Source organism: Chitinophagaceae bacterium (genome assembly GCA_016717285.1).
Classification (GTDB): domain Bacteria; phylum Bacteroidota; class Bacteroidia; order Chitinophagales; family UBA10324; genus JACCZZ01.
The window spans coordinates 636201-693871 of the sequence record JADKFU010000005.1 but is presented as its reverse complement, the minus strand read 5'-3'; the positions used below and the strand labels follow the sequence as shown (position 1 = coordinate 693871).

Sequence of the window (57671 nt, the reverse complement as noted above, 5' to 3'; positions counted from 1 at the left end):
CATGGGTGTGATGGAACACATTGAACCGGCAGGTATTCATTCCGGTGATTCAAGTGCGGTATTGCCGCCGTTTAATCTCACCTACGAAATCATTGACAAAATGGTGGAGTATGCTGAAAAACTTGCGTTGGAACTGAACATCCGGGGACTGATTAATATTCAGTATGCAATTAAAAACGGAAAAGTATATGTGATTGAAGCCAATCCACGCGCTTCCAGAACGACGCCGTTCATTGCAAAAGCTTACCAGATTCCTTATCTGAATGCGGCCACCAAGGTGATGATGGGTGTGAAAAAAATAAAAGATTTCAAGTTCGACCGCAAGCTCACAGGTTATGCCATCAAAGAGCCGGTGTTTTCATTCGACAAGTTTCCTAACGTGAATAAAGAATTAGGACCTGAAATGAAATCCACTGGTGAAGCCATCAGATTCATCAAAGATTTATTTGATCCTTTCTTCCGGCAGATGTATAAGGAGAAGAGTATGTATTTAAGTAAATGACGCAGGAGGTTGCACGTGAGTTAGTGTTGAACAAGTACAATTTATCTAATTTTGTTTCGTCATTCTCTAACATGTTAGTCCGCATTTTCGAAACTCCTGTCCTTGATGTTCTGCTGATTGTTCTGGCCATCCGTTTTATCTGGCCGGGATTATTTGGAATCCGGAAAAGAAGTCCTTCTCCAACTAATAACCATCAACAGAGAAATTTTGTGAACGAACCTCCACCCGTTAAAAATTCAAAAGTCACTGATAAGCGTGGAGAGTATATTGATTATGAAGAGATCAAGTGAGGGGTAATTGTTTAATTGTTTAATTGTTTAATTGTTTAATTGTTTAATTGTTGCGGCAAAGCCGATAACCAGTCGAATGAGCCAACCTATTCTCCGGCTTCGCCGCAACAATTTAGCAATTTAGCCATGTAACAATTAATCCTCCCACTCTCCGGCTTCGCCGCAACAATTCAGCAATTTAGCCATGTAACAATTAATCCTCCCACTCTCCGGCTTCGCTGCAACAATTCAGCAATTTAGCCATGTAACAATTAACCCTGCCAAAATACATTCCCAACAAAGCAATATTATATTTGCCGCAAATTCAATCCATATGTCCTTAGAAGAAAAAATAAATGGTGATCTGAAACAAGCGATGCTCAGTAAAGATGAAGCAGGCCTTCGTGCGATTCGTGCGATAAAATCTGCTATCCTGCTTTCCAAAACAGAGAAGGATGCAAAAGAAGCAGATGAAGCATCTGAAATTAAATTGCTGCAGAAGCTGGTAAAACAACGTAAGGATGCACTTGAGATCTATGAAAAGGAAAGCAGGGAAGACCTCGCGAAAAAAGAGCGCGAAGAGATTGCTGTGGTCGAACGATACCTTCCTCAACAAATGAGCGCCGACGAACTCAAAGCGGTACTCACAAAAATAATTGCCGAAACCGGCGCGAAAACACCGCAGGATATGGGCAAAGTGATGGGTGCTGCTTCCAAAGAATTAGCCGGAAAAGCGGATGGTAAAACGATTTCAGCAATGGTAAAAGAGTTGCTTGCAACCGGTTAACATGCGAATCGACACGGTAATGTATTCATCATCTATAACCATTTATGTGCGCCTGCATCAAGTTTATTTTATTTCATTCGCACCTTCTCAATTAAAAAAGCATGTGGATTGATATCATTTGGATGATACTTGCAGTGTATGGCATCTGGAAAGGATGGACAAAAGGATTCATTCTCTCTGTGTTTACCTTGCTTTCGTGGGGCATCGGAATCATGGCTGCCATAAAACTGAGTACAGTTACCGCAACAGCATTGCACGATCAGCTTCACATAGATTCTGTATACTTGCCTGTCATTTCATACGTACTTGTTTTTGTTGTGATTGCGCTTGTAATTTATCTCGTTGGAAAATCGCTGGAAAAAATTATTGAACTGGCACAAATGGGTTTTGTGAATAGAATTTCAGGCGTCATTTTATATGTAGCGATTTATACCGTACTGTTCAGCATCTTCATATGGTTGCTTGATCAGGTTGACCTGATCTCTACTTTCGTAAAACACCAATCGAAAACTTATTCAGCTATCAGCAGCATTTCTGATTTTATGATTCACCATGTTTCCTCCTTTACACCTGTAGTAAAAAATTTATTTGCAGAATTCCAGGCAATGCTTGATAAGATTACCAATTCCGTGCAACAATAACTGCCGGCAGCTATCCGCCCTTGCATCGTTGATTCATAGAAAAGTACGTCCTGCTTTTCGTTTGAAATTACTTCATAGGAATTACGCAACTTTGTTCACTTGCTACTGCTTCTCGACAATTACGATTCGTTCACTTATAACCTGCAGGATTATTTTTCGCAGTTGCAGCAACCTTGTCTTGTGATCCGGAACGACGAAATGAACATGGAAGAAATAATTTCACTGCATCCTTCCGCCATCATTATTTCTCCCGGCCCTGAAACACCTTCAAAAGCCGGCATCATGTTAAATATGATTCATCATTTTCATGCTCAGATTCCCATGCTTGGTATTTGCCTGGGTCATCAGGGCATTGGTGAATACTTTGGCGCTACGCTCGATCATGCGGATAAACCCATGCATGGAAAAACATCGTTAATCTCCCATCAGGCACATCCTGTTTTTCAAAATATCAGCAATCCATTCACTGCGATGCGTTATCACTCCTTAATTCTGAAAAACCTTGATCGCACACCACTTCATATTATTGCGGCAAGCGAAACCGGTGAGCCAATGGCCATCGCGCACTACCATCTTAAGTTATGTGGGATCCAGTTTCATCCTGAATCAATTCTTACGCCTGATGGATTGTTAATGCTGAACAACTGGTTACGCTGGTCTGGGTTGAAATAAGTGCTTAATTTTAGAAACATCGTGAGATTATAATACTTCTTAAAATCATTTCTGAAGTCCGCGAAGTGTCATTTCAAAAACTTCGCGCATTCAAAAATCAATCGTTATAAATCTCTCTCAGAAAATTCCATTCACGAAATAAACAGTTGTATGTTCACGCTTCCCGTAGTTGCCAAAGTATTTTTCAATAAAAAACTTATTTTAGCAGCATTAAGCACGAGTAAGGCGTATGGAGATTACCATAAAACAGGAAGGCAAGTTCAGGTACATTGAAGAAGGCGAGGGCGAAGTGCTCCTGTTACTACACGGACTTTTCGGAGCACTCAGCAATTTCAAAGGCATCCTCGAAGAGTTCCATAAAAAATACAAAGTGGTAATTCCACTGTTGCCCATTTACGAAATGCCTATCCTTGATTCTACTGTGAATGGCCTGGTGAGGTATGTTCGCCAGTTTGTTGATGCACGTGGCTATGAAAACATTATTCTGCTGGGAAATTCCTTAGGTGGTCACATCGCACAATTGTATGCATTGGATCAGACACAAAAAGTGCGTGCCATGGTGCTTACCGGAAGTTCAGGATTGTTTGAAGACTCGCTCGGTGGCGGTTATCCAAAACGTGGCGACTATGAATATATCAGGGACCGTACGGCTTATACTTTTCATAATCCTAAGGTTGCCACCAAAGAACTGGTGGATGAAGTGTATGAAATCTGTAATAACCGCGGCAAAGCTATCAGGGTAATTTCAGTTGCGAAATCTGCCATGCGCGAAAATCTCAGCCGTCTGCTCCACAAACTAACAATGCCGGTCATGTTAATCTGGGGAAAGCAGGATCGTATTACACCACCTTTTGTTGGTGAGGAATTTCATAAACTCCTTCGTAACTCTGAACTGGTGTTAGTGGATGAATGCGGTCATGCACCCATGATGGAAAAACCGGAAGAATTCAATATCATACTTGATGAGTTCTTACAAAAACTGAACGTAGCAGCCTGACTATGAAAGCAGCAGCGCTCGTATCTAAAAATATTTCCCCGCTTAAGACTTCCGATACAGGTGCAGAAGCACTACATCTTATGAATGTATTTCATGTATCACATCTTCCTATCGTGAATGAAAACCAGTTGCTCGGACTTATTTCTGAAGAAGACATTCTGAATGCTCATGGTGAAGAAGATCCTATTGGCAGTTTGCCTGTTTCTCTAATTCGTCCGTTTATTCACGATAGTGAACATATGTTTGAAGTGCTGAAAATGGCATCTGAGCTTCGGCTCACTGTTATTCCTGTAACAGATAAAGACGAAACTTATCTGGGATTAATCACCCGAACCGATTTGCTGAATTATTTTGCGGAACAGACGGACATACTTGAACCTGGTGGCATCATCGTGCTCGAGCTGCATGTAAAAGATTATTCATTGAGTGAAATTGTCCGCATCATTGAATCCAATCATGTAAAAATTCTTTGTCTGTTTGCAGGCACTGATTATGATACTTCCAGAATGGAACTCACCATTAAAGTCAATAATACAGATCTCCAACCCATAATTTCAGATCTCACCCGGTATAATTACACCGTGAAAGAATCATTTCAGGAAGCAGAATATTTTGACAATCTGAAAGAGCGTTACGATTCACTCATGAATTACCTGAACATCTGATCATCTTTTCGCACACGAAGGCAGGATTGTGTTTTTGTTTTACTTTCGTTTCTATGCCTGTTATTAAATGCGCAGCTATCACATGTGCGCTGTTTACTTTCCTGCTAAGTAGTTTTATTGCAAAGGCGCAAACCGATACAGTGCCCTCGCAGGATAGCTCATTTCACAATTTTGTCCGTATTAATCACATTCTGATTGATGGAAACCGTCGTACAAAGAGACAGGTTATTTTACGACAGATCACTTTTTCTGAAGGGGATACTATTGCTTTTGATGTATTGATGAAAAAGATAGAGGAAAGTCATAACCAGCTGATGAATATCGGACTCTTTAACGAAGTAGTGTTAAACATCAAAAACTGGGAAGATGAAAATATTGATGTCGCTGTAAGTGTGAAAGAAAGATGGTATACATTTCCTGTGCCGGCCCTTGATCTGTATGACAGGAACTTAAATGTCTGGCTGGTTGATCACAATGCAAGTCTGAAGTACCTGCAATTTGGATTACGTTTTTATCAGCAGAACGTGCGTGGCCGTGATGAAGATCTTAAACTCGTGGCCCTGTTTGGTTATTCGCAATTGTACCAGATACAATACAACATTCCATACATCAACCGAAAACAAAATATTGGCCTGAAGGTAACAACATCCTTTAGCCGTACAAGAAACCTGACATATGGTTTTACCAATAACAAGGACCTTATTTATCTAAATGTTGATGCCTATCAGAAAACTAATTTTTATGCCCTGGCGGACGTGATTTATCAACCGGCTTTCAAGTATAAGTATATCTTCACCATGAGTTATAATGATAACGAGGTAACGGATACTATAGCGAAACTAAACCCTGACTATTTTTTGAATGGCGATACACGCCAGCAATATTTTACGTTGCGGGGACTGTTTATCCGCGACTTCCGTGACATTGCTTCCTATCCATTAAAAGGAAACTATATCGAGGTTTCATTTTCCAAAATAGGATTGGGATTATTTGATAATGTAAATATTTATTCGTCTACCGCCGTCCTGGATCATTATGTTCATTTTGGCAAGAAGTGGTATGCAAGTACTGTGAACAAATTAAAAATTTCCTTTCCGAAAGAGCAGCCCTATAATCTCAATCGTGGGTTGGGTTATTCAAGTGACTATGTGCATGGATATGAATATTACATTATCGATGGACAGAGTTTTGGTTATACACGTATGGATTTAAAAAATCAGCTGCTGAAAATAAAGATCAAAACTCCACCCAAAAATCCTTTTCTTAAAGGAGCCAATATTCCATTTGCATTATATGGCCGTGTATTCGCAAGTGCAGGCTATGTTAAGGATGATCTCTACTATGAAAACAATCCCCTTAACAATTCACTGTTATTGGGAGGCGGTTTAGGTTTAGACCTTACACTTATTTATGACACTACCATTCGTGTTGAATATTCAATCAATAAGCTGGGAGAACATGGGTTCTTTCTGCATATGAACTCTATCTTTTAATCACGGCTTCTCGGGATACCGTTGCTTTGGATTTTTTTAGAATCATAATACAACGTACCCATAGATGAATCCTGAACTAATCCTGGTCAATGAGTCTCCAAATGCTTATGAAGTGATGCTGCTGCCTTTCTTCCAATATTAAGACACCTCATATTTTGTTACTAAATTCGCTGCTAATGAAAATCCATTAAAAGTGATTAATGAAGATGTATGCAATATCCGCCCATCCAAAATTTTCATTAAATCATTAACCCTGTTTGCAAAATGAACGTAGCACTCTATTGTCGAAATATAAAAACGCAGGATATTCCTGTGCTCCAGGAAATGCTGGACCAACTGGCAGAAAAAAAGATCGGTGTGTTTATTTACAAACCGTTCTTTGAGAGTGTTTGGATTGATATCAAAACCCGTTCTGGTATAAGCACTTTTGAAACGCATGAAGATATCCGCGACAAAGTAGAATACCTTTTCACATTAGGCGGTGATGGCACATTGCTTGACACGGTAACTTTTGTGCGTGATTATCCCATTTTGGTAATGGGTATTAATATAGGCCGACTTGGATTTCTTGCTGACATCGGGAAAGAAGAAATTAGTCATGCCATTCATGCGATCACAAAGGGTTCCTATGTAACAGATCAAAGAACGTTGCTTGAACTGGAATCCAATAAACCTTTATTTGGTGAGGTAAATTATGCATTGAATGATGTGACCATTCATAAGAAAGACACATCGGCCATGATCACCATTCATGCTTACATCAATGGGGAATTACTAAACTCTTATTGGGCCGACGGGTTGATTATTGCAACTCCGACCGGATCCACAGGATATTCGCTGAGCTGCGGCGGACCCATTATTATGCCTACTTCTGAAAATTTTGTCATTACACCAATTGCTCCTCATAACCTCAATGTGCGTCCGATTGTTGTGTCGGATACGAGTGTCATTTCGTTTGAAATTGAAGGCCGTTTTGAACAGTTTTACTGCACCCTCGATTCGAGAACAGAACCTATTGACAACTCTACTCAAATTGCAGTAAAGAAAAGCGCTCATAAGATCGGTCTTGTAAGGTTACCAGATCATCATTTCCTGGAAACACTTCGCAAGAAACTGATGTGGGGAGCGGACGCAAGAAAATAAAGGATAAATGATGTGCCGATGAGATGATGTGCCAATGTGCCAATTAAATTGAGGTGCTGATGACCTAATGATCTAAATGACTTAATGACTAATGACCAATTCACTTACGGCTATCTCATTACTTCACACTACTCGCTACTCACTACAAACCACCGAATACCCAAAAAACCTTACTTTCGCATCAGGAAATAAACCCATCATAACGTCGTTATCGAAACACTTTTTACACCACTGTTTCCATTCAACTTTTCCACTAACGCTTTGAAAAAGAAACTCTGTACGCTGTTTTCAGGCGCCTTTTTGGTTTGCTGTCTTTCAGTTCAGGCCCAAAAGAATGATTTTGGTATCTGGCTTGGTGGTGCAAACTACTTTGGTGACGTCAACACAGGCACAGATTTCCGGTTTGTAAATCCGGCAGGTGGTTTTTTTTACCGTCGTAATTTTGACGAACGTATTTCAGCACGCTTCAATATCAATGGCGGACGTGTGTGGGCTGATGATGCGTATGCCAACAATTATTATCAGCAAACAAGGAACCTTGGATTTTCCTCGAACATCTTCGAAACCAGTGTTCAGTTTGAATTCAACTTCATGCCCTATACGGCTGCTTCAGGTTCCTCTACAAGTGACCGGCATCGCTTTGCTCCGTATGTAATGGCAGGCTTTGGTGTTTTTCATTTCAATCCATCCGCAAAATACAATGGTGAAAAGGTGTGGCTCCAGCCACTTGGTACAGAAGGACAAGGCTATCCTCAATATCCGGAATTAAAACATTACAAACGAACCAGCACAGCCTGGTTGCTGGGGGGAGGGTTTAAATACAGGTTATCAGCTCTTATTGGACTCACCTTGGAAGGTGGTGTAAGAAAAACATCTACTGATTACCTTGATGATGTGAGTGCTGCATATGCTGATCCTGTAATATTGCTTCATGAAGGTGGACCAATGGTTGAATTTTTAGGCGATCCTTCTGCCGAAGTGGTGGCTGAGCCTGTTGGAGAAACCGGTAAAATGCGGGGAGACAATATAAAAAGTGATGATTACTTTTTTTTCGGAGTGGGTATCTCCTACACTTTAAAGCCTTACCGTTGTCCTTATCCACATTAAGAATTACAGCATCAAAATCGTTGGTTACTTAGTAACTTGCGCACTTTTTAATTACTGAAATGTCGTTAATCGAACAGATTGATAAAAGCCGTTTGCCTGAACACATCGCCATCATCATGGATGGCAATGGCCGTTGGGCACGTTTGCATGGCGAGAACAGGATTTTCGGACACCAGAATGGAGTTTCCGCTGTAAGAGCTACCTCTGAAGCCTGTGCTGAACTGGGCGTGAAATACCTGACACTTTATGCATTCTCCACTGAAAACTGGGCACGCCCACAGTATGAAGTCGACGCCCTGATGGAGCTTTTAGTGGCAACTATTCGCAATGAAATGAGCACGCTGATGGAAAACAACATCCGGCTACGCTCCATTGGCGATATTGCATCACTTCCGGCCAAGTGTCATCAGGAGTTGCTGGAAGCCATGGAGGAAACGAAAAACAATAGCGGGCTCACACTGATTCTGGCACTCAATTACAGTTCAAGGTGGGAATTGACTGAAGCTATCCGGAAGATAGCATCAGCAGTAAAAGCGGATCAGTTGGATCCGAGGTCAATTAATGAAGCTGTAGTTACAGGTTTCCTGGAAACAGCTGCATTCCCTGATCCCGAACTGATGATCCGCACAAGTGGTGAACAACGACTCAGTAATTATCTGCTTTGGCAACTAGCTTACGCGGAATTATTTTTTACACCGGTATTGTGGCCGGATTTTGACAAAGAAACGCTGTACCAGGCAATTCTTGATTTCCAGAAACGTGAACGTAGGTTTGGAAGAACAAGTGAACAAGTAAATGTGAAATGAAACGTATCCTTATATTCATTATCTGCCTGATTTCAGGATTTTACCAATGCAGCTTTGCGCAGGTTATTACCCCTGTATACGATTCTCTGATTGTTGATTATGCGAATCCAAAAGAATACGTTATCGGTGGCATCGAAGTACGTGGCACTCAATATCTTGATAAAGACATTCTTGCCGCACTTGCAGGCATTAAAAAAGGAGACAAAATCGACATACCTGGAACGGAAATAAGCAAGGCAGTAAAAAACCTGTGGAAGCAGGACCTTTTTGCCAATGTGCGGATTTATATTGATCACACTGTTCGTGATACTGCATATCTTGCTTATGAGCTGGATGAACGTCCGAGACTTTCAGGTTTCACTTTTCGCGGCGCCACAAAAGGAGAACAGGATGATCTTCGTGAAAAAATAAAATTGAACAAAGGCAAAGTGCTTACTGATAATGTTAAGGTAAACACCTACAACACCATCAAATCGTTTTTCTATGAAAAGGGTTACACACATACGAAAGTAACCATTGACGAAAGGGTGGACTCTTCCCAGCAAAACAGCATGCTTTATTACATTTATATCGACAAAGGCAACAGGGTCAGAATTGACAACATACTTTTTAAAGGCAATACTGCCGTAACCAGCAGTCATTTGCGCAGGCTCATGAAAAAGACCAAGGAAAATCCAGTCTGGTCTGTTTTTACCATTTCAAAGTTCAGGCCCAGCGATTATGAAGATGACAAGGCGAAGATCCTGGCTTTTTATTCTACAAAAGGTTATCGTGATGCACACATCAAGTTTGATAGTGTGTATGAAAATGAAAATGGTAACCTCAATATACAAATCTGGATTGCTGAGGGCAACAAATACTTTTTCCGCGACATCCGGTGGTCTGGCAATGCCAAGTATGCTTCTTCACGTCTTGATTCCGCTTTGCGTATAAAGAAAGGTGATGTGTATGATGAAGCCTTCCTGCAAAAAAGACTCAATGGAGATCCAAATGGAACAGATGTGGGATCACTTTATATGGATGACGGGTACTTATTTTTCTCGGTTACGCCTGTAGAGGTATCTATTGAGAATGATTCCATTGATCTTGAAATACGGGTGCATGAAGGACCTCAGGCCACCATCAACCAGGTGTTTATAGAAGGCAATACCAAAACACATGAGCATGTAATCCGAAGGGTAATCCGGACTACGCCGGGCAGCAAATTCAGCCGTGCGGATGTGATAAGAACCCAACGTGAAATTTTAGCCACAGGATTTTTTGATCCTGAAAAACTCGGAATAAACACAGAGCCGCATCCGGAAAACGGAACTGTTGATTTAACCTATTCAGTAGAGGAAAAACCAAGTGACCAGGTAGAGCTGTCTGCCGGTTGGGGTGGTTCGGGCACAGGTGTTATCGGTTCTCTGGGTGTAAAATTTAATAACTTTTCCATGCGGAACCTGTTTGATCTGAAAACATGGTCCCCACTTCCTTCCGGTGACGGACAGGTTTTTTCTGTCAGATTACAATCGAATGGAAGATACTATCAGTCGTTTAACATCGGTTTTACGGAACCATGGCTTGGCGGCAAGAAACCCAATTCATTAAATGTCGGCCTATACAGTTCCCGATATGCAAGAGGTACTAACAAGAATGATCCTTCATATGGAACATTGGTTACGACAGGTGCTACTGTCGGATTGGGAAAACAATTACAATGGCCGGATGACTATTTCACATTGATTTCTGCGCTTAATTTTACAAATTATTCGCTGGATAACTATACGACGAACTTCTTTATCAATACCGGTAATGCCTATAGCATTAGTTTGAAAGAAACATTTGGAAGAAATTCCATGGGCCCTGATTTCACCTTTCCTAAATGGGGTTCCAACATTTATGTCAGCGTTGCCGTGACGCCGCCTTATTCCTTGTTTAATAACAAGGATTATTCAGAATTGCCGGTAGCAGAAAAATACAAATGGGTGGAGTTTCACAAATGGAGGTTTGGAGCGGAATGGTACACCAACCTTTTTGGCAAGTTTGTGTTAAAAACAGCAGCTAAAGGAGGTTACCTGGGTTACTATAATCCGGATATAGGCCTTACGCCATTTGAACGGTTTGATGTGGGTGGTGATGGCCTTTCACAAAACTATTCACTCTATGGTGTTGACATCATTTCCCAGCGTGGTTATAAGGATGTATATGCTTATGCAGCTCCTATCTTTAACAAATACACGCTGGAATTAAGATATCCGTTTTCTACCAGTCCGAGTGCATTCATTTACGGAACTGCATGGGTTGAAGCCGGAAATGCATGGTATAGTTTTGATGATTACGATCCGTTTAATCTCCGTCGTGCAGCAGGTTTGGGGCTCAGGGTTTTCCTGCCTATTTTCGGAACAGTCGGGTTTGACTATGGCATCGGTTTTGACAAGCCGCGACCCCTTGTTCCGCCAAGAACTCTGGGAGAGTATTTGAATGCTTACGGTGCATTTAATATCGTGTTGGGATTTGAGCCGGAGTAGAGAGTAGAGTAGTGAGTAGATAGTATATAGTCGTTAGTCCTGAGTCGTTAGTGGCTTTTTGATAATTTTTAGATTTGATTTTTGAGTTTATCGCTTTTTAATTTTTGGCAAACGTCTTCTAATTCCTAATTCTTAATTCCTAATTCTCAATTCTCAACTTCCAATGAAAAAAACCTATCTGCTTTTTTGTTTACTAATATTGACCGGTAGTGTTGCCTTCGCGCAGAAAATGGCATATGTAGATACCGAATATATTCTGAAAAATATTCCTGATTATAAAGACGCTCAGAAAAAACTCGATGATATTGCCGCTGCATGGCAAAAAGACATTGATACGAAGTATGCTGAAATAGATAAGTTATACAAATCTTATCAGGCTGAACAGGTGCTATTGACAGAAGAAATGAAGCTTCAACGTCAGAAAGAGATTCAGGACAAAGAGAAAGCTGCTAAAGAACTTCAGAAACAAAGGTTTGGCTACCAGGGAGAGCTTTTTGTAAAACGCCAGGAACTGGTACAACCCATTCAGGATAACGTATTTGATGCAGTTTCAAAGATTGCTACCGCCAAAGCTTACGATTTTGTATTAGATAAATCGAGTGGTTCAGTGGTGCTGTATGCGAATACGAAAGTGAATATAAGTGACCAGGTATTGCAGGCCATGGGTTATGCCCCTAAAGCAGGTACAGCACCAGAGAAAGATATTAAAAAGTAAAAAATTGATACTTTTGCGCACTTTATTTTTTCCGTTCATCCATAAATTTAACAAAAGGCAAAGAAAAGCGGCGACGAATTCTTACCTTAAAAAAACAAACCAACAATGAAGTTTCTTTCTTCCCTGGCAATTGTGCTGCTGATGACAATAGCTGTTTCCACACAAGCCCAAACATTAAAATTCGGACACATTAATTCTGCTGACCTTCTTGCACTGATGCCTGAAATAAAAAAGGCAGATTCCACATTACAGGCCTACCAAAAATCGCTTGAAGATGCAAATGCCTCTATGCTCGCAGATTATCAGAAGAAAGTACAGGACTATCAAAGTCTTCCTGCCACTACAACTGATGCTGTAAAAGAAATAAAGCAACAAGAGATCAAAGATCTTGAAAACAGAATTCAGCAGTTTCAGGGTGGCGCACAGGATAAATTGCAAAACAAAAAAGAAGAAGTGTACTCTCCCATTCTTAAAAAAGCGGAAGATGCTATCAAAGAAGTTGCGAAAGCCAACAATTATTCTTACGTATTTGATACCAGCGCCGGCGCGGTGGTGTATGCACAGGAGTCGGATAACCTGATGGAATTGGTGAAGAAGAAATTGATGCTGAAATAGTAGCTGGTTAATAGTGAATAGTCAATAGTATATTGACTAAAGACTTAAGACTAAAAGACTTACTACCCGATACTAATAAGTGACTCAACAAAATCCAATCGGAATATTTGATTCAGGCATTGGCGGCTTAACGGTCGCCAATGCTGTTTCTAAGCTATTGCCCCAGGAAGAAATCATCTATTTTGGTGACACCGCGCATTTGCCTTATGGCGATAAATCCGCAGAAGCTATTCAGCATTACTCCCTTCGAATTGCTGATTTTTTATTGGAAAAAAAATGCAAACTTATTTTAATTGCCTGCAATACAGCATCTGCCGCGGCCTATGAGATAGTCAAAGAACAGGTAGCTGTCAAAACGAATAATAATGTACCGGTAGCGAATGTAATTGACCCCGTGGTTGAACGAGTGGCCGCAGATACAACAATTAAGAAGATAGGGATTATTGGAACTAAAGGGACTATCAAATCCGGCACCTATGAACACAAATTAAAAGCCCTGAGGCCTGATTTGGAAACTGTTGGTCTTGCCACCGCTTTGCTTGCCTCTATGATTGAAGCAGGTTTCTACAATAACAGCGTCAGTCAGGCCATAATCAACTCTTATTTAGCCTATCCTGATTTCAGTGATATTCAAGGCATGATCATGGCTTGCACACATTACCCTTTGATTGAAAAAGAAGTAGCGGCTTACTTCAATCAGCGCATCAAAATTTTTGATTCTACTAATATTATCGCTGAAAAAGTGGAAGCTATCCTCCGAACAAATGACTTGCTCAACGACAAACGCCGTCATGCGCATAAATTTTATGTTTCTGACTATACGGATTCATTTGAGCAGACGACTAAGATTTTTTTTCAGGAAGAAATACACCTGGAACATTCCCCTATCTGGGATTGAACGGTCATGCAGCTAATTACCTGAACATCTTGTGGATAAAATGTATGGCAATGAGCCAGTTGCTGCCAGATAAGATGTGTGCTGTGGGTTAATACCAAAATAAAAGGTGACCTCAACAGTCACCTTTCATTTTTTTAGTTAATCGATCCCTATCAAATTAATCAGTTCCCGTTTTTTCCCGCACTACTGCACGCAACCATTTTACCATGCTAAATAAAATAATCGCTGCAATCATTGCCGCAACAAACAAAATCAGGAAATAATCTTTCTTATCAGGAAACTTATCCCAGAAAGTGGCCATCAATCCGGAGATTTTTCCAGCTATGGAATTGATGAGGAACCACGCTCCCATCATTAAAGCGGTGAGCCGCGGCGGAGACAATTTGGAAACCATCGACAATCCGATCGGGCTGATGAGCAACTCACCAATGGTAAAGATGGCGTAGGTTCCTATGAGCCAAAGCATGTGCGTCTTATTCTCATAAATATTCGTTGACATCACCGCAAAGATCATCAGCAACGAAGAGAGTCCCGCCACCACCATTCCAATACCGATTTTTGCCGGAGTGGAGGGTTCCTTTTTTCTTCTTCTCAAAAATCCAAAAAACCATACCGCAATTAATGGTGTAAACAGTACAATGAAAAAAGGATTTATTGATTGAAACAATTCAGGAGAAAGTAATTTATGTTCTTCACCCTTTGCCGGCCATTGATCTTTCGGAAGATTATTCAAATAAGGATCTACACCCTTCGTCTGAATCGTATTTCCGTTTTCATCCAATACCGCAGCAAAATGATTGTCAACCTTGGTAACCTGAACAGTATCCGACGTAACTGTCTGCAGCATTCCGAACGGCTTCGTCCAAACAACACCTGATTCAGGCATATTTCGATCTGTATACGTATCAGCCCAAATAGTTAATGCAGTGCTGTTCTGGTTATAGATCACCCAAAAAACTATGGAAACAGAGAAGAATGCCAGCAAGGCACCAAGTCCGCGCTTGTCTTCCTTGGATGCACGAATCAGCAGTCCTGCATAGAAAATAATAATCGGAACGCAAGCAAACATAAACGCATCATTCGATTTGGTTCCGAAAATGGTACCTCCGATAAGTGAACTAAAATTCCATCCCAAAATTCCCGCAAGGATTGCAGGCAGAAAGACTGATGTCATTATTTTGCTGATGGGCATATCTTCTTTCTGCAATGGTTTCTTCACATCGCCTTTTACAATATGTTCATCTTTGAAGTTGAGTCCAAAAATTATTAAAGCGAAGATCATTCCGACACCTGCCGCAGCGAAAGCGTATCCCCATCCATAATAATTTCGAAGGTATGCTGCCACAAAATTGCAGAAGAACGCGCCGATATTAATACCCATATAGAAGATTCCATAAGCGGCATCTTTCTGTGGCTTCAATTCTTCTTCTGTATAAATGTTACCTAATAAAGTGGAAATATTCGGTTTAAAGAATCCATTGCCGACGATGATAAACAACAAAGAAATATACATGGCCATATCGCCTTGTAATGACAATCCGAGATAACCGATTGCCATCAATGAACCTCCGATCAGTATGGACTTTCGATAACCGAGAAAACGATCTGCAATCAATCCGCCAATGAAAGGGGTGAGATAAACCAGTGCGATAAAAGAACCTACAATATCTGCGGCATTCGCATTATCCAGTCCTTTACCTCCGGTTCCTGTAGGATCAATCAGGTACAGAAGAAAAATCCCCACCATCAGGTAATAACCAAAACGTTCCCACATCTCGGTAAAAAAAAGAATGTACAAGGCTTTGGGATGCCCCTTCTTAATGGCAATTTCAGACATGACGTTTTTTTTGGTTGCTGGTAAAAATAGCAGAATTATCGGAAAACCGAATGTTACTGAAACGATTAGCAGAACCATTAACTATTGATGTTCAGTCAGGTAACCTTGTAAAACTTGCAAATGGAGAATAACTGTTCGGTGAAATTACCTCTACTTGTCAAAAGGCGATATTATAGCTGCATCATCCCATTCATAAAATAATCCTGATTTCCCTATAGTGATGCCCGAGACGATACATATACTTTAGAAATATCAAAATCGTTTGGCTGGGCGTGCAACACTTAAATTTATAAACTGGTCTATTCTTTATATTTTTAGTCAATGAAGTTCTTTACGTTTCGAGGTATCGGCATATTTGTATGGGTGTTTCTATCAATTCCATTGTTGGCGCTTGCTGCTGAATATCCCACATCTGTTACACCTTCTGGTCAACTGCGTTTTATTGAGAATAAAAAACAGTGGGATGAAAAAATATTATACAATGTCAAACTATGGAGTGGTGAACTGTTTCTCGAAAAAAACACATTCACCTATATATTCTTCAATCCGGAAGATTTAAAAAAGGTCCACCATCAGCACGACACCAGTGCATTCATCATTCATGCACATGCTTTCAAGGAAGTTTTTGTAAACGCAAATCCGGAAGTGCGCACTTCCGCAGCTTCTCCTTCACTTTATTTCTTCAATTATTTTATCGGCAATAATCCTTCCCGTTGGGCCACCAATGTAAAAGACTATGCACAGGTTACCTATGATGAACTCTACAAAGGCATTGACATGAATGTATATGCCTACGGACCAAATCTTAAATACGATCTTATTGTAGAACCCAATGCAGATGCAAATCAAATTCAGATACAGTACGACGGTGCAGATAAATTATCACTTCAAAATGGCCATCTGATCATTGCTACTTCAGTTGGAAATTTCACAGAACAAAAACCCTATGCTTACCAGGTAGTAAATGGTTTCAAGAGTGAAGTCTCCTGCAAATTCCAATTGAAAGGAAACACCATCACTTTTTCTTTCAATAAGAATTACGATCATTCAATTCCGCTTATCATTGATCCAACACTTATTTTTTCTACCTACACAGGAAGTGCTGCTGATAACTTTGGATTTACAGCAACCTATGATGCAGCAGGCGCCATGTATCTTGGCGGATTGGTCCACAGCGCCGGCTATCCCGTGAGTACCGGCGCGATTCAAATAAATTATGGTGGTGGTATCAACAGCCCAACGCAATATGGAAGCGATATGGGCATCACTAAAATAACGGGCGCCGGTAATGCAATGATCTGGTCAACTTATTTAGGTGGAAGCAACAATGAAACACCGCACAGTCTATTTGTAGATAATAATGGCAACCTGTTGATCTATGGCAGAACCTATTCCAACAATTTTCCCACTGTTGCAGGCTCGTTCGATGTGGGATCGAATGGTGCCGCCGATATAGTGGTCGCAAAAATTAATGCAGCCGGAAATGCCCTGGTTGCCAGCACATACATCGGTGGAAGTGGTGATGATGGTGTAAATTATAATGCTTCAGAACCTGCTCAGGGAGAGCTGAAAGTGAATTATGGCGATGATGCCCGTGGTGAAATTATTGCCGATGAAAACAATAATGTGTATGTGGCCACCTGTACAAAATCCACCAATTTCCCTGTTACCACAGGTGCATTTCAAAGCACAAGTGGCGGTAGTCAGGATGGATGCATTTTTAAATTCAGTGCTGATCTTTCAACACTATTGTGGTCTTCTTATATCGGTGGATCAGACAATGATGCCTGTTATTCACTCGATGTTTTTAACAATGAAGTGTACACCTGCGGGGGAACGATGAGCACTAACTTCCCATCCACGACAGGTTCTTTGCACAGTAATTTTTTGGGCGGAGCCTCAGATGGATTTGTGGCACATATCAACGCTACCGGAACTTCTCTGTTACAATCTTCCTTCATCGGCACTTCTTCTGATGACCAGGTTTATTTCATCAAACTGGATAAAGCAGCCAACGCCTATTTCGTTGGACAAACAGGAGGTAATTATCCTGTTACAAGCGGTGTGTACAGTAATTCCAACAGCGGGCAGTTCATTCATAAATTGGATCCCGCGTTATCAACCACTGTTTATTCCACAGTCTTTGGAAATGGAAACGGTGCGCCGAATATTTCACCAACAGCATTTCTGGTTGATACCTGTGAAAACATTTATGTATCTGGTTGGGGTGGCGTTGTTTTCAGCGGATGGCCGCAGTTTTCAATGAACATGTTAAATATGCCGCTCACCTCAAGTGCTTTGCAATCCACCACTGATGGCAATGATTTTTACCTCGCTGTTTTCAAAAAGAACATGACGCAGTTGATGTATGCAACGTATTTCGGGGGTTATAGCGCGCCGGGAAGTGATATCGGGACAGAGCATGTAGACGGTGGCACGAGCAGGTTTGATAAAAATGGCATCGTGTACCAGGCAGTGTGCGCAGGATGTGGAGGCAATTCTCTTACACCAACCACAGCCGGCGCATTGAGTGAAGTGAATGGAAGCGCGAACTGCAATGAGTTAGGTTTCAAGATGGAAATCAATTTATTCGTGGTAACTGCTGATCTCGCTGTTTTTCCAACCGCTACCGGTTGCGTTCCGTTGAACGTCAGCTTCACGAATAACAGCGTAAATGCGACCAGCTTTTTTTGGGATTTCGGGGATGGATTTACTTCCACAGAAACAACACCTACCCATGTCTTCAATGATACAGGAACCTTCATAATAATGCTTATTGCATCCGATCCTACAGCCTGCGTTCCCATTGACACAGCCTACACAACTGTTGTGGTTTACAACACTACCGTGAATGCAAGCTTCACCAATACGATCACTGATTATTGCGATTCACTGAAAGTAGATTTCAATGCGACCACTACAGGTATCATCACTTCTTTCTCGTGGGATTTCGGCGACGGCACAACCGCAACAGGACAAAACACAAGTCATACGTATACCACTCCGGGATTGTACACTGCTTCTCTTATTGTGAGTGATCCGCTTTCGTGTAACCAGTTTGACACCATAACCGTGGTGATTGATTACACGCATGTTTTGATTGCGGAAGTGAGCAATGCTAATTTTTTTGGCTGTCCTCCTTTTACCATTAATTTATCCAACACAGGTTATGGCGGCATTACTTTTTTCTGGGATTTCGGTGATGGACAAACTTCTACCGAAGCAAGTCCATCTCACACTTATCCTATTCCCGGAACTTACAATGGTATGATGATAATTGGCGATCCTGATGCCTGTAATGTTTTTGATACGGCGTTCTTCACAGTCACTGTTTTACCTTATCCTCCACATGCTGCCTTCACTGCAGATCCTACCGTGATACAGGATTATGTTTCTGAAGTTCATTTCTTCAATCAATCAACAGGAGCGATTTTCTATTCCTGGGATTTTGGAGATGGCGCCACCAGCACTGATGAAAATCCCAACCATACTTATCTGCTGAGTGGTGATTACCTCGCTTGCCTCACCGCTAATAATGATGGTGGCTGTCCTGATCAGGTCTGTACATTTATTACTGTCCGGTTAATTCCGGTTGTGGATGTACCGAATGCTTTTTCACCCAATGGCGACGGACAAAATGATATACTTTATGTTCGCGGACAGGATATAAAAACGATGAACTTCAAAGTATACAACCGTTGGGGAGAACTGGTTTTCGAGACGAGCAATATCAATAACGGATGGAATGGAATTTATAAAGGCGTGTTGCAGGAAATGGAAGTCTACGTGTGGACTTTAACTGCCACCTTCAGCGATGGGAAAGCAGCCGTGAAGAGTGGCAACGTAACTTTATTAAAATGAACAGTGACAATTCATCAATTAAACAATTTAGCAATTTAACCATACAGCCATTCAGTCATAAACATTAATGAGTCGTCTAAACTTCATATTGCTTTCAATAATAACTATGGCGTGCCGACTCCAGGCCCAGGACATCCATTTCTCTCAATATTTCTCCACACCACTCACCATCAATCCATCCTACACCGGAAGTTTCAGCGGTGATTACCGTTTAGGTTTAAATTACCGGCAACAGTGGGGCAGCGTAACGGTGCCTTACAAAACATTTGATTTTTATGGCGACATGTCTTTCAACAAAAACTTTTTACACCGCAATTATTTTTCAGCCGGGCTCTATCTCATTTCAGATCGTGCCGGTGATGGTGATCTGTCAGTAACCAAAGTGATGGCCTCCGGAGCTTATCATCTTTCTTTTGATGAAGAGAAAACAAGCTTTCTATCTTTTGGTGTGCAGGCAGGTTTCGTTCAGAAGTCGGTGGATTTCTCCAAATTTTATTTCGACAATCAATGGGCCGATGCAGGTTTTGATTTGGGATTACCTACCGGTGAAAATTATTCAGCGCAACAGACAAGCTATCCAGACGTAAATGCAGGGCTTTCCTATTCCTACAGCGGATCAGAAAAAATTTCTTTCTATACAGGAATCGCATTGTATCATTTGTTTCGTCCGAGTGATTCCTTTTATGGAAATGCCGAAAACAGATTAGGCATTCGTCCCGCAATAAATGCAGGTGCTGTTATCAAAATCAGTGAGCAGGTATATGTTTATCCAAGTGTGATGTACATGTCGCAAAAAAAGGCGCACGAATTTCTTGCCGGAAGCATGATCAGTTATAAATTAAACACTGCGTCATCGAATCAATTGTTTGCAGGATTGTTCGGTCGCTTTGGTGATGCAATTATTCCTGTGATTGGTTACCAATTTGAACACTGGCGCGCAGTATTGAATTATGATGTAAATACTTCTTCGTTAAAATCAGCTTCCGGTAGCAAGGGTGCTTTTGAACTTTCATTCGTTTACATTGGCTGGTATAAAAAACCACGCGGCAACGTGATTGATTTACCTTGTCCAAGGTTTTAAAAATTTCCTATCGGGAAGACAAAGCATTACCTTATAAACATTTCGTAAAATGAACAGCAATTCTGAAATAACTTTCACATTCTGTTTTTTCTTTTTTATTTTTTCTATTTCATCCTGTAAAAATTCTTCTACAGATAATTCAACTCAAAGCAAATTAGCAAACATTAAACCCGGCATGAGTTACCTTGATGTGGTTGAAATCGCCGGCATACCAGACCAGAAAATAAATGTGGGTGTAACGACAGATGAATATGGCCTGCAAACAAAAACAGAGGAATGGCATTATGGCGATAATCAGCTCATCGTAATTGTAAACGATACTGTCAGCAGTATTGATTTGGATTTGAAAAGCACCTATCAGCGCATTCAGCACATCATTGACTCGGCAAGGGCTGCAGGAGATTCTGCCAGAATGATTCAACAGTTGCAATAAACGCATGCTCAATTATTTTTTTCTACGCCTAATCATCTTTACATTGTTGCATGACATTCGAATTCCGTGCTCACAAACCGAAAGCTTACTTATGGTTTGGCATCGCTTTATTGATTATTATTTTGCTAAATGCCTTGTTGATACAAGCGCTTCAATCACTTTTGCTTGACTGGAATAATCTCGTGCAACAATCAGTCATCCTCGTGGTTCCATGGATTTTATTTCTGTTTCTGCCCTCCGTTTTCACCGGCATGTTTATTTACTATTCGCTGGCAAAAACCTATCGCTTCACGCTGCTTCATTCGGGATTCAGCATTCAATTGCTCAATTCAAAAAAAGAATCTACAGGTGATCCTAAAAATTTTCAATGGGCAGAAATAAAAGAATTCCGCTTCAGTGATTTTGAAGACAATGAATATTTCACACTGGTATTTATTGATGTAAAAAACAATCTCATCCTTCACCGCGAATCAGGACCGTTTGAACAATTCTTCGAAGAGTTGAAGAAGTATGTGAATTAGTTTCAGCGAAGGCTTTGGAAAAGTTAACCAACTACGATCCTAAAAGCAATTAGCTAAGAACTTTTCCAAAGCTTAAATAAAAAAAGCGCAGTCTCTCAACCGCGCTTTTGCTAAAAAACAAAAAATACTCACTTCACGAACCGCACATTAAGCAATTGCCATCCTCATCCAGCACGCAGGCATCCCCTTCTTTATAAGTGATCAGATCTGTTTCTACATCATTCTGAACCGCTGCAACAGTAGCAGTAACTTCAACCGATGCACTTGCAGTTGCTGCTGCATACACTACTACTTCTTCTTCCACTTTAGGTTGCGGCAATTCCACATGTTCCCTTTCTACCGTAAACTTCACCGCATCCGTTGCTGCTTTGGTGCGCAGGTAATACATGCCTGTTTTCAATCCCTTTTCCCATCCATAAAAATGCATGGAAGTGATTTTTGAAACGCTCGGTTCCTGCATGAATAAATTCAGCGACTGCGACTGGCAAATAAACGCACCCCGATCAGCAGCCATGTCAATCACCACTTTCTGTTTGATCTCCCAAACGGTTTTATAAATGTCCTTGATCGTTTGTGGAATCTCTGCAATATGCTGAATGGAACCGTTCGCGGTAATCACTTTATTCTTCAAGGTATTATTCCAGATGCCCAACTTTACGAGATCTTTTAACAGGTGTTTATTCACTACAATAAATTCACCCGACAGTACCCGACGTGTATAAATATTGGAAGTATAAGGTTCAAAGCATTCGTTGTTGCCAAGAATCTGTGAAGTGGAGGCTGTCGGCATGGGAGCGAGTAACAAAGAATTTCTCACGCCATGTTGCTTCACTTCTTCCCGAAGAAAATCCCAATCCCAGCGATTGCCCGGCACTACATTCCACATATCAAACTGCATAATTCCTTTCGACATTGGTGAGCCTTCATACGTTTCATACGCTCCATCAACTGCAGCCAGATCTTTAGATGCTGTAACTGCTGCGTAATAAATTGTTTCAAAAATTTCTTTGTTCAGTTGAATAGCTTCCGGTGAATCGAATGCAAGACGCAATTGAATAAACGCATCGGCCAATCCCTGAACACCAATGCCAATGGGCCGATGCCGCATGTTAGAACGTTTAGCCGCTTCCACCGGATAATAATTTCCATCAATAATCTTGTTGAGGTTCTTTGTTACCACTTTCGTAACCTCAAATAATTTATTGTGGTCGAATGCTCCGTCTTTAATAAATCGTGATAACGCAATGGAAGCAAGATTGCAAACAGCGACTTCATCAGGAGCTGTATATTCAACAATTTCTGTACAGAGGTTGGAACTCTTTATGGTACCCAGATTTTTCTGATTCGATTTTTCATTGCAGGCATCTTTGTACAACATATAAGGAGTGCCTGTTTCAATCTGCGATTGTACAATGGCAAACCACAGATCCTGTGCTTTCACCATCTTGCGCGCACGACCTTCCTCTTCATATTTTGTAAAGAGCTTTTCGAACGCTTCGCCATATACTTCAGCAAGTCCGGGTGCTTCATTCGGACAGAAGAGCGGCCACATACCATTCTCCTTCACACGCTTCATAAATAAATCCGGAATCCAGAGTGCATAAAATAAATCACGTGCGCGCATCTCTTCCTTGCCATGGTTCTTTTTCAAATCCAGGAATTCAAAAATATCAGCATGCCATGGTTCCAGATAAATAGCGAACGATCCTTTTCTTTTTCCGCCACCCTGATCAACATAACGAGCCGTATCATTAAATACACGCAGCATCGGAATAATACCGTTGGAAGTTCCATTTGTGCCGCGGATGTAAGAACCTGTTGCGCGGATGTTGTGAATGCTCAAACCGATGCCGCCTGCAGACTGTGAAATCTGGGCACAAGAACGAAGTGTATCATAAATGCCCTCAATACTGTCTTCCTTCATCGTCAATAAAAAGCAGGAAGACATTTGTGGTTTCGGTGTGCCCGCATTAAACAACGTTGGTGTTGCATGCGTAAACCACCGTTCACTCATCAGGTTATACGTTTCAATTGCTGCTTCAATATCATTGCGGTGAATGCCAATGGCAACACGCATAAACATATGTTGCGGACGTTCCGCAATGCGACCATCCACTTTCAGTAAATAAGATTTTTCCAGTGTCTTAAATCCAAAATAATCGAACTGAAAATCGCGGTCGTAAATAATACTCGAATCAAGCACATCAGCATTCTTTGCAATGATCTCAAACACATCATCAGCAAGCAGCGGAGATTTTTTTCCGTTTTTGGAATTTACATAATTGTAGAGATCATACATCGCACCCGAAAAAGATTTCTTCGTGTTCTTGTGCAGATTGGAAACAGCGATGCGTGATGCAAGCGATGCATAATCAGGATGGCGCACCGTCATCGAAGCAGCAGTTTCCGCAGCAAGATTATCCAGTTCAGTGGTGGTAACACCATCATAGATGCCTTCAATCACCTTCTTCGCTACCAGGATCGGTTCAACATGTTCCTGATCCAATCCATAACATAGTTTCTCAATGCGGGCAGTGATCTTGTCGAACTTTACAGTTTCGGTTCTGCCATCTCTTTTTATTACAAACATCTTGCGGAGATTGGTTAAAGACTGAATATTATGGGACTAAAGGACTAAAGACTAAAAGACCAAGGACTCACTAACGACTAAGGACTATAGACTAACGACTTACTAAATACTCACTACTCACTACTACTACTAACTACTAACTACTAACCTAAAAATCCTCCATCAACGAAAACGCACTGTCACCAGACACTTCCATTTTCTTTTCATTACCCAACACACCTTTCTTCTGGTAATCACCAACACGCTTCTCGAAGAAATTGGTTTTGCCCTGCAGTGAAATCATTTCCATGAAATCAAACGGATTGGAAGCATTGTATAACTTCGGATAACCAAGTGCCACAATCCAGCGATCAGCAACAAACTCGATGTATTGCTTCATCAGTTTGGCATTCATACCAATAAGGTCAACAGGCAATGCATCGCCGATAAATTCTTTTTCGATTTCAACCGCATCGCCAATCATTCCATACACCTGTTCTTTGGAAAGTTTATTTTGAATCTTGCTGTATAACAAGGTCGCAAACTCACAATGCAATCCTTCATCGCGCGAAATCAGTTCATTGGAAAAAGTAAGTCCTGGCATCAGGCCGCGTTTCTTCAACCAGAAGATAGAACAGAAACTGCCACTGAAAAATATTCCTTCCACTGCTGCAAAGGCAACGAGTCTTTCAGTAAATGATCCGTTGGAAATCCATTTCAAAGCCCATTGCGCTTTTTTCTTCACACAGTCCACCGTATCAATAGCATGAAACAAACGATCCTTCTCTTTCACATCTTTTACATAGGTGTCAATCAATAAGGCATACGTTTCAGAGTGAATATTTTCCATCATGATCTGGAAGCCATAAAAGCAACGTGCCTCCGGAATCTGCACTTCTTCCATAAAATTCGTAGCCAGATTTTCATTCACAATGCCATCGCTGGCCGCGAAAAAAGCAAGCACATGCGTGATGAAATGCTTTTCGTTTTTGGTAAGGGAATCCCAGTCTTTCAAATCCTGGTAGAGATCAATCTCTTCCGCTGTCCAGAAACTGGCTTCATGCTTCTTATACATTTCCCAGATGTCGGGATATTTGATCGGCAGCAATACAAAGCGATCTTTATTTTCTCTTAATAGCAATTCATCAACTTGTTCTTTCATCAGGCTTATTGTAATTTTTATGGTAGATAGAAATTATTTTGTCCCGGATTATCGGGCACCGTTGTCAAAAAAAGAATCTTAAAATTTAGAGGAGTGAATAAATCAACAAACCGCAAACACGAACAACCGGCAGAACTTTGTTAAGACAAGATTAATCTTGAATTCGATTTTAATCAAACATTAGACTTCGATTTTATGCACCTGAAAATGTGAATTGTACTTTTTTCGGATATGAATTGTGGATATGATAAGACGACGCTTTGAAACGCCCCTTGAAGGCCGGTAATTTTGAATGTGGATAGTTTTTAAGCCGGCTTTCAGCGATCTTTTTATGCTTTAAGAAATCAAGTAGCTGATTAACTTTCTGTTAACTGAATCAGGATTCTTTGAGAGTTGTAACAAATGATGGCTAAATGGTTGAATGGTCAAATGGCTTAGGTGCTTCATTACACTCCGGCTCCGCCGCAACCATTTAGTCATTTAACAATGTAATTACCAATAAATCAACACCTTTGCGAAAACTTCCCTTCATGAGCTCCGACAAGAAACTTCCCGAACGCGAAAGCACCATTCAACTTTCTATATCATTGGATAAAAGCAACATCCCAGAACAAATTAACTGGCAGGCGACGGATGCTGAGCCGGGCAATCATGAATCCAATGCCATGCTGCTGGCACTTTGGGATCATAAAGCAAAGACAGGCATGAGCATCGACATCTGGACAAAAGAAATGACCGTTCCGGAAATGAATCTTTTCTTCTATCAAACTTTCTCCACCATGAGTGATTCCTTTTTCCGTGCAACAAAAAATAAAGAGCTAAGTGACGACATTAAAAATTTTGCGAAGACATTTATTGAGAAAGTGAAGCAGCTTGAGAAGCTCAACGCAGGGTAGGGTGAAGTGAAGGAACCTGTACCATCTGCTTGTATGGAGGGTGTTCAAAAATGTATATATTTGCTGTATACACATTTAACATGGAATCCACTAAATTATTTAAAAGCGGTAATAGTCAGGCCATCCGGATCCCTAAGAAATTTCAACTCCCCACCAGGGAAGCCTATATTACTCGAGTTGGAAATGCATTGATTATTTATCCTAAATACAAAGGATGGAAGAACTTCTTCGACAGCATTGAAATGCTTACTGATGATTTCCCAACTGATATTCCGGATGTACTACCGCAGAAAAGAGAAGATATATTCAAATGAAGTACCTGCTTGATACTAACATTTGCATTGCAGCTTTACGCCCTAAATTTTTGTGGCTGAGGGAGAAAATCGCTGAACATCCTGTGGCTGATATCGGCATTTCAGTTTTCACACTCGCTGAACTTTATTATGGTGTGTACAAAAGTGAGCAACCCTTGAAAAATGAAGCGGTGGTTAAACAATTTCTTTCTGTCTTTCACATTGTGCACTTCAATGAAGAAATGAGTGCCTTGTATGGAAAAATAAGATCAGTGCTTGAAAAACAAGGAAAGCCTATCGGGAATATGGATCTCCTTATTGCAAGTCAGGCGCTTTCTTTGAAATTAACATTGATTACCGCCAACGAAAAAGAGTTCAACAGAGTCGCTACATTGAAAATTGAAAATTGGTTGAAATAGATTGGTGTTACTTTAGTCACCTGATCAATGAAAAACAAGGATTTTACTTCTTAGAGTGCCAGAGATCATTTCTTTTCCTTCACACATAAATCTCCTTCGCCACCCGATACGTATTGCAATGCGCTTCCAGTATGTCTTTGATCTCAGGTGAATAACCACCACCCATCGTCACCACCACGGGAATATTTTGCTTCTTCAAAGTTTCAAATACAAAAGCATCCCGCCGCTTGCATCCTTCCATCGAAACATTCAGTTTACCAAACCGGTCCGTTGCAATAATATCTACACCGCTGATATAAAATGAAAAGTCAGGACGGAACTGATCAATGACTTGAGGAAGATGTTGCTGCAACAATGAAAGATAATCATTATCGCGTATTCCATCCGGCAACTCCACATCCAGTGTTGACTTTTCTTTATGCACCGGATAATTATTTTTTCCATGCATACTGAAAGTAAAAACCCGCTTTTCGTGTTCAAATATTTTCGCAGTGCCTTGTCCCTGATGAACATCCAGATCAATGATCAGAAGCCTTGCTGCTTTACTTGTATGCAATAAATAATTCGCAGCAATCGCACAATCATTCAATAAACAAAAACCTTCGCCATGATCAGGATACGCATGATGCGTACCTCCGGCAATATTTAATGACACTCCATGTTGCTTTGCAAACTCACAACATTCAAGCGTACCTCCTGCAATAATAAATTCACGTGTCATCAATTCAGGTGTCTGCGGAAAACCGATCTTCCGCATTTCAGAATCAGTCATTTGAAGGTTTTGCAAACGATGTATGTATTCCTGTGTATGCGTGAGCGCTACCACTTCAATATCTATACTTTCAGGTTGAAAAAAGTTTTCTTCTGTCACTATTCCTTCGTGCAATAATTGAAGTGGTATCAATTCATACTTGCTGATCGGGAAACGATGATTAGCCGGCAATGGCAATACATATTCAGGGGCAAATGCGATTTTCACGATAGATTATTTTCTATAAAAACCGCGACATACAAAAGATCGTAAACAAGCATCAATTTAACATTTGAAACATCAACAGGTAGGTAATTACTCCTGCAAAATATCCAAACAAAGCTGTGATGCTAATGTTCTTCAAGTACCAGATAAAATCAATTTTCTCCATACCCATTACCACTACACCTGCCGCGGAACCAATGATTAATATGCTGCCACCGGTGCCTGCACAAAACGCAATCATTTCCCAGATTTTATGATCCAAAGGAAAATCTGTCACGCTATACATTCCCATGGTAGCAGCTACAAGCGGAACATTATCTATTACCGATGACAACAATCCGAAAATGGTAACAATTACATCTTTATCGCCAATGGCACTATCTAGCCAGAATGCAGCATTTTTTAACAAACCAATAGATTCTAATCCTGCAACTGCCAGTAATATTCCAAGAAAAAAAAGAATACTTGTCAGATCAATCTTAGACAAAACATTCGAAACACGCAGGTGGCGACGGTCTTCTATTCCTGAATGCCACAATTCGGTAACCACCCATAAAACACCAAGTGCCATCAGCATACCCATATAAGGTGGCAGGTGTGTAAGTGTTTTAAATACAGGTACAGAAATCAACGCGCCGACTCCCAAAAAAAAGATTGCATTGGAAAAGGGTTCTGCAGCTGGCAAACGGTTTTCGGGTGATCCGTCTTTCAATAATTTTCCATTCATAAAATACGACTGGTACACCAACGGAACCAAAAGACTGATGAGTGATGGTAAAAAAAGCTTCGACATAATTCCGGTGGCACTGATTCTGTTGCCAATCCATAACATGGTGGTTGTAACATCGCCAATCGGACTCCAGGCCCCACCGGCATTCGCGGCAATAATGACCATACTTGCCATCACCAATCGTTCTTTCTTATCATCCACTAATTTTCTTAACAGGGAAACCATGACAATTGCAGTGGTCAGGTTATCCAAAATGGCTGAAAGAATAAAGGTGATGCCACAGATGATCCATAATAATTTTACCCTTGAATCAGTCTGAATGAGATTGGTGATGATGCGAAACCCTTTGTGCGTGTCTATTAACTCCACGATCGTCATGGCGCCCATCAGAAAAAATAGAATTTCTGCAATACCGGCGAGATGATGACTCAGCTCTTCAAGCACTATTTCATTTTGCTGCGAACCAAAAACAATATAAAGTGTCCAAATCAAAACGCCCAGCAATACTGCTGTTCCTGTCTTGTTTATTTTCAACGGATGCTCAAAGGAGATAACAGCATAGCCGGCTATAAATAAAATTCCCAAAACTATTTCAATCATATGGAAGGTGTTGCTTCAAAAATAACAGAAATTTATGCGAGACCATTCATTTGTAAAATAGGAAAGAATGGTGTTAACGAATTTTCTTCAAAAAAAACAAGAACAAAGCTGAAGCTGCAAAAAATCCAATACTGAACTTTTACGACTCCATTTCGTTGCTCTATCCTATAAAGAAATTAAACATGAACATTCAAATCATTCGGAAAGAAGAACAAGCTGACGGCCAGTTTAACGGTGGTGCTGTACTTGAAAAACGGCCGGTATTTTATCAGCAGGCCAATACATTTCCTTATTCAAACCTTTTTTACTGGGCTCATGCCTGGAGTGAGAAAGGCAGCACGATTGGTTTGCATCCGCACCAGGGATTTGAAATCCTGTCTTTTGTGCTTACAGGAGCAATCGAACATTATGATACCAAAAATAAAACCTGGCTCAAGCTGAAAGCCGGCGATGTGCAGATCATCCGTTCAGGAAATGGAATTTCACATGCTGAAAAAATCCTTCCCGGCTCTTCCCTCTTTCAAATATGGTTTGATCCGGATCTTGAAAAAGCAATTTCTAAACCTGCCACTTACAATGATTATTTCAGCGATACTTTTCCGGTTGTGAAAGAAAATGGTTTTACTACTAAAATTTTTAAAGGTGAAAATGCACCGGTGCAAATGGATACGGAAGGCGTAAGGATTAAACTTATGGATATTGAGAAAGGCCATCATTCAATGGCATTATCCTCAAAATCAGTCTATTCCTTTTTTGTAGTGAATGGTGAGGTTGCTATTGACAGTAATGACATGAAGAAAGAAGATTTTGCAAAAATTGAAAATGCCGAAAAAATAACTATTAATACCGGTGGAAACACGAGTCTCTTTATTATTGAATCGCCTGCAAAACCTTCTTATACAACGTATGTTGAGCGCAATAACTAAATTTCCACCACCTTAATTATAAGTCCTGAACAACTGATTAATGTTCGGGACTTTTTCATATGAATGGACGTTAGTCGCACCACTCCCTAACCGCCAGCAGATAAATTCTAATTTTGGCTTGCAGCATTTACGCCAGGGCTGCTGTCTACCATCAAAAATTTGCACTGGCGAAAGTAGTTCATATGCACGCTGACCTCGAGTTGGTGAATCATTGCCTTTCAGGTGATTCACTCGCTCAGAAAGAATTGTACGACCGCTTTGCCCCGCAAATGTTAGGGGTATGTTATCGCTATGTTCAAAACAGCCATGAAGCGGAGGATGTTTTACAAGATGGATTCATTCGCGCCTTTCGTTACCTGAAAGATTTTCGTGGTGACGGATCATTAGAAGGCTGGCTACGGCGTATCATGGTTACTACTGCACTGAATTATATCAAAAGCCAGAAAAACTTCAGGGCGGAGTTTGAAATCACCATGGCGAGAGAAGAAAGCGTTGCTGAACTGGACGCTTTGGAGCGCCTGGAAAACACGGAATTGATGAACCTGATTCAACAGTTATCACCCGGTTATCGTGCAGTGCTTAACCTCTACGCCATTGAAGGCTATTCACACAAGGAGATCGGAGCACTGCTTGATATTGGAGAAAGCACTTCAAGATCACAGTTTGCACGCGCAAAACATTGGTTGTTAAAAAAATTAACTCATCTCCATTCAATAGGATCTGAAAATGAAAGAACAGGATCGGGAAAATAATTTTGAAAATCAGCTACGGCAAAAAGCGGCGGGTTTCCGGATGAAACCATCTGATGACGTATGGGCTAATGTGAAAATTTCATTACAACAAGAAAGACGCAAACGCCGTTTTATCTGGTTGTGGACTGCTGCTGCGGGAATTCTCATTGGAATTGGAATCACATCGCTATATTTCCTAAATCAATCGAATTCAAAAAGTTCATCACCAACCACCAATGTAACCAGTGAAATAGCGCCCGAAAAAATACAACAATCAACTGCTGAACTTTCGCCTGAAAAAGAAATGGTTGTTTCAAAAGATCATGATAATATTCAAACAGCGAAAAACAGTAAAGCAATTGCAACAACCGGTCATTCTGCAATTTCAATTGCCAAAGAACATAAAAATGAAATTAACAAAAGCAATGATATATCTGATCCATTGCAAACAATCAATACGGATGAAACAATAACAAGCTCCAACCATTCTATGATTGCATCCATTACTTCAGACATTGCCAATGCTTCCTTATCTGAAAATAAAAACCTGAGTGGCGAACCATTTACAGCATTGACAACTTTAAATGTGCCATCTACGCTGCTGCTAAATGCTGATGAAAATATTGTTGTAGTGCACCAACCGGATCTTCACACCGTGCAACCCTGGATGAATTTTAATACATCCCGTTTCAGCATCAGTGGCGAAATAATTCCTTTGGTATCAAGCCTCAATTATAAAAGTCAAAATACAGGATCTGTTTTTAGCACAACAACTGATGTTGCATTTGCTGACTCCATTTCAAAGCTCAGCCAATCATCCGGCGAGGTATTAATCGGTTTTTCATGCGGTATTTCCGGACAGTATCAGTTGTCGAAAAAAATTGTGTTAGGTGCCGGAATTAACTACACGACTACCGGAGAAAAAAACGCATTTTTAAAAGCGGGCAGTTCGCCATATCTGGAAGATAGTGCTTCCGTAACAGGTAACCCAGGCAACAACTATACAATCAGCAAGATTTCCACCACAGGAAATATAGCGTCAGTGACCCGCTACAACTGGCTTGATTTTTCATTGAATGGCGAATGGTATTTTTTCCAAAAACAAAAAAACGAACTCTCGCTGTTTGCAGGAGTGGGATTATCGAAATTTATAGAATACAAATATGCTGCAGATGGTTATGAAACTTCTGAGATACACAACAATTCTTTTTTTAAGAACAGCCAGAAACCTCCTGTCTTTCACGTTTACAATGTTACTTCATCCGCCGGTATCAATTATCACCGTATGATTTCGGACCATTTTTCATTGCTGGCAGGAATGCAGTTTCATTACTATCTCACCAACATTGCATTGAATGATATTCCACTTGAAGCGCATCCGTATTGGTTTGGAATAAACACAGGAGTCTCTTATCGCTTCTGATGATTTACGCTTTCAAATAAGTAATGCAAAGCTGATGTACCAGGTTACTTGTTTTAACCTTGCATATTCGTTGAATCTTTTTCAATGCAATTATATACCGTGAAAAGGCCTTCAGACACCTACTTTTATGTTTCTCTTTAACTTTAAGATTCAATCATGTTAACTTTGAAGTCAAATCTGGAGTTTGAGAAATAAAACGAAAGTATCCCGGCTATCTGTCGGGATGTTGTTAATCACGATAGGAATTGTTTTTGGAGATATTGGTACATCACCTTTGTATGTTATGTCGGCTATCATCGGAGATCGCCCAATCAGCAAAGATTTAATTTATGGCGGTGTTTCCTGTGTTTTCTGGTCGCTGACGCTGATCACTTCATTCAAGTACATTTTACTTGTTCTGCGTGCTGATAACAAAGGAGAAGGTGGCGTGTTTGCGCTGTATGCTTTGGTAAGGAAAAGAGCGAAATGGCTGGTGATTCCTGCAATCATCGGTGGCTCTACCTTGCTTGCTGATGGAATGATCACACCGGCCATTTCCGTTTCTTCTGCAGTGGAAGGGTTGCGCAATCTGAACAATGAGATTCAAACCGTTCCGATCGTCATCATCATCATTACCATACTCTTTCTTTTCCAGCGTGCCGGTACACGTGTTGTGGGTAGTTCTTTTGGCCCTATTATGTTAATCTGGTTCGTGATGCTGGGATCACTTGGAATATCAAAGATCATCGAACATCTCGAAATACTGCATGCATTAAGTCCACTATATGCCATACGACTGCTCACCGAATATCCAGGTGGTTTTTGGTTATTAGGAGCCGTATTTCTTTGTACTACAGGAGCTGATGCGCTTTATTCTGACCTCGGACATTGCGGAAAGATCAATATCCGTGTAAGCTGGATATTCGTAAAAATCTGTTTATTACTTAATTATTTTGGACAAGCGGCCTGGCTCATGCAATACCAGGGTTTGAAGAGAGATGAATTGTCAATTGCCAATCCATTTTATGGAATTATGCCTGAATGGTTTTTGATTTTCGGAATCGGCATAGCTACCATCGCAACGGTAATTGCCAGCCAGGCAATGATCACAGGTGCATTTACGCTTATCAATGAAGCGATGCGTCTAAACCTGTGGCCAAAGGTGAGAGTGGTGCATCCTACAGATCAACGTGGTCAATTGTATGTTCCCGCCATCAACTGGATTCTTTATGCAGGTTGTATTGGTGTGGTATTGTTTTTTGGAGAATCGAAATACATGGAAGCTGCATACGGGCTTGCCATCAACCTCACGATGATTGTTACCACAATTTTAATAAGCACCTATTCGTATGTGCGACGGGGTTCTTATACCATCACACTTGCTATTGGCATCACTTTCCTCTGCATTGAATTATTTTTTCTTGTTGCCAACCTCATTAAATTTCCACATGGCGGCTATGTCGCCATTATTGCAGCTTTGTCATTTATGCTGGTGATGTATTCCTGGTTCCGGGCACGTAAGATTAAAAACCGTTTCCTTGAGTTTGATGAAATGAAACAATTGTTGCCCAAACTTGCTGAGCTCAGTGAAGATCAGAGCATTCCAAAATATGCTTCTCACGTCATCTTTATGACCAGTGCCAACTATCCATCCCAAATCGAATCGAAATTTTTCTTTTCCATCTTCAATAAACAACCGAAACGTGCGGATACCTATTGGTTTGTGCATGTGGATGTAATTGATGAGCCGTACACCAGGGAGTACGAGGTAGATGTGCTGCAACCCAACTTAGCCTATCGCATAGATTTCAGACTTGGTTTTCGCATTGAGCCGCGTGTCAATCTTTTTCTGAGAAAAGTAATTGAAGACATGGTGGAACGCGGTGAAGTGGATATTACAAGCCGATATAAATCACTACACAAGTATCGTTTGCCCGGCGATTTCCGGTTTGTAGTAATGGAAAAATTTCTCTCTTTTGAAAACGATCTCCCCATCTTTGAAAAATTAGTGATGGATCTTTATTTTTTACTTAAAAAAGTATCTCTTTCCGAAGGCCGTGAATTCGGACTGGATTCCAGCACAGTTACTTTAGAAAAAATTCCACTTATTCTTACACCACCACGAAACCTTGTCCTGAAACGGGTTGGAATGGAAGCGGAAGAGTTATCCGAGTTGCTGCGGAAATAATTATATGCGTCCGGATTTTATAAAAGCAACACGATACATTATTACAGAATAATCAACCTTACTATTTGCCTGTTTTTAACCCGGATTGTTTACTTGAAATATAGCGCTTCTCCACTTCTCAAAAACTGCAACGTGTTTGATCAGCATCAAAACAAAAGAAATGTATAGCAACCGCTAAGCAATTTTTAGTGGAGTTTAACCCAATCGAAACGCGGTGCGTTTGATTAGCTTAATAAAGGAAACGACAACGATAAAATTATTCCTGTAATTAATCTGCATTTCACGGAGGGAATCTGCTTCTGTTACTGTAAATCCTTCTAAAGAAATGATGCGGGCCAACAAGTTGCGGAGCTTGACTTCATCGTCAATTATCAGGATATTCCCTTTGATCATTTTAGTCTATAAAAATTAATATTATTTTCCATATCTGCTTTCGTGACTATTGACAAATTGACAAACGACCAATGACCAATTAACTTCCAACTATCGTATCAAAGTAATATTTCCCTTCATTACCCGACTCACGCCATTATCAAACTTAATACTAACAGAGTAGATATAAGAACCCATTTCTTCAGGCAGTCCTTCATAGGTTCCATCCCATGATGCATCAGCATCAGATGACTGATAAACCATTTGGCCCCAACGATTGAAAATCATCAATTCAAAATCATTCGTCCCATCAGTTATTATTTTGTAAGCATCATTAATGCCATCATTATTTGGCGTGAAGGCTGTTGGAATAAAAAAGGGACAGGCATTATCCACAAAAATTGTATCCTTTCCGACACATCCGTTATTGCTCACAAACACAATTGCAGTTTGCGGTACCAGGTTCAAAACAATTGCCTGCGTTTGTGCACCTGTCGACCAGTCATGCTGGTATTCCGGATTCCCGGCATCCAATGCAATGGATTCACCAATGCAAATACTGGTATCATTTCCAAGGTTTACGATTGGATAATCATACACATTGATCAATTCAATAAATGTATCCGGCAAACAGACTGCATCATGGATAATCAAAGTAACTGTGTATGAACCACTGCTGTAATACGCAAGATCAACTGAAGTAGAGGAAGTATCTGTAATGCCATTTCCAAAATCCCAATCAACCGAAGTTATATTACCGGTGGAAACATTGGAAAATGAAATAGTATCACCAGTACAAAGTACGTCTGGCTGGAAATTGAAATCAGCAATCACTCCAGGGTTGATGGTCAGATTTGCAGCAACCGTGTCCGTGCAACCGATACTATCTGTTACAACGAGATAAACAGTGTACAGGCCGGCTGCGGTGAACGTAAAAACAGGTTCAAAGTCGCTGGAGGTCGCGGTACCGAAAATCCATTTATAAATTAATCCCTGTCCGGTTGATGAATTGAAAAATGAAATCGGTATGTCAGTACAATAAGGCGGCGGAGAAACTGAAAATCCTGCAACAGGTGGTTCCAGATAGGTGCTGATTGAAATTGTATCCTTGTTGAAGCATCCTCCGGTATCTGTTATGAATAAAATAACATCAAAAGTTCCGGTGCCGGAGTACATATGTGTCGGATTGATATCTGTCGAAGTATTCCCGTCACCAAAATCCCACGACCAGGTAATAGTGGTATCACCTACCGATAAATCTGTGAACACAAGAGAATCACCTGTACACGTTTTAATAATTTCGTAATCAAATTCAGCATCGGCAATGGCCACCTTAAAAGGCATCTTATTCGTATCCGGAAGTTCGTTCCCACAATTATCAAGAATCACATTTCCATCGGCGCCCTGTTTAAATTTCAGGAAATAATCACCGTTTACATTGATCGGACCAGAAAGCTGCACATCAATTTTATTGGTGAAAGTTCCGCTCAGACAGCCGGGAGAAGAAGCACCGGCAACTGTTACCAATGATGGACCTGTAATAAAAAAATCACTGCCATCGGCCGATATTGAATTACACCGTATCTGCTCAGATACTGTCAGATGCAACACGTCGGGAGGTGTGCATGGAAACGGATCAATAGAAACAGGCGATGGTGGAATATTATCAAAGATGACCGCACTGCCTCCGAATGACAAAGTATATCCGCCGATGAGTCCATCATGGTTATTAATCACGAGCACATAAGTCTCCCCCACTGTAACATTCATAGGTTGACATTGATTAGGGCCACCTGCTCCTACTGACGTCAATACATATGGATTAGATAATCCCGTTGAGCCTGGAATTGCGGAATAATTGCAACGCTCTTCCGGTGCCACTCCGGTTATGATATCAGCGCAGGATGCATTGGTTAGATTGTAAACGGCCCAATCATAATCATCATTCACATTTATCGGAGTGATTTCAAACTCGAGTGAACCGGAAACATTCACCGTCCAGATATACCAAACCGAATTTTCTTCACCTTGGGTTAAACAGGAAGAATTGCCAAAAGTCAATTCCTGGGTTCCTTCTCCGGCATACGAATTAGGTTGCACATAAACATTCTGGCAAACCGGCAATGCTCCACTGCAATCCTGTTCCGGCAATTGTCCGTTTGCAGAAAAGAAGATTAAAAAAGCTGGCAGAAAGGCAAGAAAATATTTTTGTTTCAATGAATGTTCAATCCGGTTTGCATGTGGAAATGGCTGAATTTCAAAATTAACCAAAAGTATCATTCATCGGTGTATATATTATCGATGGCTTTTGCCAGCTTATGATCCTTTTCAGTCACCACATCGCCGGCATCATGCGTTGAAAGTTGAATTTCCACTTTGTTCCAGACATTGATCCAGTAAGGATGGTGATTCATTTTTTCGGCTATCAATGCGACTTTCGTCATGAATCCAAATGCTGCTACAAAATCATGAAATAAAAATATCCGTTTGAGTTTGTTCTCTTCTTCATTCCACATACGTAAAGGGTTTAAGAATTTAAATTTGAGTTAAAGATTGACGACTATAATACACCAAAAAAAATTAAAAGTCAGGATTAATCAACCAGGAGGTTATGTTTAGATTTCAATTGATGATATTCCAGTTTCACGATGAGCTGCACGATTGGAATATTTTTGATCTTTGAAAATAAAGTTTCTTCTTCCGCTCCTGAAACTTCACCCTTTATCATCAAAAAATAATCTGCCTGCTGCACTTCAGGTATCAGGAACTCACCCAAATGCTTATTGGAAATCACAAATACCTGCCTTTTATCAAGTTCACTTTCATATCTGAAAAAACTGAACAGTGATGTCCGGTTCTTTTTTTTATGAATGATCTCCATGTCGTCTGCACGTTTCAGGTCAAATCCAAGAGTCCTGTTGAGATGCCAGCTTAATTGATATTCTTTTACCTGTGCCATAATTCCCCATAAAACACCTGTAAACTGATCTTCAATTGAAACTATTCTCTTTTTCGACAACGTAAAGCCGGTGTTTTATTTCGATGACGGGTATTTCAAACCTACACGATTACACCCAAATAAACAAATACAGCTTCCTGCATCGGATGTAATGCAGATTAAAGCTTCAGAATCCTCCCAAACGTGGATATTAATGTCTGAAAATAATTGCTTAAAAGATTGCGTATAAAAACTGAAATCCCTTACTTTGCCGGAAATTAAACCACGTAAACCACTAATTATTTATGTCAGACATCGCAGCAAGAGTTAAGAAGATCATCATTGACAAATTAGGCGTTGATGAAAGTGAAGTTACGCCAGAAGCGACCTTTACCAATGATCTTGGTGCCGATTCTCTCGACACGGTTGAGTTAATCATGGAATTCGAGAAAGAATTTAATATCTCCATTCCTGACGAGCAGGCTGAAACCATCACTTCTGTTGGTCAGGCTATCGCTTACATCGAGCAGTACGCTAAGTCTTAATCCGCACATTACATGGAATTTAAAAGGGTAGTTGTCACCGGTCTCGGTGCGCTTACTCCTTTAGGGAATACTGTTCCTGAATTTTGGGACAATCTTCGCAAAGGTGTAAGTGGTGGGGGACCCCTTACCTATTTCGATACTTCAAAATTCAAAACGAAGATCGCTTGTCAGCTCAAAAACCTGGATATATACCGGTTTTTGGAGAAAAAGGAGGCGCGCAAGCTGGATCCTTATTCTCAGTATGCCTTGATAGCTGCTGAAGAAGCCGTGACTGACAGCGGCCTTGATCTTGCAATTGAAGATAAAACCCGCATTGGTGTTATCTGGGCAACTGGTGTCGGAGGTATTGATTCTTACGCCAAAGCGATGATGGAATATTGTGCCGGTGATGGAACACCTCGCTTCAGTCCATTCCTCATTCCACTTATTATTCCTGATTTAGCTGCCGGCCACTTGTCCATTAAATATGGATTTATGGGTCCCAACATGTCAATCGTAAATGCATGTGCTTCTTCTACCAATTCAATCATTGATGCCCTTACTTATCTACGCTTAGGGAAAGCTGAAGTAATGCTTACCGGCGGATCGGAATTTCCGTTGTGCATTCCTGCTGTTGGCGGATTCTCCTCCATGAAGGCATTGAGTGAACGCAATGATTCTCCTGAAACCGCTTCCCGTCCTTATGACAAGGACCGCGATGGGTTTGTAATTGGTGAAGGTGCCGGTGCACTGGTATTGGAAGAATACGAACATGCGAAAGCACGTGGAGCAAAAATTTATTGCGAAGTAATCGGCGGTGGAATGTCTGGTGATGCGTACCACATTTCCGCTCCTCATCCTGAAGGCATCGGCGTAATGCAGGTGCTCAGAGAAACATTAAAAGATGCAGGAGGTCTTCGACCTGAAGAAGTTGATTACATCAATACACACGGAACATCCACTCCACTTGGTGACCTTGCAGAATTGAAAGCAATTAAAACGGTGTTTGGTGACCATGCCTATAAAATGAGCATCAGTTCCACCAAGTCTATGACAGGACACATGCTGGGAGCTGCCGGTGCTGCAGAGGCGATTGCCTGCATTGGTGCCATGCAACAAAGTTTCATCCCGCCAACTATCAATCATTTTACTGACGATCCTGAAATTGATCCTAATCTGGATCTTACTTTCAATGTTGCAAAAAGCCGTGAAGTGAATGTTGCTATGAGCAATACATTTGGTTTCGGCGGACACAATGCTTCATTGATCATGCGGAAGCTAAAAGACTGATAAATATTTTTACCTTTTACCCCGGCTGAAAAAAGATTCAGCCGGGGTTTTTAATTTTCGGATTCAAACTAATCTGTTCATTTGATTCGTCGTCTTTTTTCCGGTAAGAAAGCATTCTATTCTCAGGTGAAATCCCTCACCGGTTTGTCACCTGTTAATCTCGAACTTTATGAAATGGCTTTTCGCCATAGTTCTTCAGCAAAAGAAATTTATGACAGCAATGAACGCCTTGAATTTTTAGGCGATGCAGTATTGGGTTCTGTGATTGCGGATTATCTCTTCAAAAAATTCCCTTATAAAGATGAAGGTTACCTGACTGACATACGATCGAAAATGGTGAGCCGAAGCCAGTTGAAAGCTGTTTCTCACAAAATGGGAATCGATACATTTCTCTCCTATAGTTCAACTGATCCTATGCTGAATAAAAAAGCGCTCACAGGCAATGCCCTTGAAGCATTGGTAGGTGCTGTGTATCTCGACAAAGGCTATATAAGTGCCCATAAATTTATTATCAAAAAAATAGTGAAACCATTTCTTGATGTAGGTGAATTGGAAATAAGTGAATTCAATTATAAAAGTAAACTGCTTGAGTGGGCACAAAAATCAGGTAGATTACTTACTTTTTCTGTAAAAAATCACTCCAGGCACCGTCACCGCGCTGTATACAAAGTTGCTGCTTTGATTGACGGCGAAGAATTAGGTGAAGGTGAAGACACCAACAAGAAAAATGCGGAAAAGCAGGCGGCTAAAATGGCTTTTGAGGTGTTGAAGATTTCGGTGGAAGAATTTATTTAGCAAGCGGTATACCGTAAAACTATACCGCACGAAAAATCTTTCACACGAAAATGATAGTTGCAAAATTGGCTTTCATAAAAGAAAAAACCCGATTACCTTAACACTGTTTCAGACACTTCAGCAGCAGTGAAATGAAAAGGCCTGAATTTATGCTGCTGGATAATATTACCTTCTCTTCCATCGTATTCCCATTGTTCAGTCCTGTAATTCCCTTGTCATTTAAAAAATCAACTATCGATCTATAATTTATTGATTTAATTTTTCGGTTAATACGTGTTGATGATAGCAATTTACCAACTGTTTGCATTTTTCATTCTTAACCTGGATTTGTTCTGTTAGCTTCTTAAACATTTAATCGAAAACTGAAGCATATCAATTAATAATTATTGCAAAAACAAATTTACATTTCTGAAGTTTCCGTGAATCCACTCTGTATGCAAACGATGTTAAACATAGGTCTCGAACTGCTGTACAATCACATGTGTAGTCAACGTCACTTTCGACTTAATGGAATTCGAAATGAGACAGGCAGTTTCTGATTTCTGAAGTACACGTTCCGCTTTTTCTTTGTCTGTTTCATTCCTGATTATCAGCACAGGCTCCAGCATGATTTCAGTCATTAAATACTTACCATCCACCTTTTCCAGTTTTCCTTTTGCGCTACAGTTGAAACTTACATAGTCCAATTTAAAGTTTTCAGCTATTGCTAAAAAGGTGGTCAGGAAACAGCCATTAACCGCTGCCGTCAGCAAGTGTTCGGGTGACCAGATTCCCGTCATTCCCTTAGGAAATTCAGGCGGCGTGGCTACCTCAATATCTGACCGCAATTCCGGAGAAGAAAGTTCGCCTTTCCTGTTTTCTATCCATTCGACATCTACGTTATAATAATGCACTTCCATTTTGTTTTTATTTTACTTCGTGACTTAATCTACTTTCAATTTTATCGCTGTTGCTTGCAGTTTATGAAACGTCTATTATTGGTATCAAACTTCATAGTTTAGATTGCAAACTTGCCCAACCACCACCATTGTAGACCTGTGAATATCCTTTTGTTTTTAGAATTCCGTTTGCAGATCTGCTTCTCATTCCGGATGCACAGCAAGTGATGATCGGTCGATCCTTTTCTTTCAGCTTGCTTAAATTGCTGCCCAGCTGATCTACCGGAATATTTATGGATCCTTTGATGTGTCCTCCGGAATATTCGTTCTTACTTCTAACATCCACTATAATGGCTCCTTGTTTTACCAATGCGGCATAGTCTGTACCTGGGCCGAAACCAAATAATTTTTTTAGTGTACTTATCATTTTGTCAGTTTAGTTTTACTGTTCTTCTTTCATTGAATTTTGCCTGAGATAAAAAACTAACTATAGCAGCTAATTTCCTCATTATTACTTTTTATTTCCATGACTTTTATCAGTATTCTGCATGTCTATTAGTGAATGAAACAATTTAACACGAGCACTCCAATCAAGCACAGGAATGTTCTCGTTCATTGAGCCAGTATATTGCTATTAACCGGGGCGTTGCAGTAACCCATTGAATCCGTCTTACTTAGCCGTTTTACGGGTAGAAAGTCCTAAAAAATAATACAAAGGGCAGAAATTTATTATTGAAGTCAGGAGTAAAACTCCTCCGATGATTAATAGAATAATAGCTGTAGTTCCGCTAATAACGTTTGCAAAAAACAATGCAGCTACTGCGATTGCGACAAATATCCTTAAGATCCTGTCGGCACTTGATACATTAGATTTCATTTGTTTTGAATTTTGGGTGAAAATTTTATGATACCACAAAAGTCAAACAACAATTAATTCCGTTCAGCAACTTATGTTACACAAGCGAAATTTTATTTCTTCCCAGTTTTACCACGCCTTCATCTTCCAGTTGCTTCAGCAATCGTGAAATCACTACTCTCACTGTGCCCAGCTCGCCGGCCAGTTGTTCATGAGTCAGATAGAGTGTCTTGCTTTGGGTGAGTTCACATTTCGTCTTAATAAAGTTGAGCAGTCGTTCGTCCATTTTTTTGAATGCCACCGCATTTACCACTTCCAGCAATTCCTCAAAACGCTTGTGGTACAACCTGAAAATATAATCCAGCCATTCAGGATATTCCTTTAGCATCAACCTCACCTTGTCAACGGGCAACAGCAATATTTCTGTCTCTTCTTCCACAATGGCCTTCACCTTGCTCGTATCATGATGAAGTCCTCCCAAAAATGACATGATGCAACTTTCTCCTGATCGGATATAATAAAGTAAAATTTCCTTTCCGTCTTCATCCACACGCATTACCCTCACACTTCCGCTTGTTACTATAGGGATTGATTTGATATATGCGTTTTCATTCAGGATGACATCTCCTTCTGAAAAAGTTCTGGCAATACTGTACTCAGTTAGTTTTTTATTGATTTCGGGTAATGATTTAAATTCAGGCAGATTAGCTAATTCCATTTGTCAGATAATTATTGAATTCGTTGGAATAAAAAAAACAGTTGCCATCGTATCTGGACTATTCAGTTGTCAGGGCGATTGCAAGTAAGTCATTAACCTGCATTTCTATGTAATTTCTCAAAAACTCATAAGAATATATTCCGTTTGTAGAGCAAAAGGGTTCCTGAATTGCAACATCGCCGAGACTTTTCTTACAAATCAATCCTTCCCTCATGCGCATATCACTATCTTTGCATTCCATGAACAAGGCAATATTAGTTATCATCATGGCGGGTATTCTTTCTTGTAAAAGCAAAGTAGAAAAAATAAAGCCCACTATTGAATCCATTACGGAATCCATTTACGCCTCAGGAACAATTAAAAGCAAAAATCAATATCAGGTATTTCCTACCGTGAGTGGCATTGTTGAGGAGGTATATGTGAAAGAAGGAGACACCGTAAAGAAAGGTACACCACTGCTGATCATCTCCGGCGAAACACAACGATTGAATAAAGAAAATGCTGAACTCGCCGCGCAATTTTCTGACTATAGCGCTAACCAGGGAAAATTGAATGAAGCCGGTCAATTAGTAGATTTCTCAAAGAGTAAAATGAAGAATGATTCCGCCTTATTCTTCCGGCAGCTTGCCTTGTGGCAACAAAACATAGGAACTAAAGTGGAATTGGAACAACGTGAGCTTAATTATGAGAATTCAAAGACTGCCCATTTTTCTGCGATAGAAAAATACAATGAACTGAAGCGGCAATTAGATTTTGCTTCCGCCCAATCGAAGAAGAATCTATTGATCTCCAGCAAACTTCAGAATGATTTTACAATAAAAAGTGAAATTGATGGTGTTGTATATGATCTGAAAATATCAAAAGGAGAAATTGCAACTATGCAAACTCCGCTTGCAGTGATTGGTGACGCAAAGCAATTCATACTGGAAATGCAGGTTGATGAGAATGATATATTGAAAATCAGAGATGGCTTACCGGTGATAGTAACGCTGGACAGTTACAATGAAAAAGTATTTGAAGCTGTTATCACCAGGATCATTCCGTTAATGAATGAACGGAGTAAAACTTTTATGGTAGAAGCTGAATTCACCAAACCACCTGAAACACTGTACCCCAACATTACATTCGAAGCTAATATTGTGGTGCAGACAAAAGATAAAGCAATGCTTATTCCACGAAACTACCTCTTGAATGATTCCATAGCAATAAAAAGCAATGGCGAACATACAGTCGTAAAAACGGGAATTAAAGATTATCAGAAAATTGAAATCCTTTCAGGTATAAGTGCTGAAGATGAACTGATAAAACCTGCTGAATGAACCTGAATCTCCTAACAAGAATCTCCGTTTCGCTCCTGATGGCACGGTGGAAACAAACACTAGTGGCCGCAATCGGAGTCACCTTCAGCATCACCATGTTTATCAGCCTGCTCAGTTTCATGTCGGGACTAAACCATATGCTTGATGGTCTTATCGTAAACCGAACACCACATATAAGACTCTACAACGAAATTCAGCCGTCAAAATATCAACCAATTGATCAGTCAGCGCAATACAAGCACTATCATAATTTCGTAAGTTCCATAAAACCGAAAGTTGAACGGCTTGAGATCTATAACAATGCAGCCATCATAAACGCGCTGATCAAAGATGAAAGAGTTTTGGGTGTTGCACCAAAAATTACAGCTCAGGTTATTTACAATGTTGGTGCAATTGATCTTACAGGTGTCATCAACGGGATAGATGTAGAAGCTGAAACCAAGTTGTTTTTATTTCATGATTATGTGACAACAGGCAATTTTATCGATCTTAAAAATGTACCGAACAGTATTATTCTTGGTAAAGGTGCGGCAGAGAAAATGCTTGCTGGCATTGGCGATGTGATCCAGGTAACGACCACCAGGGGTGAACGCATACAATTAAAAGTGGTCGGATATTTTCAATCAGGTATCAGGGATGTTGACAATGTGCAGAGCTATGCATCTATCAATACTGTTCAAAAACTCATGGGCGAATCAAACAATTATATTACAGACATCCAGGTTAAAGTAAAAGAAATTCAGAAGGCGCCTGAAATGGCAAAAGAGTACCAGAAGTTATACGATGTTGATGCACTGGATATTCAAACTGCAAATGCACAATTTGAAACAGGAAGTTTCATCCGCACATTAATTTCTTATTCAGTAGGTATTACATTATTGATTGTTGCGGGTTTTGGAATTTACAATATTCTTAACATGATGATCTATGAGAAAATGGATTCCATTGCCATTCTGAAGGCTACCGGATTTTCGGGATGGGATGTGAACGTTATTTTTATCACAATAGCATTGAGCATTGGTATTTTTGGCGGCGCACTCGGATTGTTATTTGGGTTCGGTTTCTCAGTTTTAATTGATCAGATTCCGTTTAATACCGCGGCATTGCCAACAACAAAAACATTCCCTGTTGATTATAATCCTCAGTTCTACATTATTGGAAGTATATTTTCCATTGTCACCACTTATCTGGCTGGTTATTTTCCTTCACGCAAAGCAAGCAAAGTGGATCCGGTAATTATTATACGGGGAAAATAATATGGTGCAAAAAATACTGGAGGCCAAAAACATCTCAAAATATTTTTATGACCCTGTAAAAATGCAGGTGTTAAATGAGATTAGCTTTTCAATAACTGCCGGAGAATTCGTATCCATTACTGGTAAGTCAGGATGCGGGAAATCAACTTTGCTCTATATCATATCCACCATGGATACTGATTATGAAGGAGCACTCTTTATCGAAGGTGACAGCATGATAAATAAAAAGGAAGTAGAATTAGCGAGGGTTAGAAATGAAAAAATTGGATTTGTATTTCAATTTCATTATTTACTGAACGAATTTTCTGTATTAAAGAACGTCATGTTGCCCGGCTTGAAATTGGGAAAATATCCGGAAAAGGAAGTGGAGCAGCATGCTTATGAAAAATTGCAGCTACTCGGCATTCAGAAGGAAGCACTTAAAAAGCCGAATCAGTTGTCAGGAGGTCAGAAACAGCGGGTTGCAATTGCAAGAGCGCTGATCAATAATCCAATCATTATAATGGGAGATGAGCCGACGGGTAACCTCGACAAAATGAACAGCGAAATTGTTTTCAATATTTTTAAAGAGCTGGCGGAAAATTATAATCAGTCGATGCTGATTGTAACCCATGATATTGAATTTGCCCGCCGCACAGATCGTACTATTGAAATGGAAGATGGGAGAATCATTAAGTTTTCGTGAGTAGATTCATGGAGTGTTAAGCATTTATCACATTCCTGTCCATCATTCTTTTTTTCCATTTCACCAACTCATACCAGGCTACAGATAAGAAACCTGTACCAATACTCAGGAATAGCAGATTAAGATTCAAAAATTCAAATCCGAAGAAATCTGCAAGCGGTTTTATATAAAGCAACAATCCTGCAATAATAATGGTGATGCTGATGATCAGTAAAACCAGATTATTATGGTACCTAAACGTGGTGAACATCGAATAATAAAAAGAGCGGTTGATAAGAGTTAGGAAAACATTAGCTGCGATCAGCACCGTAAAGACCATCGTTCTGGTAAGAGATTCATTGTAGCCACTATAAGCAGCGTACTGATATACTAATAAGGTGCCCACGGTAATCATCAGTCCTTGAATAATACTGGTCGTCAATTCACTCCAATTAAAAAATGTCGTAGTAAAGGAGCGGGGTTTTTGATGCATTGTATTTTTCTCTATTGGTTCATTTTCATAAATAATAGAACAGGTCGGTCCCATAATCAATTCCATGAAGATGATATGGATGGGAGAAAAGATGTTGGGGTATATCCAGCCCAAAGCCAAAGGAATAAAAACCGTAAGAACAATTGGAATGTGAATGGAGATGATGTATTGAATAGCTTTTTTAAGATTGGTATAGATCCTTCTTCCCATTGCTACAGCATCCACCATCCTGGATAAATCATCTTCCACCAGGATTAAGGATGCGGCCTCTTTTGCTATCTCTGTACCTTTTTTCCCCATGGCAATACCAATGTGCGCGGCTTTAAGTGCAGGCCCGTCGTTAACGCCATCACCAGTCATAGCTACGATTTCATGCCTTGCTTTTAACGCATTGATCACTTTTAATTTAGCATCAGGAAACATGCGTGTAAACAAATTGATATCACCAACCACCTCCTCGAGTTCACCTTCTGTCATCTTTATCAACGCATCACCACTCAGATTTTTTTCAAATCCTTTCAACCCTATTTGTTTTGCTATGGCTGCAGTAGTAACATCATTGTCCCCTGTAATAATCTTCACGCTGATACCGGCGGCATAAAAATCGCGTAGTACCTTTTCAATTTGTGGTTTGGGTGGATCATAAAATGCTACAATGCCTTTGAATTGAAAGTGGAATTCCTGTTGTGTTAGCGGAAATTGATCTCCTTTAAATTTTGCTACCCCAACACCCAACACACGAAATCCATCTGTAGCAAGTGTTTTAAGTGCAGTTTCAATTTGTAGCTTTTCATCCGCTGTTAACGCTGAAACTTTCATCATGGCTTCAGGCGCTCCCTTTGCAGCTATGATCCTGTTACCTGAAAGATCTTCAAAAATATGCGTCATCATCGGCGGCTTTCCTGATAACGGGTATTCATGCCGCATGGAATAACTGCTTCGTTCATCTTGCAAAAATGCTTTTGAATATGCTTCATGAAGTGCAATCTCCATCGGATCAAAAGGAATCGGCTCACTTGCCCACATAGCGAGTCTGACAAGTTCCTTTGCTTCGCGATCCAGGATAGTTTCCGGGTAGGATATCTTTTGTGTTGTCAGCACAAAAATTCTGGCGAGGCTCATCCGGTTTTCCGTGATGGTTCCTGTTTTATCAGTACAGATTACGGTTGCACTTCCGAGTGTTTCCACCGTTTTCATTTGCTTCACCACGATACCTATTTTCATCAGGCGCCATGCACCCAATGCCATAAAGGTGGTGAAGGCAACAGGTATTTCTTCCGGTAAAATACTCATGGCCAAAGTAAGCGCCCTAAGCAGGCTGTCGAGAGCGTCGGCCGTTCTGTAGAAATTAATTGCCCAAACAATTGCGAACACAATTGCTCCGGCAATTACCATCTTTTTTACAAAATCGCCGATCTGAAATTCCAGCGGTGTTTTTTCTTCTTTAATGGACTCAAGGCTTTTACCAATTTTTCCAAGCCTGGTTTCATTGCCGATGGCGGTAACCGTCGCGATAGCTAATCCACTTGATACGGTTGTGCCTCTATAAATAACATGATCGGCCTTAAGCGGGTCCTTGTATACAGACATGGACTCGCCGGTTAAGATCGACTCATTTACTGAAAAATCATTGGAATGAACAATAACACAGTCGGCAGGAATAGTAGTGCCTTCTTCTACCATCACACTATCACCCATTACCAATTCTTCAGTTTTTATTTCTTCCACTTTGCTGCTCCTGATCACTTTACAATTAGGCTCTGTGAAGTTTTTTAGTTTATCCAGGGCGTTCCGGCTTCTCGAATCCTGGAACAAAGAAATAGTGGCCACCAGTACAATGGCGGCTGCCAGAAAAATCCCATCTCCGGTATTTCCACTGATGAAATAGACAACAGATGCGAGCAGCAAAAGAATAACCATTGGTTCTTTTGCGATACTCCTAATCGCATGATAGATTCCACTTTCCTTTTTGTAGTGTAATCTGTTATTCCCGTAATTCTTTCTTGCCAGAAGCACTTGCTCATTGCTTAATCCTGATATGTTAAAATTAATGGAAGGCATATTCAATATTGAAACCTATTAATAATGATCAGAATTAATGCATCAGGCAGGTTATTTTTCACAGTTGTCATTGTTACAATAGTTGGTTATAAGCTGGCATTCTCAAATATACTTCACCAGTTCATTTTATAAACAAGACATTCCTCATGCTAATTGTGCTATCCCTACTGCCATCTCAATCTGCGCAAGGAAAATATTTTGGTGAACCATTTGAAAAAAATGTTTGAAGAATTGAAGCTGTAATGCATGCCAGAAAATCATTTCTAATTATCAATGCCTTTTACAGAAAATAAATCTTGCGAGACATCCTCTTTCTGCATCCTGAAAGTTTTCCGGTGATGAATGGTTATTCCGTGTTCAGCAATGGCTTCACGGTGAAAAATCGTCGGGTATCCTTTATTTTGGTTCCATTTATAATGTGGAAATTTATCGTGCAAGCGAAGCATATAATCATCACGATAGGTCTTCGCCAGTACAGATGCAGCGGCAATAGAAGCATAGATTTCATCTCCTTTCACGACACAGTGATGTGGAATGCGTCTGTATTTTTTAAAGCGGTTGCCATCTACCAATATCATTGAAGGAAATGTTGTGAGCTGGTCCAATGCTTTATGCATGGAAAGGATAGAAGCTTTCAGAATATTAATTCTATCGATTATTAATGGAGAGGAATGTCCTACAGCAAATGACAGTGCCTCACGTTCTATGATGGGACGCAAAGCATATCTGCGGTCTTCCGGTAGCTGTTTTGAATCATTCAGCCACGGGTGAAAAAAATCTTTCGGCAAAATAACAGCAGCGGCAAAACTGGCCCTGCCAGGCATCCGCGACCTGCTTCATCGCAACCTGCTTCAATTTCTTCTTCGAAACAATAACTCCTTAGCATAATTGGAAGGCCATCATCGGTAAAGGAAAATTATAGCAATGATGGTTACAAAAAAAACATATCACCGATAAGCTTTCCACAGGGCACGACCGGCCTGGCAAAAGAATTAAATTACTACAACACAAAGTACGTGCTGCCTTATATTAATTAATGATTTACAAATTGGAGGTTCTGAGTGCCAGCTAAAGTGAAATCGCTCAATCCGATTCAGGAATTTTCACATCATACCGTTTCCCGTCCTTATTGGTTAATGAATAGCCAATCATCCACGGGTTCATTAGGCGCAACATTTTATAATTCGTTCCTTGCTCTTTGGCAAATGAGGTTAAATTCTGAATGCTGCTATCCACAGCGATTGTACGGTAAGAAAAGGATGCATACAAATCATCTGACTCAAGGAAAAATCCATACTTCTGCGGATTACTTAATACTTCTTTCATGGCAAGAATCCGGTAGATATAGCGACCTGTTTCACGGTTAAGATATAAATCGTAGTAATTATTGGTATCCTGCTTTTGGGAAATATTACGCAATCCATCTATGCCCATGTTGAAAGAAGCCGCCGCCATCGTCCAACTGCCAAATTTCGCCTTTGCTTCCAACAAATACATGCAAGCTGCCTGCGTAGACTTTTCATAGCTCATCCTTTCATCCACTTCATCATTAATGGTTAAGTTATACTTAAGTCCGGTAGGTTTCATAAACTGCCATAAGCCTACTGCTCCACTCGGTGACGTTGCATTGTATTGCAATCCGCTTTCGGCAACGCACAGGTACACAAAATCATGGGGAATTCCATTTTTTTCCAGTATAGGTTCAATGATTTTTATTACCTGGTTAAATTGCTTCATGATATATAATGTTTGCGAGTGCCAATACATATTCACCAGCAATTCCCTGTCAATCTTTTCACGAACGTCCTCGTCAGCTAAAGGCACCGGTTCCCCGGCGAATTCCATTTGCTCAGGAATCTTTAATGCATAAATTTTATTGTCCAGGGGTGATCGAACCTCATCGTAACGATACTTAACTGCATTCGGTGCATTTTCAATTCTCTGAGAGCCTAATGTAAAAAAAATACCTAGTCCAATCGTTATAAAAGTCAGCACCTGAGATACCCGCTTTAATATACGTTCGAGCTTCATTATGAATGGATTGGAGCGGATTTTTGCTTGTAAAGGGGAACGTTGGAACATGCTTCGCCGTACATCAAACTTCTTGCCACAGGCCTGAGTTTCCGGGTGATTGCCAAATAGGCTGAAGAAGGGACTGGCTTGTCACTACAACCTTTGATAATAACCCGTTGATTTATAAATGGTTCTACGTCAAGAAGTGTGATGGTTTCATCGAAAATCTTGCTATCCAATTCTTCTAATGAACAGAAATAGAACTTATTTGCAACAGGCTCGAGATAAACTCCCGCCAACATATAAGCCCAAACCGGAACAATGGCATCGGCAGAGCAGAAAACTGCAACATTCTTTCCTTTGAAAGATTCCCAATCCAGGACTTTCAACGCTTCACGATAGTCCTTTTCTTTAAGGATAAGCCCCATAAAGAGAAAGTCCTTAAGATCAAAAGCTGCTTTGGATTCAATAGGATAAAACTCTTCGAGATCTAAAGTGATCAGACCGCTATCCGCTACCCGGTTTGCCAGTTTTTCTGTTGATTCCATATTTATGCAAATTTAAGTCGGGTAACAACAAAAAGGTATTGGATAGTTCAGCAAAGCACGTGCTGCGAAAAGAAATGCATGGAAATGCAATCTAAAAGAACTTATACCTTTCATCGTCAATCTTCACTGATTTCTTCAGTGCTTCCGACAAACCATATTGAATCCTGGGTTGAATTGAGCTCAGTAATTGTTGTTGAAATGAATTGTAATCAGCAACAGGAGCTGCTTTGGTTAATGATTCCAGCTTAAGAACAAAAACTCCCTGCTCGCCCTGAACAGGCTTTGAAACGGCGTTTTCCTTTAGGGTAAATATAGTCCCGATCACCTTGGGTTCGTACCCGATATTTTCAGCATACGCGTTAGAAAACAATACATTACCTGAATTCTTTGTCACTTGATTTTCCTTGGCTGCCATTGATTCAAGGGTGGTGTTCAAGGCGCTTGCTGCAGATAATCTTGTGATAATTTCTGATGCTTTTTTCTCCTTACGAACTGCCATTTCCAGTTGCGGTCTGGCTTCTTCTAAAGTCATCGTTCCTTCCTGTTTGATACCTGTCAGAACAGCTACCACATAACTATTATCCAGTGTAAAAACCGGTGACACGTCAGCTAAATTTGCCTGGTAAGCCCATTTCACCACCTCTCTCGCAGCATTCAGTCCGGGCAATTGAAATGCATTTTTTTGAACAGTTGGCGCAACCTGTTTATTCAAACCCTGTGCTTCAGCAGACTTATCAAACAATTCCTTTGTTTGATTGGCACTTGCAAACAAAGTTGCCTGGTCAAAAATAGCTTTATCGGTTTCTGAACTGGCTTCGAGCGGCCGTGTAATAAAATCAACCTGAACAGCCGGAGCCACACCTCTGAGTTCTTCAATTTGCACCATGTGGTAACCGAATTCAGTTCTCAGCACACTTGTTTCACCTTGTTTACCTTTGAAAAACAGGAAATTGTCAAACGCTTTTACGGTCTTACCCTGAGCAATCAGTCCTAATTCTCCGCCTTTAGGTGCAGATCCCTGATCTTCCGAAAATTTTGCAGCCAAAGTATCGAACGAGGCACCACCAAGAAATGCAGCATAGATGCTGTCAATCTTCTTTTTGGCAGCAACGGTATCAGCACCCTGTTCAGCTCTTACTAAAATATGCCTGGCCTTTACAGAATCAGGCACTTCTCTCCTATCCATCAATTTGGCAATGCGGTAGGCACCGTTTTCAAAATAAGGCCCGATCAATGAACCAACAGGAACCTTAAAAAGGGTATCCATTGCATAAACAGAAGTGACTTTCGCTTGTGGATAGTAAAATTTATCCAATCCATTATCTGAGTTAACCTTTAACAAATTGGTATCTGCAGGTGCTGCTGCCAGACTAGCATAGATTTCATTTACATCTTTTATTACGCGAGCAGTATCGTCCTTTGAAGGAACAACGGGATAAATTACATAATCGAGCTGACGGCTTTCTTCCTGTTTGAATTTTTCCTTATTTTTTGTGAGATAAGCCTGCAATTCATCGTCGGTTACCTTAATAGTAGTATCAACAATGCTGGCATAAGGAATCATTACAAATTGAACTGCTGCGCGTGTATTTTTTTCAACATAATCTGCTTCTGCCTGCCATTTGGGAATGTACATTGCTTTAGCGACAAGATTCTGATACTTTGTTTGAATCCGATTTTCTTTTTGGGCTTTTTCAAAAGCAACCCACCTCATCCTGCGTTCACCCTGCTCTTCTCCTTCTGCGGTTTGATCAAGGTTTTGAACATAATTTTTAACTGCGGCAGGATCAAAAATTCCTGTCTGAGGGTTAGTAAATGCCTGTTTTATTTCAGGAACCGGTTCACTGCCGAAGAACATGTCTTTTAATTCATCAGGTGATACTGTTAATCCGAGTTTCCGGTATTCTGCACCATTCACCTGTTCATTGATGAGCTGATTCCAGGTTTGATCACGGAGAGAGAACATCGTGTTATCATCAATATTCGGCTGGTTGGTTTGCAGCTTATAATTCTTAACCCCTTCTTCCAGTCTATTGGCGAAATCCTGATAATGAATCTTCTGTCCATCAATTATGCCCACTACATCACGACTTCCCTTGAGCAACGACGAATTTGAATTGAGCGCTGTTTCCAACACAAAAACTGCAAGCGCTAACCCTATCACAATCGCGATGATTGGTCCCAGCCTGTTCCTGATACTTCCAATAAGTGCCATTCCTGAAAATCGTTTTTTTAAAGGACTGCAAAATAACATGTTTAACAACGAATATCCAAATGAAACGTAAAGCATTTCACGATAGAAAACATCGATACATTTGGCTGCTTACTCCCGGTGCATTGCTTAAAAAATTTCATTGGCCGATGCAGAATATGAATATTTTGATTCGCGAAGGGTATTCAACCTTGTTATTACTGAGGAATAGAGCTTTCTTTTAACCTGATGGTTCCTCTTATTTTTTTTATTTTATAATTGCTTAAATCCTGGTTTGATTCAAAGCCATCACCAAATATTATTTCATCTTTGGTTGTGATCGTGACTGCCTTATCCGATGAAATTTTCTGCGTCTTTTGATTCCAGACCAACTCTTCCGTATTTAGTTTATCACCTTTTACACTTACCGCTTCTACATCATTGCGCACCTTCATTTCATCTGATTTTTCATACGAGATTCCATAACCTGCAGTAAGTTGACTTTCCGTCTGCATATTTTCATTAAAAAAGAGAATCTTCAAACCATCCGGTAATTCTGTGTATGGTTCTTTTGTTCGAAAACGCAACATGGTCGGCGCCGTTAATTTTGACTTTATTCGACCCAAATCGCTGTAGAGCACTTCTATATCCTTTCCTGTTTCTGATGAAGCTTCATACCTGTTGGTTAAAGCATTCACTTTTCCCATGTCATTCTCGCAAGAGCACAGTATGCAGGCTATTAAGACATAGCCGATCAGTTTATTCAATGAACATCTGAGCATATCTAATTGACATTAACGCACTGAAAATTTATTGGAAAAAATCATATTCAATCACGTCAGTCAAACTTCCGCTTCTGGAACCACTTATCATTAAGTGTAAAGCCCGCAGTAAATCTGAAAAAAGAGGCCGCCAGCGGATTATCTTCCACAAATCCAATGTGTATCCATTCTGCGGAAAAAGAGACCTGTGAAAACGACCGTCGCAAGGGCAAGCCGGCACCCATGGAAACTGTAAATTGCCGCAGCTTGTTCTGGTTAAGCTCCACGTAGTTCTGACCATACGAAATTCCAGCCCGATAAGAAATAACCTTCCAGTATTGCTGATAGGATTTATAATCTGGAATAACCTCGCCCCCAAAACTCAATTTCCATGTATCAGAAGTCTGGTCTCCCTCTCCAAAAGATTTATAATTACTCCATAAGGTATACTTAAAATTGGCACCAATTGAATAGTGATACTGTTTCGAGAAAATTGCTCCGGTTGAAAATGCTCCAGGAAGTGTTACTTCTCCTTTTTCATTCAATGAGCTGTAAATGGTATCAAATGGATTAACAGTATTAATTGGATTACCTGCATCATCTATATATGTGAAACGATCATATATTAAATCACGCCGTGCATGAATATTTGTTTGAAAATTTCCTGTGAAGCCTAAATCAAGAAAATAGAGGTTCTCCTTTCCAAATAAAATCCGGTATTGAGCTCCTGCATCAAAAAGCAAATCACCCAGTCTTCTAAATTCCTGACGACGCGTATTGAAAGCATTCAGCGATTCAGGGAAAGCCAGAATATCCGTATAATCAATTGTTCCAAAAAGGTAAGATGCATTAATGCCAACCGATAATTTTTTGTATCGATATCCACCTCCTACATAAAACCTGTAGAGTCCTCCGTCTCCTTGAAAGAGATTATATGAATTTCCAAACTCCGCACTACTATCATTTTCCTGTGTAATAGAATAGCTGACCCTGCTGTATGGACTGATTCCAATACTGACACCTGCCTTATTTTTAATCAAAGGAAAACCAAGTGCGAGATTGGCTACGCTGCCATCTCCGAATGATACTGAAGTATCGGCAGTATATAATTTCAATAAGCTTACAAATGCTGCTGCATCAAGTGTTGCAAGCTTAATGTCGCTATAAGAAGCCGGGTTGGCAAAGTTGATGGTAAATGGGTTGTGAAAAGCTGCTGATAATCCTCCCCATCCGCGCAGGTTGGTGAATTCCGGGTCGTAAAGATTTCCAAGACCATATCTGGAATAAGGCAGGTTCTGACCCATCAAAAAATCCTGGCATACAATGACCAACAACAGTGAAAGAACCAGCTTCTTAATTAGGCTCATTCAGGGCAAGAATTTTATTAAGTCCATATAGTACCAGATTAGGGACGGCAAATATCTTACTTTTAGACATCGTTTCAAAAATTGGTGCATCCCCTCCGGTTAGCAACACCTTGAGACCTCTGTAAGTCTTCTTGTAAGTGGCTATAAATCCCATCATTTCAAAATAAGAACCTTGTACCACTCCGGTTAAAATGGAGGACGAGGTACTTCTCCCAAACAATTCATTTGAAAATTGCTTTCGCACCAACGGCAACCTGTCTGTAAAAGTATTTAATGCCTTCAACCTCATTTCCAATCCTGGTGTGATATTGCCTCCGAAGTAGGTAGCCTGAGAAGTTATTACATCGTAGGTGATACAGGTGCCGGCGTTAATCACCAGCACATTTTTACCAGACAACATAGAGTTCGCACCGGCCATGCCGGCCAATCTGTCCATGCCGAGCGTTCCGGGTGTTTCATATTGATTTTTTATCGGTAGTGATGTGGATGGGCTCAACTTTACATAGTGATAAGATTTTCTGAGAAATGATTCAACAGGTCCTGAGTCGTTAACAACGGATGAGACAATTGCACCCGAGACAGGGAATTTCTTGAGAACTGCCTGTAGTTTCTTAATTGTAAAATTCGCATGTGATTCAATGTGAACCATATCGCCCATTTCAAATACCGCCACTTTGACGAGTGTATTGCCAAAATCAATTGTAAGATTCATCGGAAGAACAATTATCTCATTTTATGTATGAATCAACCCGGATTCTGCTTTGAAAAAATCCCGATTTGCTTCAACCGAGAGTCGCCATCGGCTTTCGTAAGATGTAAATAAGTGAAATGTTTCGCATACCATTAGCATTTCTACCTCAGGATAAGCCTATTTAAATCTTGAATTGAAATGCGGGCTTAATAAAAACAAAAAAAACCTGCCTGGATACAAGCAGGTTTTTTTTGCCATTTTAATTAATCCTCTATTATTGATTCCACCACAATTCAGGTGAATACATTGTAGAGTTCTTGTCTGGAATGCTGCTGTTATACAACCTTTCGTTGGTCGGATAAATAAACCTTGTGGGAATAGTTCCGCCTGCATTGGGAGTAAGAACAGGGAAACCCGTTCTGCGCAAATCCACCCATGATTCAGGATGTAGAAAATTGGCCACCCATTTTTCATAAATAATCTGTGCAATCATCGAATTCATGTCACCTGATAAGGTTCCGTTTGCAGCAATGTATGCAGCAGCATCTTCTGCAGCAACGCCGTAGAAATCCATACTGCTCTGAATTGCCTCTGTAAAAGCAGTTTGACCATCACCACCTGTACGTACCAGCGCTTCTGCTTCAATGAACTTACGCTCAAATTCAGCCATCAATACTACTGGTGAATTATCGGCAGAAAAGAAAGGACCCAGGTAACCAGGACCCCAATAATCACCGTTTACATCGATGTAAACCTGATAACGCGGATCATTCTTCGCAGTCATCTGTTGCAGGCAGGCGCCATCATAGACAATATCATCACGTTGTTCGATGTACTGAAAAGCGGGGCCGGGGCCTGCTGAAGTGAAAGGATAGAGCGCGTCTGCGATAGCACCACCAGCGTTAATTTCTGCTAATGCATTGGCAGCGGCATTCGGATCCTTCTTGGTAAGATGGATATAATAACGTGCCTTCAATGCATGTGCAAAAGAAGTCCATGCATCAAGATCTCCATTGTAAATAAAATCGTCAGATCCCGGAGCTTCCACATCATCACCCAACAAATCACCATTGCCAAGGATGCTTATCCCTTCATCAAGCAGTTGTTGAATGGAAGCATAAATACTCTCCTGACTATCGTAGGCTGGCGTCAGGTTTTCGTTACCCTGGAATGCTTCAGTGTATGGAATATCGCCCCAAACATCAGTCGTCATTCCAAGTGAGTAAGCCATCAGGATACGCGCTACACCATCATAAGCATCATAATGTCCGGCATTTCCTTCCTCGGCATTAATTACCATTATTGAATGGAAATTAGACATGGTAGCTGCATAGATGTTGTTCCAGGCATTGTTAAAATCTTCCTCTGAAAAAGTATACTGATTATAAGCAACAAATTGGCGTGATGCTCCTGTGATGTATTGCGTCATAATACTGGTGAATCTCGAAATGTCCCCACCCTGAACATAGGCAAGGTTGCCTTCAGCCCCAG

Annotated in this window: 52 protein-coding genes and 1 pseudogene (2 of these 53 cut by a window edge); 32 read left to right on the top strand and 21 right to left on the bottom strand. The window is 40.5% G+C overall.

The window, feature by feature from the left end:
- The 15 genes from carB to murI form a co-directional block, all read left to right on the top strand.
- Positions 1–502, top strand: partial view of a carbamoyl-phosphate synthase large subunit gene (gene carB / locus IPO83_12735; GenBank protein ID MBK9732129.1) — the final stretch only. 2330 nt of this gene lie to the left of the window's left edge; 502 of the gene's 2832 nt are visible here — the last part of the coding sequence; its start codon lies beyond the left edge, outside the window; it ends in the stop codon at positions 500–502.
- Positions 503–573: 71 nt separating this feature from the next.
- Positions 574–792: a hypothetical protein gene (locus IPO83_12730; GenBank protein MBK9732128.1), complete on the top strand. Its 219-nt coding sequence runs from the start codon at positions 574–576 to the stop codon at positions 790–792.
- 313 nt (positions 793–1105) lie between these two features.
- Positions 1106–1558: a GatB/YqeY domain-containing protein gene (locus tag IPO83_12725; GenBank protein MBK9732127.1), complete on the top strand. Its 453-nt coding sequence runs from the start codon at positions 1106–1108 to the stop codon at positions 1556–1558.
- Positions 1559–1659: 101 nt separating this feature from the next.
- Positions 1660–2199 carry a CvpA family protein gene (locus IPO83_12720; GenBank protein ID MBK9732126.1) on the top strand — a complete coding sequence of 180 codons (540 nt, stop codon included), beginning with the start codon at positions 1660–1662 and terminating at the stop codon, positions 2197–2199.
- Positions 2200–2298: 99 nt separating this feature from the next.
- On the top strand, positions 2299–2871 hold the full coding sequence (locus tag IPO83_12715; GenBank protein MBK9732125.1) for an aminodeoxychorismate/anthranilate synthase component II: 573 nt from the start codon (positions 2299–2301) through the stop codon (positions 2869–2871).
- A gap of 229 nt (positions 2872–3100) precedes the next feature.
- Positions 3101–3868 carry an alpha/beta hydrolase gene (locus tag IPO83_12710; GenBank protein ID MBK9732124.1) on the top strand — a complete coding sequence of 256 codons (768 nt, stop codon included), beginning with the start codon at positions 3101–3103 and terminating at the stop codon, positions 3866–3868.
- Positions 3869–3870: 2 nt separating this feature from the next.
- Positions 3871–4533, top strand: a complete 663-nt coding sequence (locus IPO83_12705) for a CBS domain-containing protein (protein MBK9732123.1) — start codon at positions 3871–3873, stop codon at positions 4531–4533.
- Positions 4534–4586: 53 nt separating this feature from the next.
- Positions 4587–6026, top strand: a complete 1440-nt coding sequence (locus tag IPO83_12700) for a BamA/TamA family outer membrane protein (protein ID MBK9732122.1) — start codon at positions 4587–4589, stop codon at positions 6024–6026.
- A gap of 264 nt (positions 6027–6290) precedes the next feature.
- The gene (locus IPO83_12695) at positions 6291–7169 is read left to right on the top strand and encodes an NAD kinase (GenBank protein ID MBK9732121.1); all 879 of its coding nucleotides are present in this window, start codon (positions 6291–6293) and stop codon (positions 7167–7169) included.
- Positions 7170–7430: 261 nt separating this feature from the next.
- Complete coding sequence (locus IPO83_12690; GenBank protein ID MBK9732120.1) at positions 7431–8276, top strand: hypothetical protein; 846 nt, start codon at positions 7431–7433, stop codon at positions 8274–8276.
- 59 nt (positions 8277–8335) lie between these two features.
- Positions 8336–9082 carry an isoprenyl transferase gene (locus tag IPO83_12685; protein ID MBK9732119.1) on the top strand — a complete coding sequence of 249 codons (747 nt, stop codon included), beginning with the start codon at positions 8336–8338 and terminating at the stop codon, positions 9080–9082.
- Positions 9079–11592 carry an outer membrane protein assembly factor BamA gene (locus tag IPO83_12680; GenBank protein ID MBK9732118.1) on the top strand — a complete coding sequence of 838 codons (2514 nt, stop codon included), beginning with the start codon at positions 9079–9081 and terminating at the stop codon, positions 11590–11592. The genes IPO83_12685 and IPO83_12680 overlap by 4 nt, the downstream gene beginning before the upstream one ends.
- Before the next feature lie 163 nt (positions 11593–11755).
- Positions 11756–12307: an OmpH family outer membrane protein gene (locus tag IPO83_12675; GenBank protein ID MBK9732117.1), complete on the top strand. Its 552-nt coding sequence runs from the start codon at positions 11756–11758 to the stop codon at positions 12305–12307.
- A gap of 105 nt (positions 12308–12412) precedes the next feature.
- Positions 12413–12922 (top strand): OmpH family outer membrane protein, encoded by a 510-nt coding sequence (locus IPO83_12670; GenBank protein ID MBK9732116.1) that lies wholly within the window; start codon positions 12413–12415, stop codon positions 12920–12922.
- Positions 12923–13001: 79 nt separating this feature from the next.
- Entirely contained in the window at positions 13002–13820 is an 819-nt protein-coding gene (murI, locus tag IPO83_12665) for a glutamate racemase (protein ID MBK9732115.1), read from the top strand.
- Between the two features lie 157 nt (positions 13821–13977).
- On the opposite strand, the gene IPO83_12660 is transcribed toward murI, so the two are convergent.
- Positions 13978–15657, bottom strand: coding sequence for a peptide MFS transporter (locus tag IPO83_12660; GenBank protein ID MBK9732114.1), 1680 nt, complete (start codon positions 15655–15657; stop codon positions 13978–13980).
- A 321-nt stretch (positions 15658–15978) separates the two neighbouring features.
- On the opposite strand from IPO83_12660, the gene IPO83_12655 reads away from it, so the two are divergent.
- The 4 genes from IPO83_12655 to IPO83_12640 all read left to right on the top strand — a co-directional run bounded on the left by IPO83_12655 (position 15979) and on the right by IPO83_12640 (position 21553).
- Entirely contained in the window at positions 15979–19518 is a 3540-nt protein-coding gene (locus tag IPO83_12655; GenBank protein ID MBK9732113.1) for a PKD domain-containing protein, read from the top strand.
- Positions 19519–19624: 106 nt separating this feature from the next.
- Positions 19625–20599, top strand: coding sequence for a PorP/SprF family type IX secretion system membrane protein (locus tag IPO83_12650; protein MBK9732112.1), 975 nt, complete (start codon positions 19625–19627; stop codon positions 20597–20599).
- A 49-nt stretch (positions 20600–20648) separates the two neighbouring features.
- Positions 20649–21032 (top strand): hypothetical protein, encoded by a 384-nt coding sequence (locus IPO83_12645; protein ID MBK9732111.1) that lies wholly within the window; start codon positions 20649–20651, stop codon positions 21030–21032.
- Between the two features lie 50 nt (positions 21033–21082).
- Complete coding sequence (locus IPO83_12640) at positions 21083–21553, top strand: hypothetical protein (protein MBK9732110.1); 471 nt, start codon at positions 21083–21085, stop codon at positions 21551–21553.
- A 133-nt stretch (positions 21554–21686) separates the two neighbouring features.
- On the opposite strand, the gene IPO83_12635 is transcribed toward IPO83_12640, so the two are convergent.
- Complete coding sequence (locus tag IPO83_12635; protein MBK9732109.1) at positions 21687–24143, bottom strand: ribonucleoside-diphosphate reductase subunit alpha; 2457 nt, start codon at positions 24141–24143, stop codon at positions 21687–21689.
- A 148-nt stretch (positions 24144–24291) separates the two neighbouring features.
- On the bottom strand, positions 24292–25284 hold the full coding sequence (locus tag IPO83_12630; protein MBK9732108.1) for a ribonucleotide-diphosphate reductase subunit beta: 993 nt from the start codon (positions 25282–25284) through the stop codon (positions 24292–24294).
- 530 nt (positions 25285–25814) lie between these two features.
- Between IPO83_12630 and gldC the strand changes: the two genes are divergently transcribed.
- The 3 genes from gldC (at position 25815) to IPO83_12615 (ending at position 26892) form a co-directional block, all read left to right on the top strand.
- Positions 25815–26180, top strand: a complete 366-nt coding sequence (gldC, locus tag IPO83_12625; GenBank protein ID MBK9732107.1) for a gliding motility protein GldC — start codon at positions 25815–25817, stop codon at positions 26178–26180.
- An 80-nt stretch (positions 26181–26260) separates the two neighbouring features.
- On the top strand, positions 26261–26494 hold the full coding sequence (locus IPO83_12620) for an AbrB/MazE/SpoVT family DNA-binding domain-containing protein (GenBank protein ID MBK9732106.1): 234 nt from the start codon (positions 26261–26263) through the stop codon (positions 26492–26494).
- A complete protein-coding gene (locus tag IPO83_12615) occupies positions 26491–26892 on the top strand; it encodes a type II toxin-antitoxin system VapC family toxin (GenBank protein MBK9732105.1) in 402 nt (133 codons plus the stop codon). Before IPO83_12620 ends, IPO83_12615 begins: the two co-directional genes overlap by 4 nt.
- Before the next feature lie 79 nt (positions 26893–26971).
- Here the strand turns inward: IPO83_12615 and IPO83_12610 are convergent, their stop codons facing one another.
- Positions 26972–27874 (bottom strand): histone deacetylase, encoded by a 903-nt coding sequence (locus IPO83_12610; protein MBK9732104.1) that lies wholly within the window; start codon positions 27872–27874, stop codon positions 26972–26974.
- Between the two features lie 49 nt (positions 27875–27923).
- Positions 27924–29195, bottom strand: coding sequence for a sodium:proton antiporter NhaD (gene nhaD, locus IPO83_12605; protein MBK9732103.1), 1272 nt, complete (start codon positions 29193–29195; stop codon positions 27924–27926).
- Positions 29196–29380: 185 nt separating this feature from the next.
- Between nhaD and IPO83_12600 the strand changes: the two genes are divergently transcribed.
- From IPO83_12600 to IPO83_12585, 4 genes are all read left to right on the top strand, one after another.
- The gene (locus IPO83_12600) at positions 29381–30124 is read left to right on the top strand and encodes a pirin family protein (GenBank protein MBK9732102.1); all 744 of its coding nucleotides are present in this window, start codon (positions 29381–29383) and stop codon (positions 30122–30124) included.
- A 182-nt stretch (positions 30125–30306) separates the two neighbouring features.
- Positions 30307–30876, top strand: a complete 570-nt coding sequence (locus IPO83_12595; GenBank protein ID MBK9732101.1) for a sigma-70 family RNA polymerase sigma factor — start codon at positions 30307–30309, stop codon at positions 30874–30876.
- Positions 30851–32278: a hypothetical protein gene (locus IPO83_12590; GenBank protein ID MBK9732100.1), complete on the top strand. Its 1428-nt coding sequence runs from the start codon at positions 30851–30853 to the stop codon at positions 32276–32278. The genes IPO83_12595 and IPO83_12590 overlap by 26 nt, the downstream gene beginning before the upstream one ends.
- A 223-nt stretch (positions 32279–32501) precedes the next feature.
- Entirely contained in the window at positions 32502–34445 is a 1944-nt protein-coding gene (locus IPO83_12585) for a KUP/HAK/KT family potassium transporter (GenBank protein ID MBK9732099.1), read from the top strand.
- 483 nt (positions 34446–34928) lie between these two features.
- Here the strand turns inward: IPO83_12585 and IPO83_12580 are convergent, their stop codons facing one another.
- The 3 genes from IPO83_12580 to IPO83_12570 form a co-directional block, all read right to left on the bottom strand.
- A complete protein-coding gene (locus IPO83_12580) occupies positions 34929–37097 on the bottom strand; it encodes a PKD domain-containing protein (protein ID MBK9732098.1) in 2169 nt (722 codons plus the stop codon).
- On the bottom strand, positions 37094–37333 hold the full coding sequence (locus tag IPO83_12575; GenBank protein ID MBK9732097.1) for a 4a-hydroxytetrahydrobiopterin dehydratase: 240 nt from the start codon (positions 37331–37333) through the stop codon (positions 37094–37096). The genes IPO83_12580 and IPO83_12575 overlap by 4 nt, the downstream gene beginning before the upstream one ends.
- Positions 37334–37410: 77 nt before the next feature.
- The gene (locus IPO83_12570; protein MBK9732096.1) at positions 37411–37836 is read right to left on the bottom strand and encodes an IPExxxVDY family protein; all 426 of its coding nucleotides are present in this window, start codon (positions 37834–37836) and stop codon (positions 37411–37413) included.
- A gap of 224 nt (positions 37837–38060) precedes the next feature.
- Here IPO83_12570 and IPO83_12565 point away from each other — a divergent pair, with 224 nt between their 5' ends.
- The 3 genes from IPO83_12565 to rnc all read left to right on the top strand — a co-directional run bounded on the left by IPO83_12565 (position 38061) and on the right by rnc (position 40364).
- Positions 38061–38300 (top strand): acyl carrier protein, encoded by a 240-nt coding sequence (locus IPO83_12565; GenBank protein ID MBK9732095.1) that lies wholly within the window; start codon positions 38061–38063, stop codon positions 38298–38300.
- 12 nt (positions 38301–38312) lie between these two features.
- A complete protein-coding gene (gene fabF / locus IPO83_12560) occupies positions 38313–39569 on the top strand; it encodes a beta-ketoacyl-ACP synthase II (protein MBK9732094.1) in 1257 nt (418 codons plus the stop codon).
- Positions 39570–39650: 81 nt separating this feature from the next.
- Positions 39651–40364, top strand: a complete 714-nt coding sequence (gene rnc / locus IPO83_12555) for a ribonuclease III (GenBank protein ID MBK9732093.1) — start codon at positions 39651–39653, stop codon at positions 40362–40364.
- Between the two features lie 446 nt (positions 40365–40810).
- Here rnc and IPO83_12550 read toward each other — a convergent pair whose 3' ends face one another.
- The 4 genes from IPO83_12550 to IPO83_12535 form a co-directional block, all read right to left on the bottom strand.
- The gene (locus tag IPO83_12550) at positions 40811–41263 is read right to left on the bottom strand and encodes an OsmC family protein (protein ID MBK9732092.1); all 453 of its coding nucleotides are present in this window, start codon (positions 41261–41263) and stop codon (positions 40811–40813) included.
- A gap of 91 nt (positions 41264–41354) precedes the next feature.
- A complete protein-coding gene (locus IPO83_12545; GenBank protein MBK9732091.1) occupies positions 41355–41669 on the bottom strand; it encodes a rhodanese-like domain-containing protein in 315 nt (104 codons plus the stop codon).
- A 243-nt stretch (positions 41670–41912) separates the two neighbouring features.
- Positions 41913–42119 (bottom strand): DUF2892 domain-containing protein, encoded by a 207-nt coding sequence (locus tag IPO83_12540; protein MBK9732090.1) that lies wholly within the window; start codon positions 42117–42119, stop codon positions 41913–41915.
- 76 nt (positions 42120–42195) lie between these two features.
- Positions 42196–42816, bottom strand: a complete 621-nt coding sequence (locus tag IPO83_12535) for a Crp/Fnr family transcriptional regulator (protein ID MBK9732089.1) — start codon at positions 42814–42816, stop codon at positions 42196–42198.
- A gap of 239 nt (positions 42817–43055) precedes the next feature.
- Here IPO83_12535 and IPO83_12530 point away from each other — a divergent pair, with 239 nt between their 5' ends.
- From IPO83_12530 to IPO83_12520, 3 genes are read left to right on the top strand one after another with little or no spacing between them, the layout of a single operon-like run.
- Positions 43056–44135, top strand: a complete 1080-nt coding sequence (locus IPO83_12530; protein MBK9732088.1) for an efflux RND transporter periplasmic adaptor subunit — start codon at positions 43056–43058, stop codon at positions 44133–44135.
- Positions 44132–45391 carry an ABC transporter permease gene (locus IPO83_12525; GenBank protein ID MBK9732087.1) on the top strand — a complete coding sequence of 420 codons (1260 nt, stop codon included), beginning with the start codon at positions 44132–44134 and terminating at the stop codon, positions 45389–45391. Before IPO83_12530 ends, IPO83_12525 begins: the two co-directional genes overlap by 4 nt.
- Position 45392: 1 nt before the next feature.
- Complete coding sequence (locus IPO83_12520) at positions 45393–46076, top strand: ABC transporter ATP-binding protein (protein ID MBK9732086.1); 684 nt, start codon at positions 45393–45395, stop codon at positions 46074–46076.
- Between the two features lie 16 nt (positions 46077–46092).
- Here IPO83_12520 and IPO83_12515 read toward each other — a convergent pair whose 3' ends face one another.
- From IPO83_12515 to IPO83_12475, 9 genes and pseudogenes are all read right to left on the bottom strand, one after another.
- Entirely contained in the window at positions 46093–48609 is a 2517-nt protein-coding gene (locus IPO83_12515) for a cation-translocating P-type ATPase (GenBank protein ID MBK9732085.1), read from the bottom strand.
- Between the two features lie 263 nt (positions 48610–48872).
- Positions 48873–49495, bottom strand: a pseudogene (locus IPO83_12510) (ribonuclease HII).
- Between the two features lie 197 nt (positions 49496–49692).
- Complete coding sequence (locus IPO83_12505) at positions 49693–50640, bottom strand: lytic transglycosylase domain-containing protein (GenBank protein ID MBK9732084.1); 948 nt, start codon at positions 50638–50640, stop codon at positions 49693–49695.
- Entirely contained in the window at positions 50640–51170 is a 531-nt protein-coding gene (locus IPO83_12500) for a DUF2480 family protein (protein ID MBK9732083.1), read from the bottom strand. The genes IPO83_12505 and IPO83_12500 overlap by 1 nt, the downstream gene beginning before the upstream one ends.
- A gap of 91 nt (positions 51171–51261) precedes the next feature.
- On the bottom strand, positions 51262–53385 hold the full coding sequence (locus tag IPO83_12495) for a SurA N-terminal domain-containing protein (protein ID MBK9732082.1): 2124 nt from the start codon (positions 53383–53385) through the stop codon (positions 51262–51264).
- Between the two features lie 194 nt (positions 53386–53579).
- Positions 53580–54143, bottom strand: coding sequence for an LPS export ABC transporter periplasmic protein LptC (lptC, locus tag IPO83_12490; protein ID MBK9732081.1), 564 nt, complete (start codon positions 54141–54143; stop codon positions 53580–53582).
- A gap of 56 nt (positions 54144–54199) precedes the next feature.
- The gene (locus IPO83_12485) at positions 54200–55489 is read right to left on the bottom strand and encodes a hypothetical protein (protein MBK9732080.1); all 1290 of its coding nucleotides are present in this window, start codon (positions 55487–55489) and stop codon (positions 54200–54202) included.
- Positions 55476–56201: a type III pantothenate kinase gene (locus tag IPO83_12480; protein ID MBK9732079.1), complete on the bottom strand. Its 726-nt coding sequence runs from the start codon at positions 56199–56201 to the stop codon at positions 55476–55478. The genes IPO83_12485 and IPO83_12480 overlap by 14 nt, the downstream gene beginning before the upstream one ends.
- Before the next feature lie 253 nt (positions 56202–56454).
- Positions 56455–57671, bottom strand: partial view of a SusD/RagB family nutrient-binding outer membrane lipoprotein gene (locus IPO83_12475; protein ID MBK9732078.1) — the 3' portion only. The gene runs 139 nt beyond the window's last position; the window shows 1217 of its 1356 coding nt (coding positions 140–1356); its start codon lies off the right edge, out of view — the gene reads right to left on this strand; its stop codon occupies positions 56455–56457.

Excerpts from the sequence above, each read along its gene's own strand:
- IPO83_12730 (MBK9732128.1), top strand. The coding sequence starts at position 574 with ATGTTAGTCCGCATTTTCGAAACTCCTGTCCTTGATGTTCTGCTGATT.
- IPO83_12725 (MBK9732127.1), top strand. The coding sequence starts at position 1,106 with ATGTCCTTAGAAGAAAAAATAAATGGTGATCTGAAACAAGCGATGCTC.
- IPO83_12720 (MBK9732126.1), top strand. The coding sequence starts at position 1,660 with ATGTGGATTGATATCATTTGGATGATACTTGCAGTGTATGGCATCTGG.
- IPO83_12710 (MBK9732124.1), top strand. The coding sequence starts at position 3,101 with ATGGAGATTACCATAAAACAGGAAGGCAAGTTCAGGTACATTGAAGAA.
- IPO83_12705 (MBK9732123.1), top strand. The coding sequence starts at position 3,871 with ATGAAAGCAGCAGCGCTCGTATCTAAAAATATTTCCCCGCTTAAGACT.
- IPO83_12700 (MBK9732122.1), top strand. The coding sequence starts at position 4,587 with ATGCCTGTTATTAAATGCGCAGCTATCACATGTGCGCTGTTTACTTTC.
- IPO83_12695 (MBK9732121.1), top strand. The coding sequence starts at position 6,291 with ATGAACGTAGCACTCTATTGTCGAAATATAAAAACGCAGGATATTCCT.
- IPO83_12685 (MBK9732119.1), top strand. The coding sequence starts at position 8,336 with ATGTCGTTAATCGAACAGATTGATAAAAGCCGTTTGCCTGAACACATC.
- IPO83_12680 (MBK9732118.1), top strand. The coding sequence starts at position 9,079 with ATGAAACGTATCCTTATATTCATTATCTGCCTGATTTCAGGATTTTAC.
- IPO83_12675 (MBK9732117.1), top strand. The coding sequence starts at position 11,756 with ATGAAAAAAACCTATCTGCTTTTTTGTTTACTAATATTGACCGGTAGT.
- IPO83_12670 (MBK9732116.1), top strand. The coding sequence starts at position 12,413 with ATGAAGTTTCTTTCTTCCCTGGCAATTGTGCTGCTGATGACAATAGCT.
- IPO83_12660 (MBK9732114.1), bottom strand. The coding sequence starts at position 15,657 with ATGTCTGAAATTGCCATTAAGAAGGGGCATCCCAAAGCCTTGTACATT.
- IPO83_12655 (MBK9732113.1), top strand. The coding sequence starts at position 15,979 with ATGAAGTTCTTTACGTTTCGAGGTATCGGCATATTTGTATGGGTGTTT.
- IPO83_12650 (MBK9732112.1), top strand. The coding sequence starts at position 19,625 with ATGGCGTGCCGACTCCAGGCCCAGGACATCCATTTCTCTCAATATTTC.
- IPO83_12645 (MBK9732111.1), top strand. The coding sequence starts at position 20,649 with ATGAACAGCAATTCTGAAATAACTTTCACATTCTGTTTTTTCTTTTTT.
- IPO83_12640 (MBK9732110.1), top strand. The coding sequence starts at position 21,083 with ATGACATTCGAATTCCGTGCTCACAAACCGAAAGCTTACTTATGGTTT.
- IPO83_12635 (MBK9732109.1), bottom strand. The coding sequence starts at position 24,143 with ATGTTTGTAATAAAAAGAGATGGCAGAACCGAAACTGTAAAGTTCGAC.
- IPO83_12630 (MBK9732108.1), bottom strand. The coding sequence starts at position 25,284 with ATGAAAGAACAAGTTGATGAATTGCTATTAAGAGAAAATAAAGATCGC.
- gldC (MBK9732107.1), top strand. The coding sequence starts at position 25,815 with ATGAGCTCCGACAAGAAACTTCCCGAACGCGAAAGCACCATTCAACTT.
- IPO83_12620 (MBK9732106.1), top strand. The coding sequence starts at position 26,261 with ATGGAATCCACTAAATTATTTAAAAGCGGTAATAGTCAGGCCATCCGG.
- IPO83_12615 (MBK9732105.1), top strand. The coding sequence starts at position 26,491 with ATGAAGTACCTGCTTGATACTAACATTTGCATTGCAGCTTTACGCCCT.
- IPO83_12600 (MBK9732102.1), top strand. The coding sequence starts at position 29,381 with ATGAACATTCAAATCATTCGGAAAGAAGAACAAGCTGACGGCCAGTTT.
- IPO83_12595 (MBK9732101.1), top strand. The coding sequence starts at position 30,307 with ATGCACGCTGACCTCGAGTTGGTGAATCATTGCCTTTCAGGTGATTCA.
- IPO83_12590 (MBK9732100.1), top strand. The coding sequence starts at position 30,851 with ATGAAAGAACAGGATCGGGAAAATAATTTTGAAAATCAGCTACGGCAA.
- IPO83_12585 (MBK9732099.1), top strand. The coding sequence starts at position 32,502 with ATGTTGTTAATCACGATAGGAATTGTTTTTGGAGATATTGGTACATCA.
- IPO83_12580 (MBK9732098.1), bottom strand. The coding sequence starts at position 37,097 with ATGATACTTTTGGTTAATTTTGAAATTCAGCCATTTCCACATGCAAAC.
- IPO83_12575 (MBK9732097.1), bottom strand. The coding sequence starts at position 37,333 with ATGTGGAATGAAGAAGAGAACAAACTCAAACGGATATTTTTATTTCAT.
- IPO83_12565 (MBK9732095.1), top strand. The coding sequence starts at position 38,061 with ATGTCAGACATCGCAGCAAGAGTTAAGAAGATCATCATTGACAAATTA.
- fabF (MBK9732094.1), top strand. The coding sequence starts at position 38,313 with ATGGAATTTAAAAGGGTAGTTGTCACCGGTCTCGGTGCGCTTACTCCT.
- IPO83_12550 (MBK9732092.1), bottom strand. The coding sequence starts at position 41,263 with ATGGAAGTGCATTATTATAACGTAGATGTCGAATGGATAGAAAACAGG.
- IPO83_12545 (MBK9732091.1), bottom strand. The coding sequence starts at position 41,669 with ATGATAAGTACACTAAAAAAATTATTTGGTTTCGGCCCAGGTACAGAC.
- IPO83_12540 (MBK9732090.1), bottom strand. The coding sequence starts at position 42,119 with ATGAAATCTAATGTATCAAGTGCCGACAGGATCTTAAGGATATTTGTC.
- IPO83_12535 (MBK9732089.1), bottom strand. The coding sequence starts at position 42,816 with ATGGAATTAGCTAATCTGCCTGAATTTAAATCATTACCCGAAATCAAT.
- IPO83_12530 (MBK9732088.1), top strand. The coding sequence starts at position 43,056 with ATGAACAAGGCAATATTAGTTATCATCATGGCGGGTATTCTTTCTTGT.
- IPO83_12525 (MBK9732087.1), top strand. The coding sequence starts at position 44,132 with ATGAACCTGAATCTCCTAACAAGAATCTCCGTTTCGCTCCTGATGGCA.
- IPO83_12520 (MBK9732086.1), top strand. The coding sequence starts at position 45,393 with ATGGTGCAAAAAATACTGGAGGCCAAAAACATCTCAAAATATTTTTAT.
- IPO83_12515 (MBK9732085.1), bottom strand. The coding sequence starts at position 48,609 with ATGCCTTCCATTAATTTTAACATATCAGGATTAAGCAATGAGCAAGTG.
- IPO83_12505 (MBK9732084.1), bottom strand. The coding sequence starts at position 50,640 with ATGAAGCTCGAACGTATATTAAAGCGGGTATCTCAGGTGCTGACTTTT.
- IPO83_12500 (MBK9732083.1), bottom strand. The coding sequence starts at position 51,170 with ATGGAATCAACAGAAAAACTGGCAAACCGGGTAGCGGATAGCGGTCTG.
- IPO83_12495 (MBK9732082.1), bottom strand. The coding sequence starts at position 53,385 with ATGGCACTTATTGGAAGTATCAGGAACAGGCTGGGACCAATCATCGCG.
- lptC (MBK9732081.1), bottom strand. The coding sequence starts at position 54,143 with ATGCTCAGATGTTCATTGAATAAACTGATCGGCTATGTCTTAATAGCC.
- IPO83_12485 (MBK9732080.1), bottom strand. The coding sequence starts at position 55,489 with ATGAGCCTAATTAAGAAGCTGGTTCTTTCACTGTTGTTGGTCATTGTA.
- IPO83_12480 (MBK9732079.1), bottom strand. The coding sequence starts at position 56,201 with ATGAATCTTACAATTGATTTTGGCAATACACTCGTCAAAGTGGCGGTA.